Source organism: Rhizobium fabae, from assembly GCF_003985135.1.
Lineage (GTDB): Bacteria > Pseudomonadota > Alphaproteobacteria > Rhizobiales > Rhizobiaceae > Rhizobium > Rhizobium pisi.
The window spans coordinates 1-55,242 of the sequence record NZ_ML133648.1; the positions used below are offsets into that span (position 1 = coordinate 1).

At 60.9% G+C, this 55,242-nt stretch carries 60 protein-coding genes (1 of these 60 only partly in view); 27 read left to right on the forward strand and 33 right to left on the reverse strand.

From position 1 onward, the window contains the following. The 3 genes from EFB14_RS08575 to EFB14_RS08590 form a co-directional block, all read left to right on the forward strand. The coding region (locus tag EFB14_RS08575; RefSeq protein WP_164737507.1) for a BID domain-containing protein at positions 1-1,482 on the forward strand (1,482 nt) is incomplete at its 5' end. Between the two features lie 742 nt (positions 1,483-2,224). Continuing rightward, positions 2,225-2,908 (forward strand): winged helix-turn-helix transcriptional regulator, encoded by a 684-nt coding sequence (locus tag EFB14_RS08585; protein ID WP_126824496.1) that lies wholly within the window; start codon positions 2,225-2,227, stop codon positions 2,906-2,908. Positions 2,909-3,032: 124 nt separating this feature from the next. Beyond that, positions 3,033-4,274, forward strand: coding sequence for an 8-amino-7-oxononanoate synthase family protein (locus EFB14_RS08590; protein ID WP_126824500.1), 1,242 nt, complete (start codon positions 3,033-3,035; stop codon positions 4,272-4,274). A 50-nt stretch (positions 4,275-4,324) separates the two neighbouring features. On the opposite strand, the gene EFB14_RS08595 is transcribed toward EFB14_RS08590, so the two are convergent. From EFB14_RS08595 to EFB14_RS08610, 4 genes are all read right to left on the reverse strand, one after another. After that, positions 4,325-5,383 carry an extracellular solute-binding protein gene (locus tag EFB14_RS08595; protein ID WP_125848002.1) on the reverse strand — a complete coding sequence of 353 codons (1,059 nt, stop codon included), beginning with the start codon at positions 5,381-5,383 and terminating at the stop codon, positions 4,325-4,327. A 31-nt stretch (positions 5,384-5,414) separates the two neighbouring features. Next, positions 5,415-6,185: an ABC transporter permease gene (locus EFB14_RS08600; protein WP_126825291.1), complete on the reverse strand. Its 771-nt coding sequence runs from the start codon at positions 6,183-6,185 to the stop codon at positions 5,415-5,417. 70 nt (positions 6,186-6,255) lie between these two features. Beyond that, entirely contained in the window at positions 6,256-7,164 is a 909-nt protein-coding gene (locus tag EFB14_RS08605; RefSeq protein WP_126824503.1) for an ABC transporter permease, read from the reverse strand. Between the two features lies 1 nt (position 7,165). Next, entirely contained in the window at positions 7,166-8,275 is a 1,110-nt protein-coding gene (locus EFB14_RS08610) for an ABC transporter ATP-binding protein (protein ID WP_125848000.1), read from the reverse strand. Positions 8,276-8,520: 245 nt separating this feature from the next. Here EFB14_RS08610 and EFB14_RS08615 point away from each other — a divergent pair, with 245 nt between their 5' ends. The 5 genes from EFB14_RS08615 to EFB14_RS08635 all read left to right on the forward strand — a co-directional run bounded on the left by EFB14_RS08615 (position 8,521) and on the right by EFB14_RS08635 (position 13,878). Then, positions 8,521-9,216, forward strand: a complete 696-nt coding sequence (locus EFB14_RS08615) for a GntR family transcriptional regulator (RefSeq protein WP_126824506.1) — start codon at positions 8,521-8,523, stop codon at positions 9,214-9,216. A gap of 111 nt (positions 9,217-9,327) precedes the next feature. Beyond that, a complete protein-coding gene (locus EFB14_RS08620; RefSeq protein ID WP_126825294.1) occupies positions 9,328-10,689 on the forward strand; it encodes an aspartate aminotransferase family protein in 1,362 nt (453 codons plus the stop codon). A 2-nt stretch (positions 10,690-10,691) separates the two neighbouring features. Next, positions 10,692-12,401, forward strand: coding sequence for an acetolactate synthase catalytic subunit (locus EFB14_RS08625; RefSeq protein ID WP_126824509.1), 1,710 nt, complete (start codon positions 10,692-10,694; stop codon positions 12,399-12,401). Beyond that, on the forward strand, positions 12,398-13,171 hold the full coding sequence (gene fabG, locus EFB14_RS08630; RefSeq protein WP_126824512.1) for a 3-oxoacyl-ACP reductase FabG: 774 nt from the start codon (positions 12,398-12,400) through the stop codon (positions 13,169-13,171). Before EFB14_RS08625 ends, fabG begins: the two co-directional genes overlap by 4 nt. A gap of 35 nt (positions 13,172-13,206) precedes the next feature. Then, entirely contained in the window at positions 13,207-13,878 is a 672-nt protein-coding gene (locus EFB14_RS08635) for a winged helix-turn-helix transcriptional regulator (protein ID WP_245438220.1), read from the forward strand. A 147-nt stretch (positions 13,879-14,025) separates the two neighbouring features. Here the strand turns inward: EFB14_RS08635 and EFB14_RS08640 are convergent, their stop codons facing one another. Both EFB14_RS08640 and EFB14_RS08645 read right to left on the reverse strand, forming a co-directional pair. Next, positions 14,026-14,430, reverse strand: coding sequence for a type II toxin-antitoxin system VapC family toxin (locus EFB14_RS08640; protein WP_126824515.1), 405 nt, complete (start codon positions 14,428-14,430; stop codon positions 14,026-14,028). After that, a complete protein-coding gene (locus EFB14_RS08645; RefSeq protein WP_125847990.1) occupies positions 14,427-14,696 on the reverse strand; it encodes an antitoxin in 270 nt (89 codons plus the stop codon). Before EFB14_RS08645 ends, EFB14_RS08640 begins: the two co-directional genes overlap by 4 nt. 430 nt (positions 14,697-15,126) lie before the next feature. Between EFB14_RS08645 and EFB14_RS08655 the strand changes: the two genes are divergently transcribed. From EFB14_RS08655 to EFB14_RS08675, 5 genes are all read left to right on the forward strand, one after another. Next, a complete protein-coding gene (locus EFB14_RS08655; protein ID WP_245438235.1) occupies positions 15,127-15,312 on the forward strand; it encodes a hypothetical protein in 186 nt (61 codons plus the stop codon). A gap of 295 nt (positions 15,313-15,607) precedes the next feature. Continuing rightward, positions 15,608-16,045, forward strand: a complete 438-nt coding sequence (locus EFB14_RS08660) for a curlin (protein ID WP_126824518.1) — start codon at positions 15,608-15,610, stop codon at positions 16,043-16,045. A 64-nt stretch (positions 16,046-16,109) separates the two neighbouring features. Further along, positions 16,110-16,508 (forward strand): curli-like amyloid fiber formation chaperone CsgH, encoded by a 399-nt coding sequence (gene csgH / locus EFB14_RS08665; RefSeq protein WP_126824521.1) that lies wholly within the window; start codon positions 16,110-16,112, stop codon positions 16,506-16,508. A 173-nt stretch (positions 16,509-16,681) separates the two neighbouring features. Continuing rightward, positions 16,682-17,095: a curlin gene (locus tag EFB14_RS08670; RefSeq protein ID WP_164737508.1), complete on the forward strand. Its 414-nt coding sequence runs from the start codon at positions 16,682-16,684 to the stop codon at positions 17,093-17,095. 297 nt (positions 17,096-17,392) lie between these two features. Then, positions 17,393-18,424 carry an IS110 family RNA-guided transposase gene (locus EFB14_RS08675; RefSeq protein ID WP_126824524.1) on the forward strand — a complete coding sequence of 344 codons (1,032 nt, stop codon included), beginning with the start codon at positions 17,393-17,395 and terminating at the stop codon, positions 18,422-18,424. Positions 18,425-18,927: 503 nt separating this feature from the next. Here EFB14_RS08675 and EFB14_RS08680 read toward each other — a convergent pair. The 4 genes from EFB14_RS08680 to EFB14_RS08695 form a co-directional block, all read right to left on the reverse strand. Continuing rightward, positions 18,928-19,719: an amino acid ABC transporter ATP-binding protein gene (locus tag EFB14_RS08680; protein ID WP_125847984.1), complete on the reverse strand. Its 792-nt coding sequence runs from the start codon at positions 19,717-19,719 to the stop codon at positions 18,928-18,930. Continuing rightward, complete coding sequence (locus tag EFB14_RS08685; RefSeq protein WP_126824527.1) at positions 19,716-20,384, reverse strand: amino acid ABC transporter permease; 669 nt, start codon at positions 20,382-20,384, stop codon at positions 19,716-19,718. The genes EFB14_RS08680 and EFB14_RS08685 overlap by 4 nt, the downstream gene beginning before the upstream one ends. Beyond that, positions 20,381-21,022 carry an amino acid ABC transporter permease gene (locus tag EFB14_RS08690; protein WP_126824530.1) on the reverse strand — a complete coding sequence of 214 codons (642 nt, stop codon included), beginning with the start codon at positions 21,020-21,022 and terminating at the stop codon, positions 20,381-20,383. The genes EFB14_RS08685 and EFB14_RS08690 overlap by 4 nt, the downstream gene beginning before the upstream one ends. 98 nt (positions 21,023-21,120) lie before the next feature. Beyond that, entirely contained in the window at positions 21,121-21,948 is an 828-nt protein-coding gene (locus EFB14_RS08695; protein WP_126824533.1) for a transporter substrate-binding domain-containing protein, read from the reverse strand. A 230-nt stretch (positions 21,949-22,178) separates the two neighbouring features. On the opposite strand from EFB14_RS08695, the gene EFB14_RS08700 reads away from it, so the two are divergent. From EFB14_RS08700 to EFB14_RS08715, 4 genes are all read left to right on the forward strand, one after another. Then, the gene (locus tag EFB14_RS08700) at positions 22,179-22,922 is read left to right on the forward strand and encodes a histidine utilization transcriptional repressor HutC (protein ID WP_126824536.1); all 744 of its coding nucleotides are present in this window, start codon (positions 22,179-22,181) and stop codon (positions 22,920-22,922) included. Then, a complete protein-coding gene (locus EFB14_RS08705; RefSeq protein ID WP_125847982.1) occupies positions 22,919-23,860 on the forward strand; it encodes a LysR family transcriptional regulator in 942 nt (313 codons plus the stop codon). The genes EFB14_RS08700 and EFB14_RS08705 overlap by 4 nt, the downstream gene beginning before the upstream one ends. 111 nt (positions 23,861-23,971) lie before the next feature. Next, positions 23,972-25,327 carry an LLM class flavin-dependent oxidoreductase gene (locus EFB14_RS08710; protein WP_126824539.1) on the forward strand — a complete coding sequence of 452 codons (1,356 nt, stop codon included), beginning with the start codon at positions 23,972-23,974 and terminating at the stop codon, positions 25,325-25,327. After that, positions 25,324-25,863 (forward strand): flavin reductase family protein, encoded by a 540-nt coding sequence (locus EFB14_RS08715; RefSeq protein ID WP_126824543.1) that lies wholly within the window; start codon positions 25,324-25,326, stop codon positions 25,861-25,863. The genes EFB14_RS08710 and EFB14_RS08715 overlap by 4 nt, the downstream gene beginning before the upstream one ends. On the opposite strand, the gene EFB14_RS08720 is transcribed toward EFB14_RS08715, so the two are convergent. From EFB14_RS08720 to EFB14_RS08730, 3 genes are all read right to left on the reverse strand, one after another. Continuing rightward, positions 25,840-27,003 carry an aminotransferase gene (locus tag EFB14_RS08720; RefSeq protein ID WP_125847977.1) on the reverse strand — a complete coding sequence of 388 codons (1,164 nt, stop codon included), beginning with the start codon at positions 27,001-27,003 and terminating at the stop codon, positions 25,840-25,842. The two genes, EFB14_RS08715 and EFB14_RS08720, sit on opposite strands and share 24 nt — an antisense overlap. Next, a complete protein-coding gene (locus tag EFB14_RS08725; RefSeq protein WP_126824546.1) occupies positions 27,000-27,263 on the reverse strand; it encodes a hypothetical protein in 264 nt (87 codons plus the stop codon). The genes EFB14_RS08720 and EFB14_RS08725 overlap by 4 nt, the downstream gene beginning before the upstream one ends. Before the next feature lie 208 nt (positions 27,264-27,471). After that, a complete protein-coding gene (locus EFB14_RS08730) occupies positions 27,472-27,843 on the reverse strand; it encodes a glutathione S-transferase family protein (RefSeq protein ID WP_125848021.1) in 372 nt (123 codons plus the stop codon). Between the two features lie 21 nt (positions 27,844-27,864). Between EFB14_RS08730 and EFB14_RS08735 the strand changes: the two genes are divergently transcribed. Continuing rightward, positions 27,865-28,491, forward strand: a complete 627-nt coding sequence (locus EFB14_RS08735; RefSeq protein ID WP_245438221.1) for a sigma factor-like helix-turn-helix DNA-binding protein — start codon at positions 27,865-27,867, stop codon at positions 28,489-28,491. 196 nt (positions 28,492-28,687) lie between these two features. On the opposite strand, the gene EFB14_RS08740 is transcribed toward EFB14_RS08735, so the two are convergent. Continuing rightward, positions 28,688-29,332, reverse strand: coding sequence for an alpha/beta hydrolase (locus tag EFB14_RS08740; RefSeq protein ID WP_126824549.1), 645 nt, complete (start codon positions 29,330-29,332; stop codon positions 28,688-28,690). Between the two features lie 10 nt (positions 29,333-29,342). After that, positions 29,343-30,299, reverse strand: a complete 957-nt coding sequence (locus EFB14_RS08745) for a VOC family protein (RefSeq protein ID WP_126824552.1) — start codon at positions 30,297-30,299, stop codon at positions 29,343-29,345. A 168-nt stretch (positions 30,300-30,467) separates the two neighbouring features. Between EFB14_RS08745 and EFB14_RS08750 the strand changes: the two genes are divergently transcribed. Then, positions 30,468-31,460, forward strand: a complete 993-nt coding sequence (locus EFB14_RS08750; RefSeq protein ID WP_126824555.1) for a LysR family transcriptional regulator — start codon at positions 30,468-30,470, stop codon at positions 31,458-31,460. 62 nt (positions 31,461-31,522) lie between these two features. On the opposite strand, the gene EFB14_RS08755 is transcribed toward EFB14_RS08750, so the two are convergent. Genes EFB14_RS08755 through EFB14_RS08795 form a run of 9 tightly spaced genes read right to left on the reverse strand, consistent with a single transcriptional unit; the run spans position 31,523 to position 40,679 of the window. Next, complete coding sequence (locus tag EFB14_RS08755; protein WP_125848019.1) at positions 31,523-32,407, reverse strand: intradiol ring-cleavage dioxygenase; 885 nt, start codon at positions 32,405-32,407, stop codon at positions 31,523-31,525. Positions 32,408-32,414: 7 nt separating this feature from the next. Further along, complete coding sequence (locus EFB14_RS08760) at positions 32,415-34,169, reverse strand: FAD-dependent oxidoreductase (RefSeq protein WP_125847968.1); 1,755 nt, start codon at positions 34,167-34,169, stop codon at positions 32,415-32,417. Continuing rightward, positions 34,169-35,251 (reverse strand): branched-chain amino acid ABC transporter permease, encoded by a 1,083-nt coding sequence (locus tag EFB14_RS08765; protein WP_126824558.1) that lies wholly within the window; start codon positions 35,249-35,251, stop codon positions 34,169-34,171. The genes EFB14_RS08760 and EFB14_RS08765 overlap by 1 nt, the downstream gene beginning before the upstream one ends. Position 35,252: 1 nt before the next feature. After that, positions 35,253-36,116 (reverse strand): branched-chain amino acid ABC transporter permease, encoded by an 864-nt coding sequence (locus tag EFB14_RS08770; protein ID WP_126824562.1) that lies wholly within the window; start codon positions 36,114-36,116, stop codon positions 35,253-35,255. After that, a complete protein-coding gene (locus tag EFB14_RS08775; protein ID WP_125847962.1) occupies positions 36,113-36,823 on the reverse strand; it encodes an ABC transporter ATP-binding protein in 711 nt (236 codons plus the stop codon). The genes EFB14_RS08770 and EFB14_RS08775 overlap by 4 nt, the downstream gene beginning before the upstream one ends. Next, positions 36,823-37,542 carry an ABC transporter ATP-binding protein gene (locus tag EFB14_RS08780; RefSeq protein WP_125847960.1) on the reverse strand — a complete coding sequence of 240 codons (720 nt, stop codon included), beginning with the start codon at positions 37,540-37,542 and terminating at the stop codon, positions 36,823-36,825. Before EFB14_RS08780 ends, EFB14_RS08775 begins: the two co-directional genes overlap by 1 nt. Before the next feature lie 3 nt (positions 37,543-37,545). Continuing rightward, a complete protein-coding gene (locus EFB14_RS08785) occupies positions 37,546-38,823 on the reverse strand; it encodes an ABC transporter substrate-binding protein (protein ID WP_126824565.1) in 1,278 nt (425 codons plus the stop codon). 24 nt (positions 38,824-38,847) lie between these two features. Then, a complete protein-coding gene (locus EFB14_RS08790) occupies positions 38,848-39,912 on the reverse strand; it encodes a maleylacetate reductase (protein WP_126824568.1) in 1,065 nt (354 codons plus the stop codon). Continuing rightward, a complete protein-coding gene (locus EFB14_RS08795) occupies positions 39,909-40,679 on the reverse strand; it encodes a dioxygenase family protein (protein WP_210302763.1) in 771 nt (256 codons plus the stop codon). Before EFB14_RS08795 ends, EFB14_RS08790 begins: the two co-directional genes overlap by 4 nt. Positions 40,680-40,849: 170 nt before the next feature. Here EFB14_RS08795 and EFB14_RS08800 point away from each other — a divergent pair, with 170 nt between their 5' ends. Next, the gene (locus EFB14_RS08800; protein WP_125847952.1) at positions 40,850-41,800 is read left to right on the forward strand and encodes a LysR family transcriptional regulator; all 951 of its coding nucleotides are present in this window, start codon (positions 40,850-40,852) and stop codon (positions 41,798-41,800) included. 34 nt (positions 41,801-41,834) lie between these two features. Here EFB14_RS08800 and EFB14_RS32835 read toward each other — a convergent pair whose 3' ends face one another. The 4 genes from EFB14_RS32835 to EFB14_RS08820 form a co-directional block, all read right to left on the reverse strand. Further along, entirely contained in the window at positions 41,835-42,008 is a 174-nt protein-coding gene (locus EFB14_RS32835; RefSeq protein WP_164737509.1) for a hypothetical protein, read from the reverse strand. Positions 42,009-42,074: 66 nt separating this feature from the next. Next, the gene (locus EFB14_RS08810; RefSeq protein WP_125847950.1) at positions 42,075-42,515 is read right to left on the reverse strand and encodes a hypothetical protein; all 441 of its coding nucleotides are present in this window, start codon (positions 42,513-42,515) and stop codon (positions 42,075-42,077) included. After that, a complete protein-coding gene (locus EFB14_RS08815) occupies positions 42,512-43,840 on the reverse strand; it encodes a phosphatase PAP2/dual specificity phosphatase family protein (protein ID WP_126824574.1) in 1,329 nt (442 codons plus the stop codon). Before EFB14_RS08815 ends, EFB14_RS08810 begins: the two co-directional genes overlap by 4 nt. 9 nt (positions 43,841-43,849) lie before the next feature. Next, positions 43,850-45,634, reverse strand: a complete 1,785-nt coding sequence (locus tag EFB14_RS08820) for a bifunctional alpha/beta hydrolase/class I SAM-dependent methyltransferase (RefSeq protein WP_126824577.1) — start codon at positions 45,632-45,634, stop codon at positions 43,850-43,852. Between the two features lie 200 nt (positions 45,635-45,834). Here EFB14_RS08820 and EFB14_RS08825 point away from each other — a divergent pair, with 200 nt between their 5' ends. The 4 genes from EFB14_RS08825 to EFB14_RS08840 all read left to right on the forward strand — a co-directional run bounded on the left by EFB14_RS08825 (position 45,835) and on the right by EFB14_RS08840 (position 48,860). Continuing rightward, entirely contained in the window at positions 45,835-46,440 is a 606-nt protein-coding gene (locus EFB14_RS08825) for a CDP-alcohol phosphatidyltransferase family protein (RefSeq protein ID WP_126824580.1), read from the forward strand. Positions 46,441-46,563: 123 nt separating this feature from the next. After that, entirely contained in the window at positions 46,564-47,229 is a 666-nt protein-coding gene (locus tag EFB14_RS08830; protein WP_125848017.1) for a L,D-transpeptidase, read from the forward strand. 13 nt (positions 47,230-47,242) lie between these two features. Continuing rightward, positions 47,243-47,779 carry an OmpA family protein gene (locus EFB14_RS08835; protein WP_125847942.1) on the forward strand — a complete coding sequence of 179 codons (537 nt, stop codon included), beginning with the start codon at positions 47,243-47,245 and terminating at the stop codon, positions 47,777-47,779. 169 nt (positions 47,780-47,948) lie between these two features. After that, on the forward strand, positions 47,949-48,860 hold the full coding sequence (locus EFB14_RS08840) for an acetamidase/formamidase family protein (RefSeq protein WP_125847940.1): 912 nt from the start codon (positions 47,949-47,951) through the stop codon (positions 48,858-48,860). A gap of 58 nt (positions 48,861-48,918) precedes the next feature. Here the strand turns inward: EFB14_RS08840 and EFB14_RS08845 are convergent, their stop codons facing one another. From EFB14_RS08845 to yghU, 3 genes are all read right to left on the reverse strand, one after another. Next, the gene (locus EFB14_RS08845) at positions 48,919-49,800 is read right to left on the reverse strand and encodes an NAD(P)H-binding protein (RefSeq protein WP_125847937.1); all 882 of its coding nucleotides are present in this window, start codon (positions 49,798-49,800) and stop codon (positions 48,919-48,921) included. Positions 49,801-49,894: 94 nt separating this feature from the next. Then, positions 49,895-50,752, reverse strand: a complete 858-nt coding sequence (locus EFB14_RS08850; protein ID WP_125848015.1) for a helix-turn-helix transcriptional regulator — start codon at positions 50,750-50,752, stop codon at positions 49,895-49,897. A 145-nt stretch (positions 50,753-50,897) separates the two neighbouring features. Beyond that, positions 50,898-51,773 (reverse strand): glutathione-dependent disulfide-bond oxidoreductase, encoded by an 876-nt coding sequence (gene yghU / locus EFB14_RS08855; RefSeq protein WP_126824584.1) that lies wholly within the window; start codon positions 51,771-51,773, stop codon positions 50,898-50,900. A 360-nt stretch (positions 51,774-52,133) separates the two neighbouring features. Between yghU and EFB14_RS08860 the strand changes: the two genes are divergently transcribed. From EFB14_RS08860 to EFB14_RS08870, 3 genes are all read left to right on the forward strand, one after another. After that, positions 52,134-52,580, forward strand: a complete 447-nt coding sequence (locus EFB14_RS08860; RefSeq protein WP_125847933.1) for a universal stress protein — start codon at positions 52,134-52,136, stop codon at positions 52,578-52,580. A 93-nt stretch (positions 52,581-52,673) separates the two neighbouring features. Further along, positions 52,674-53,588 (forward strand): DnaJ C-terminal domain-containing protein, encoded by a 915-nt coding sequence (locus tag EFB14_RS08865; protein WP_125847931.1) that lies wholly within the window; start codon positions 52,674-52,676, stop codon positions 53,586-53,588. A gap of 2 nt (positions 53,589-53,590) precedes the next feature. Continuing rightward, a complete protein-coding gene (locus EFB14_RS08870; protein ID WP_125847929.1) occupies positions 53,591-53,914 on the forward strand; it encodes a chaperone modulator CbpM in 324 nt (107 codons plus the stop codon). Between the two features lie 26 nt (positions 53,915-53,940). Here the strand turns inward: EFB14_RS08870 and EFB14_RS08875 are convergent, their stop codons facing one another. Then, positions 53,941-54,870: a phosphatidate cytidylyltransferase gene (locus tag EFB14_RS08875; protein ID WP_125847927.1), complete on the reverse strand. Its 930-nt coding sequence runs from the start codon at positions 54,868-54,870 to the stop codon at positions 53,941-53,943. Further along, positions 54,867-55,242, reverse strand: the 3' portion of a protein-coding gene (locus tag EFB14_RS08880; protein WP_125847925.1) for a lysophospholipid acyltransferase family protein. Its footprint extends 245 nt past the window's final position; only the last 376 of its 621 coding nucleotides appear in the window; its start codon lies off the right edge, out of view; its stop codon occupies positions 54,867-54,869. Before EFB14_RS08880 ends, EFB14_RS08875 begins: the two co-directional genes overlap by 4 nt.

A 55,242-nucleotide genomic window follows, 5' to 3' on the forward strand; every position in this document is an offset into this window, starting at 1 on the left:
CCCGCCTGGATGGAGCGGGAAGCAATTCTGCGGCCGCTGCTCGAGACGATCTATCGTCAACCGGATGCAGCCCTTGTCGCCCTGAACGCCCTGGCATCGAATTTGAAGATCGAACCCCGAAGGCTCGCCGACGATCTTGCTATTGCGCCCGATCGGCTCGGCCGCCTGCGTGGCTCCGACCTAATCATCGGCGGTCGCGCCGCACGTGACGAGCGCAGCATCGCGACCGCGGCATTGACGGAACTGTTGCCGCTTGCCCGCGCCCACGCGACGGAGTTCCGCAGAAACGCCGAGCGGTTCGAAAGCCGCGAGCAACAACGCCGCGCGTATATGTCATTGTCGATCCCAGCGCTCTCAAAGAAGGCGGTGGCACGTCTCATCGAGATCGAGGCGGTGCGCAGGCAAGGAGGGGACGATGCCTACAGGAGCGCCTTCGCACTCGCCGCCGAGGATCGTGCCGTCGTCCAGGAGATCAAGGCGGTCAGCGAGGCGCTCACCGCTCGCTTCGGCTGGAGCGCCTTCACATCGAAAGCCGATGCGGTTGCCGAACGCAACATGGTCGAGCGTATGCCGGAAGACCTCACAAGCATCAGAGACGAGAAGTTGACCCGGCTGTTCGAGGCCGTGAAGCGCTTTGCCGAGGAACAGCATCTCGTCGAGCGGTGGGATCGTTCGAAGATCGTCGCGGCGGCCAGTGCTGATCCGCAGAAGCAGTATGTCCCCATGCTTGCCGCTGTCACCGAGTTCAAAACCCCGATCGACGACGAGGCGAGATCGCGTGCTCGGGCCGGCTCTCTCTATCGCCAACAGCGAGCGGCACTGGCCGCCGTGGCATCAACGATCTGGCGCGATCCCGCTGGCGTTGTCGGCAAGATCGAGGAACTGCTTCAGAAAGGTTTTGCCGCCGACCGCATTGCCGCCGCAGTGACCAACGACCCCTCAGCCTACGGTGCATTGCGGGGGTCCGATCGCCTCATGGATCGGATGCTGGCTGCCGGCCGGGAGCGGAAAGAGGCGGTGCAGGCCGTACCCGAAGCAGCCGCTCGCCTACGGTCGCTCGGCGGAGCCTATGCCAGCACCCTTGATGCCGAACGCCAGGCTATTGCCGAGGAGCGACAGCGCATGGCGGTTGCCATCCCCGGCCTGTCGAAGGCGGCCGAAGAAGTGCTGACACGCCTGACTGCCGAGGCGAAGAATAACGGCCACAAGCTGAGTGCATCGGCGGCCTCTATTGACCCCAACATTCGCGGGGAGTTTGCCACTGTCAGTCGGACGCTCGACGAGCGCTTCGGTCGCAACGCCATCGTTCGCGGCGAAAAGGATCTCATCCACCGTGTGCCACAAACACAGCGTCGCGCCTTCGAGGCGATGCAGGAAAGGCTGAAGGTCCTGCAGCAGACGGTTCGCTCGGAAAGCAGCGAGCGGATCATCTCGGAACGGCGCCAGCGCACGGTTAACCGCAGACGCGGCATTGATCTCTGAAGCACGATGAAGGGCGAAAAGTAGTGGTCATCGCCCAGTGCGAGACACATTCCGACGGGATCGTCCGCGACCCGCACCGCGTTCTATATTGCAAAGCAAGCCCCACGGCTACGCGTCCCGTCCTCGGAATGCCGTCGGACCGAATACGCATGCGACGTCACGTTGAAAGTCTATGACCCTGGCCTTTGCTTTCAGATTTCCACAATCTCCTCTGTCCCCAGAAGCTCGAAAACCCGGGTCCAAAACTTGAAATCGCCTGACCGACCGTCTGAGCGCGCGCCTATAGCACACCAGGCGGCCGCTGTTTTCGCATGCTGTCCGTAAACCGAACGGACAGCAGCACTTATGTCCCCAACATCTGCATCACTCCAAAAATCCGGTGTGGCTGCGGCGCAGCCGGCTGAGAACCCTTCGAACGTTTCGCGCATCAGAAAGCCCCGTTACCGTCCGGAAACAGGCCATCAATTCATGCCGGACGTCGATCCCACCGAGTGGGCCACGATCACGTGCCGTCCCTGGCAAATTGCGCTTCAGCGCGAAGTGCTTCTCACACGCAACATTATGTTGTAACAAAATAGAAAAGCAAGCTATAAAAATACCCGCAGTGAGAGCGCTTTTGCGATTCTTTCAGCGGCTGTCTACACATAAGGCTTGAGGCGTTACCCAGAATGAGGCGATTCAGTGATAATTTTGTCGTATCAAAAATAGCGAGAACGGGCTCAACGGCTGGCGGATCGAGCCGATGAGCGCACTTCTGGCGATAGTATCTCGGGATGCCGACTATTATTTGATGCTGTCATACATCTTGAGGGGGGCCGGATACCGGACGGTGCTGGTCGATATTCCAAACGAGGCCGTGATGACCGCTGCGGAGCGCGGCGCTGCAGCCATCATCGTCGACTGCCAGCCGGGTTCGCAAGTCCTGACTGATATCGCCTCTGGGCTTGCGGAAAAGGGGCTTGCAGAGAACCTCACACTCATCGCGCTCGTAGCCGAAAAGGCCGCCTATCTCAACATACTGAAAGCCGATGTCGATGAGAGCTTTGCAAGGCCGTTACCACCGGAACGGCTACTGTCTTACCTTCACGATAAAATAGGCAATTCTTCCGACGAGATGCCTAGCCACCTCGTTCCAATATTTGACGATATGAAGCTGGACGTTGGCGGCCGGCGTGTGCTGGTACGGGGTATGCCGGTCAATCTCAGCCCGATAGAGTTTCGTCTGCTGAGCGCTCTTATGGGTGACGCGGGGCGCGTTCTCAGCCGCACGGAACTGATCGCCGTCGCTTGGCCGAAATCAGCCTTCGTCGAGCCGCGGACGGTCGATGTTCATATCGGCCGCCTCCGGCGGGCGTTGAAGCGGGCGCTTGGCCGCGATGTGATCCGCACCGTGCCAAAGGAAGGATACGCAATCGATATCACCTGAAACATATGACTTCGCTACGTTCACATGTTCACCGAAACTTCCCGAAAATTTGCTGTCTCCTTCGTTGCATAAACACAGAGTACGCGCATAGCGTGAATAGTATGGAATCAACTGGGAGGACAATATGCAAGAGGCAGTATCGGGCGCCGGATCGGCGAAAACATCCCACAGAAACACCGCGGGCCTGATCAGCCACGCAAGTCCGCACTTTGCAGCCGCCCATCTCGACGGCCTGATGGCCCTCTATGTCCACCCGTCCGACGGTCGAGCGGTGGAACTGCCGGTTTGGGAGCGCCGATCAGAGCGTGTCGTCGACTTCGTCCGTTGCTCGTATCTCGGGCTCGACAATCACCCCTCAATTATCGAAGGCGCAATTGAAACGGTCCGGCGTTACGGAACGCTGCACTGGTCCTGCGCCCGTACGCGGCTGAATTTCGCAGTCCTCGGAGACCTCGAGGATGCTCTCTCCGATCTTTTCGGTGCGAGGGTGATCACTTACACAACGGTGCTTGCTGCCAATTTGAGCGCGCTTCCGCTGATTGCGTCCGGCGTTCTCACGGCCGGCAAAAAACCGGTCATGGTGTTCGACCGTCTCGCGCATGCAACGCTCGCCTTCAACAAGCCCGTCGTTGCAGAGGAATGCGAGGTTCGAACTATAGGTCACAACGATCTTCAGGCGCTCGAAGAAATTTGCCGCCAGAACGATACGGTCGCCTATGTTTGCGACGGTGTGTATTCCATGGGTGGCTGCGCCCCGATCAAGGAGTTGCGCGAGCTGCAGGACCGATACGGCCTCTTCCTCTATATCGACGATGCTCACGGCATATCGATCTTCGGAGAAAGAGGCGAGGGTTTTGCCCGTTCGCAAATGCCTGACGGTCTCGGTGACCGGACGATCATCGCAGCCTCTCTTGGAAAGGGCTTCGGAGCCTCGGGCGGCATGCTAATGCTCGCTACGGCGTTCCAGGAAGAGATCTTCCGGCGTTTTGCTCTCGCGCATGCCTTCTCGGCCTCGATCAATGTTGCGGCGATCGGTGCAGCTCTCGCCTCTCAGTCGGTCCATCGCACACCGGAATTGGGCGTGCGGCAAAGGGCGCTCGCAGAATACATCTCTCTTTTCGACGAACTGGTGCCGACCGCACAGTCGGGGTCCCGTCTCCCGATCAGGACCGTTGTCGTCGGTGACGAGCTTGCGGCAATCGGCGCTGCCAGACTGGTGCTCGATTCCGGTTACTACACGTCGGCCATTTTCTTTCCAACGGTGGCCAAGGGAAGGGCGGGGCTGCGGATATGCCCGACGGCCGGCCACATGGCTGCCGAAGTACGCGCCGTCGCTGTCGCCATCAACCGTGCTCTCAAGGGGTAAGGAACCATTTCCACCCCTCCGGGCGGTAACGCCGCCCGGAGATGGATGGATCATCGGATCCAGGCGTTCCAACGCTCGAGCATCATCGCGGCGTTGTCGTTGATCCATTTGGCGTCCGGGATGACGATGTAATTCCGGATATCATCATCACTCGGCAGTGCCGCGCGTGCAGCCGGCGACATCAAGTCAATCGCCTTGCGGCTCGGCGGCGTGCAAAGGAGTTCGTCGCACACCCCGGCCTGCGCCTCCGGATGGTCAAGCCAGTAGCCGACCAACTTCAAAGCGTTTGCGCGGTTCGGTGCATCCTTGATGATTGTCAGGCGATCGCCGACGAGGAACGAGGCCTGCTTGGACCAGCCGATCTGGCGTCCTTCCGCCTTCAGTGTATTTGCGCGTGTCAGCCAGATCTGCCCGATGCTGTAGTCGCCGTTGCGAAAGCCCTGAACGCTCTGGTCGCCGGTCTTCCACCAGAGCGATATAGCCGGGCGGATCTCGTCGAGCTTATTGAGGGCGCGTTCAACGTCGAGCGGAAAGAGCTTATCGCGGGGAACACCATCGGCCAGCAGTGCGGCAGCCATGACCCGCCATGGATCGTCGAAGTTTGGAAACGAGCGACCACCGGGAAATTTTGTCTGGTCCCACATATCGGCCCAACTCGACGGATTTCCGTCCTTGAAGGCAGTCGGGTCGTAGGCCATCAGCGTTGCGGTGGAAAACAGCCTGGCCCCGCCGCTGATGCAGGCATCCCCGACCAGGTCCGGACGGCCCTGGAAGGATTTGCAGAACTCGGTCAGGTCTTCAGATGTCAGCCGATGCGCCTCAGCACTCGCCTGGATCTCGCCGTCCGGGTAAAGGTCCCAGGTTACATTGCCGGTCTTCACCATAGCCGCAGCTTTCGCCCGCATCTCGGCATTCGTTGCTGCGACCGAAACAACCTTGATGCCGGTCTTTTCGGTGAACGGTTCGAACCAGAATTTTCGAAGCGCCGCATCATAGGCGCCGCCTGTGGTCGCAACGATGACCTGTTCCCCGGCTTGCGCCGCCGCCGCACCTCCAAACACGAGGCAAGCCGCAAGCAGCAAAGGCTTGATCTTGGTTCGCTCTATCATCGCGTATTCCTTCGTCCGATTATGGGCCACGTTAATCCTCCCCGCGGCCGGTAAGGAGATGAATGGTCCCCATGAGAAGCAGCGATACTGCAACGAGCAGTGTCGAAACCGCTGCTATGACCGGGGTGAGATTGAAATCGATGTCCTCGAACATCTTGCGGCTGATTGTTTTGCCGCCGGTATCGGAAATGAAGAAGGCGACGGTCGCCTCATCGAATGACGCCAGAAACGCAAAGACCGAAGCCGCAGCCACCGCCGGCGCGATATTAGGAAGCACAATGCTGAAAAAGGCGCGGCTCCGGCTTGCCCCACAATTCAGTGCGGCAAGCTCGAGCGACGTATCGAAGCGCTCGAGTGCCGCCGACACGGTGATGATCACGTAGGGTACCGCAAGCACGGTGTGCGCGGTGAGGAAGCCTGAGAAATTACCGGTCAAGCTGAGCGGGGAAAAAACCAGATAGAGGGCAACGCCAAAGACAACATGGGGAACGATCATCGGCCCTAGCGACAATGCCTGCAGAAGGGTCTTTCCCGGCAGATTGCCGCGCACGAGCCCGATGGCCGCCAATGTCCCGATGACCGTCGAGGCAATCGTCGTCGCCAGTGCAATCTTCAGACTGAAGATCGTTGCCGCGCACCAGTCCGGATCGGAGAGAAAGTCGACATACCAGCGAAGCGTCAGACCCTTCGGCGGAAGCTCGATATAGCTGCTGTCGTTCAGCGAAATCGGGATAACGAGCAGGGTCGGCAGAACCAGGAAGAACAGGATTGCTCCGATCAAGAGGCCGCCAAGGAGCCGCAAGGCCGCTTTGCCGTAAGGTCGGTGGGTGCCGTTGACGCGATAGGCTGCGAATGGGGCAATGGCTACGGGTTCAGTTGACACTGTTCATTCCTTTGCTGAGGGAAAGCGCCTTGCGGAACACAAGGACAAAGACCAGCGTCGTGGTCAGAAGGATGGTCGCGAGCGCTGCTGCAAATGGCCAGTCAAGCAGGACGGTGGTTTGCTGACCGATCAGCGTTGCCATCATCAATGCTCCAGGCCCGCCGACGAGTGCCGGCGTGATATAAAAGCCGATCGCCAGGATGAAGCACATGACGCAGCCGGCAAAGATTCCGGGCAAGCTGAGCGGCAAGGTCACGCTCATGAACGCGCCGATCGGGCCGGCACCGAGATTGCGGGCGGCTTGGGCGTACTCGGCAGGAATAGTGCGAAGAGCGTTGTAGATCGGCAGGATCATGAAGGGCATCAGGACATGCGTCATAGCAAGGATCACGGCGCCTTCGGTGTAAATAAGCTTCAAAGGGCTGCTAATGAGGCCGCTCTCGATCAGAAGACCATTCACGATGCCGTTTCGCTGGAGGAGCACGATCCAGGCGTAGGATCGCACCAGCACTGAGGTCCATAGCGGTACGAACACCGCTGCCGATACGATTATCGCCGTCTTGCCTTTGGTGCGGGCCATGAGAAAGGCAACCGGATATCCAAGCAGCAGGCTCGCCACTGTTACGATTGCACCCGTCTGCAGCGTGCGAAGCAGAACTTCCAAATAGAGTGGCTCGCTGACGATCCGCTCGTAGTGCTCCAGCGTGAATCCGGACGCCATGAAACTCAGAGAGACAAGCCGCCCGATCGGATAGATGAAGCCTCCGGCCAGCAAGAGCATCAACGGCGAAATCAAGAGGAGCGTCAGCGCGTGCGAATACCGGCGTGCCGAGCGTGAGAAAAACCAGCTTGCTGGACGGGTTGGTGCAAGGGGTAGATTGTCGACGGCCATGGTCATCTCATGCCTCCGCGACCGCAAAGAGCCGTAGGCCGTCCCGTTCGGCGATGACATCCACCGGTGTCCCCATTGCAAAGGGCATCCTCTTTCCATCGGCAGGGATCTGCACCTGAATGATCTCTCCGCTTCCGAAATCGGTGCGAACGAGATGGAGGTCGAAGGAGCCGGCAAAGACCGACGTTTCGATCCGGCCGGGAAGGGCGTTCTTTCCCCCGGTGCCTCGCAATGCAAGGCCGAGGCGCTCTGGCCGCAACGCGAGCCGAACGTGATCGCCTGCTTTTGCCAAACTCTCGAAACCATTTACAGCGCCCGGCGTATCGATGACCACGTCGTCACCCAGTCTGATCGTCCGGCTGTCGGCGGTCTCCCCCAGGAATTCTCCGGTCAGGAAGTTCATCTTGCCGATGAAATCGGCGACAAAGGCACTCTGCGGATTGCAGTAAAGGTCCGCCGGGGTTCCAAGCTGCGCGAGTTGTCCCTTTGCCATAACCGCGATCCGGTCGGACATCGTCAACGCCTCCTCCTGATCGTGCGTCACGTAAATGACCGTCGCGCCGAGGCGCCGCTGCAACTGCTTGATCTCGATCTGCATGGATTCGCGCAGCTTCTTGTCGAGCGCTCCGAGTGGCTCGTCCATCAAGAGAACAGGCGGTTCGAACACGATTGCTCGCGCGACTGCCACTCGCTGCTGCTGGCCGCCGGACAGTTCGTGAGGGTAGCGCTTGGCGTAGTCTGGAAGTTGAACGAGGTCGAGCGCCCGGCCAACGCGTTCGGCCCTGAGGTCTTTGCGGATGCCGCGCATCTTCAGCGGGAAGGCTATGTTTTCGGCGACGGTCAGATGCGGGAACAGGGCATAACGCTGGAAGACCATCCCGATATTACGGCGATCGGGCGATATGGCCGTGACATCGCGCCCACCAATGACGAGACGTCCGGCAGATGGGCTTTCGAAACCGGCGATCATTGTCAGAAGCGTCGTCTTGCCTGATCCCGACGGCCCGAGGATCGACAGGAATTCGCCTGCCGAAATGTCCAAGGTCACTGCGCCAACGGCAGTCTGGCTGCCGTAGACCTTGCCTATGCGATCGATAAAAACAGGCGCACCAATCAAAATGATATCTCCTCATTTGCGTGCTTTGGCACGCATTGAAACCTCCCGGCTCCGCTCGTGCGGCGCCGGGTGCTGTGGGTGTCATGCCGGCAAGACCGGCAGCTTGTTTCGGGCGTGGCCTTCCGGGGCCAGGGCGTTGCGAATAGTTGCGATACCGTTATGCTGTCACATTACGGCATCGTTTTTCGTCTATTCCATTTTTGTTGCAACAAAAATGTGAAGATGTCAACGCTTGGGGGTCAAAATTGAACGAAACTACAACCGGAGAGGAATCGCCGGCGTCGGATCTGCAGTCTGGACGTCTCAGCGATTTCGCCTATTCATCGATCAAGGAGCAACTCACACGTGGTGCCTACAAGCCCGGTCATAAGTTGCCCATCCGCTCGGTTGCCGAGATGTTGAATGTTGGCGCCACGCCTGCGCGCGAGGCGATCAACCGCCTGGTCTTCGAGGGCGCGCTCGTCATGGTGGGTCCTAAAACTGTCATCGTCCCGCATCTCGATCTTGCGGCGCTTTATGAAGTCACGCAGATGCGGCTTGCTCTCGAAGGGTTGGCGACCGAAAAAGGCGCGCTTCGCGCAACCAATGACGTCGTTGACAAGCTCCTGGCGCTGCAGGAGAAAATCACGTTCTCGCTCGACGAAAAGCGCTACTCCGACGCTCTTCACGACAATAAGGAATTCCACTTCACGATCTATCGGCTGTGCGAGATGCCGCACCTCCTTTCGACCATTGAAGCCCTGTGGTTAAGGGTGGGGGCCTCGTTCCACGACCTCTATCCCGAGTTCGCGGAAGCAAAATACGGTGTCCACAACCACATGGCCGCGATAGAGGGCTTGGTGGACAAAGACCCTTCTGCAGTCCGTGCCGCAATGGAAAACGACATTCGAGACGGCTACCGGCGCCTGAAGAAGGCCGCGCAGGAGCGTCTCAGGCGGTAATAGCAAAGGCAGCCAGATTATTTTGTTGCAACTTCTTCGGGTTCATGATTTTTGTTATAACAAAATTATGAAGGGTTGCGCCGCGACCCGCGTTGGCCGGAGAAGATCAGAATGTTTCACCCAGATGTCTTTCGCAGCGGCCGGGGATTTCCCCGGTCGAGATCCGAACATTTCTTCAAACGGGGTCGTCGCGTATTTCCGACCGGGATCACGCGGGTCACGGTCGATCACGAGCCCAGCCCGCTATACATTTCACGCGGGGAAGGCGCCTATCTCATCGACGTCGACGGCAATCGCCTTCTCGACCTCAACAATAATTTCACGACGCTGATACACGGCCATGGCTTTCTTCCAGTTGCCGATGCGGTTGCGGATCTGCTTCATCGCGGAACGTGTTTCTCCAACCCGACTGAGCACGAGATCACTCTGGGCGAGCTGTTGATCGAGCGCATTCCAGCGCTCGAGCATATTCGCTTCGTCAACAGCGGGACCGAGGCTGTGATGTTTGCGATCAAGGCTGCTCGCGCCTTTACGTGCCGGCCAGGCATCGCCCGGATCGAAGGTGCCTATCACGGCGCTTACGATTGGGCGGAAACGGGGCAGGCGGTGTCGCCGGCCATGTGGAACGACCCACCGCAGTCGCTGGCCGTACCCGCCTATCGCGGTATGCCACCTTCGGTAGGTGAGGAGGTAACCGTGATCCGCTTCAACGATATCGCGGATCTGGAGCGCCGGATCGCTGCGGCTGCCCCGTCGCTGGCCTGTATCCTGATTGATCCGATGCCAAGCCGCGCCGGGCTGATTGCTCCGGAGCCGAGCTTTTTTGCTGCTGTCGAGGCGATTGCGAAGCAATACGGAATTCTCATCGTAGCCGATGAGGTCCTCAATCTGCGGCAGTCATATTTGGGGGCTTCAGCCCGCTATGGTCTCCACCCCGACCTGATCGCGGCCGGCAAAATCATCGGTGGAGGGTTTCCTGTCGGGGCGATCGGCGGCCGCAAAGAGGTAATGCGCGTGTTCGCAAGCGACAGCGGTAAGCCGCTGCTGCCGCAAGGCGGCACGTTTTCGGCAAATCCCGTGTCGATGGTCGCCGGCCGGGTCGCCATGGAAGCGATGACGGATGGTGCTTTCGCTTCACTCGAGAGTCTTGGCGATCGCATCCGCGCCGGGCTTCGAAGGGAAATCGAGCGCCACGGTGCAGCCTTCAGCGTGACGGGGGCTGCATCCTTGTTTCGCATCCACCCGAAAGGAAAGCAGCCAACGGACTTCCGCGAAGCGTATCTCGCGCCGGGAGAGGCCGAGTTGATGGGCCGCCTCTCCAGGCATTTCCTCAACTGCGGCATCCTGCTTCCCAATGGTGCTGCGGCGTGCCTTTCGACGGCAATGACGACTGCTGACGGTGACGCGGTCATCTCAGCCTTTGCAGACTTCCTTTCAATCCTTGAAGCAACCCCAACCGAAGCAGGCATGTGACCATGGCAACTGATCATCTAACCGTCGCCGAGCGGATCGCCCTTTCCCTGAAGAGGCACGACGTCACCCATATCTTTGCTCAGAGCCTGCCTTCGGCGGTTATCCTCGCGGCCGAAGCAATCGGCATCCGTCAGGTCGCCTATCGCCAGGAAAACATGGGAGGGACCATGGCCGACGGCTACGCACGCCTGTCCGGCAAGATCGGCGTGGTAGCAGCACAGAACGGACCTGCCGCAACGCTTCTCGTTCCGCCGCTGGCCGAAGCGCTGAAGGCAAGCGTTCCGGTCGTTGCTCTCGTCCAGGATGTCGAACGAGATCAGGCTGACCGCAATGCATTCCAGGAGCTCGATCATCTTACCGTGTTCCAATCCTGCACGAAGTGGGTTCGCAAGGTGATCGTTGGGGAGCGCATCGACGATTATGTCGATGCCGCCTTCACGGCGGCCGCCTCGGGCCGGCCAGGACCGGCAGCTCTCCTGCTCCCTGCCGACCTCTTGCGGGAGCAGGTAGCCCCTTCGGCTTTTCGGCGCGAGGCTGTCCTCGGCCACTGGCCGCTCGATCGGCTGCGTCCGCGCGATCGCGAGATCGAGCGCGCGGCCTCGATGATTGCCGCTGCCCACGCGCCTATCGTCATTGCCGGAGGGGGCGTCCATGCAAGCCATGCCGCCGGCGAGCTTTCGGCGCTGCAGGACGAAGCCTCGCTTCCCGTGCTGACGACCAATATGGGAAAAGGCGCGGTCGACGAATTCCACCCGCTGTCGGCTGGCGTTCTCGGCGCTCTCGTCGGGCCGAGATCGCTTGGACGGCACACACTCGCGCTCGTCGAAGAAGCCGATCTCGTCATTCTGGTCGGGACACGAACCAACCAGAATGGCACCGATAGTTGGCGCCAAATTCCCTTTTCCGCATCCGTCATCCACATCGATGTCGACCCCACCGAGATCGGGCGTACTTATGAGGCGCTCAGGTTGACAGGCGACGCGGCCGAAACCATCAGCGCGCTTCGAAGCGCGCTTGCCGGACGCGATCTCTCGTACCGCGCATCGCAGCGCGACGAGTTGACGGCTCGGATCGCTGGTTTCTGGCGCGCGTTTGACACGGAGCGGCAATCCGTCGCTGGCTCGGAGAACAGTCCGATACGTCCCGAGCGCGTCATGTCCGAACTGCAGCAAGTGCTGACAGCAGAAACGACCGTTGTTTCCGATGCGAGCTACTCCTCGATGTGGATAGCCGGCCAGTTGCGGGCCCTTTCTCCCGGTATGCGCTTCCTGTCGCCGCGGGGCCTTGCCGGACTTGGGTGGGGCCTGCCACTTGCCCTCGGCGCGAAAGCGGCAAAGCCGGATAAGCCGGTCGTCACCATCGTAGGGGATGGCGGCTTCGCCCACAGCTGGGCGGAGTTGGAGACTATGGTGCGATGCAAGCTTCCCATACTCATCATCGTTTTGAACAACGGTATCCTCGGCTTCCAGCGTGATGCTGAAACTGTCAAGTTCGGCAGCTTCACGACCGCCTGCAGCTTCGCGGATGTCGATCATCGGCAGATTGCCGAAGCTTGCGGCTGCTCGGCAGTCCGTATCTCCGATCCTGCCGATCTTCCTCGATACCTCGAGCGCGGTCTGCATGAAGAAGGCCCCTTATTGATCGAGGTGATAACGGAGGCCGATGCCCATCCACCCATTTCGCTATTTGCTGCAATGGATCAGGCAGCATGAGCCCGGGCATACCGCGTGTTGCGGTCATCAGTGGTGGCACGACCGGGATCGGTCTTGCCACTGCGTTTCGTCTGCTCAGGGCCGGTCATCGGGTTGCCGTCTTCAGCCATGGCGAAGCAAGCGTGATGGCCGCAGGCGCCGCGCTTGCCGAGACTTTTGGACCGGAACGGTCGCTTGCAAGAAAGGTTGATCTCCGCGAACCGGCGGCAATTAACTCCTTTTTCGACGTAGTCGTCCATGTCTTGGGCACGCCTGGGATCCTCGTCTGCAACGCGGGAATATCGCCAAAAGGTCCCGATGGCCCTCTTCACGTCGCCGACCTTACCCTTGAAGAGTGGAACGACGTGCTCGCCGTCAACCTGACGGGGACGATGCTGTGTTGTCGGGCAGTTCTGCCTGCGATGAAGGAAAAAGGTTATGGGCGCGTCATATTCGTCGGATCTCTTGCAGGCCGGACAAGACCACGGATCGCCGGCGCGAGCTATGCGACGTCCAAAGCCGCACTTTCAGGACTATCCCGCGTACTGGCTTCTCAATATGGCCCCTATGGCATAACATCGAATGTCGTGGCGCCAGGTCGCATCCTGACGCCTCTGACCGGCTCCCCGCAAAGCAAGGCCAACATCGACGCGCTCGCCCGTATTCCGGCCGGTCGCCTCGGTGCTTCGGACGACGTCGCCGCAGTGATCGCGTTCCTGGCATCGGAGGATGCCGGGTTCGTCAATGGCGCCATCATAGATGTCAACGGTGGCGAGTTCGCGCCGAGTTGAGCTTGCGTTCGTAAGGCAAGGAAAAGGCAATCGACATGGCTGCTGTCATTCTGGTTTGCTCGCAGAACGCCGAGCTTTATCTGCTCCTCGCGCATATCCTGCGTAGTGAGGGGTTCGAGGCGCATCTTGCTGTAAATGACGACGATGTCGTGGACGCCTGCGCATCAGGAGAGCTTTCCGCCGTCATCCTCGATTGTGCAGCCTGGCTGAGTGACGTTGCGCCGCTATGTCAGCTCTTGAAGGATTCCGGCCTTCCGGTGGGTGCACTTATCGGCGAGAACACGCGGACCCAGCACCTGCAATTGATCAAGGCGGGGCTCGACGAAGGCATCGCGCGTCCTTTGTCGCCTTCAAAGCTTCTCGCTTTTCTGCAAGGCATAAGCTCGCGATCGGAGGTTTCCCCTCTGCCAAACTGTGCTGCGGCCGCCGAGATTGTCTTCGCGACGCATGCCGTTGTGGTTTCAGGCAAGAGAATTGCGCTTTCGCCAATGGAGATGAGAATCCTTAAATTCCTATTGGAAAGGCAGGGGCAGATCAGTACCCGCGCGCAACTCATCGAGGCCGTTTGGCCGGATCCGTGCGCTGTGGAAAGCCGGACGGTCGACGTGCATATCGGCCGGCTACGAAAAGCGTTTGCAGGACTCAGCAATCTGAGGATTCGCACCGTTTACGGGGCGGGGTACGCTCTTGAATGCCACGATCTTTGATGCCCGCATGTTCTACTCTGAATTCCATCGGTTGCCCCACGTTGCATCGGCGAACGATCCTACCGATGGCTCCGGGTTGTGAGGCCGGATTGAGGCAAGAACGATGCGCCAAGTCGGCATCAGAATTTCCAATGACCTATGGCCCCTTCAAGCCAACCAGTTCTCGACCTGCAAAGCGCGAATACGCGTGAACTCGTCCATGTTCGCCGTCACCAGGACTGCTCCGACGGCAAAGGCGTGGGCGGCGATGAACAGATCATTCGGACGGATTGGCTTGCCAGCGGCCTCCAGTTCAGCTCGGATGCCGCCGTACTCTGCGTCTGCGGGCACATCCAGCGCAAGGACCGCTACGCTGCCAAGGATAGCTTCGATTTGTGCGAGAAGTTTGGGCGATCTCTTCTTGGCGCACCGGTAGCGCAATTCCGACGCCGTGATAATGCTGACGCAGATTGCATCGGGTCCAACCTCGGCGATGCGTTCAGCGACGACGCCCCTCGGGTTTCGGGCAAGCTCAGACACGATATTGGTGTCCAGCATATAAAGCCTGCTCACAGGTCGATTGCCTTCACAGGAAGCAGGGTATCGTCGACCTCGGGAAATTGATCCTCAGGACCAAGCGGCTCCAAACCTGCCAGTACTTCCAGGAGGTTCTTGCGGTGCACAGGCTCTATAATGAGCCGATTGCCGTCGCGGTGGATCATCACCCGGTCGCCGGGTAGCTCAAAGTCAGCCGGGATTCGTACAGCCTGACTCTTGTTGTTCCTGAAAAGCTTGGCCTCCCGTGGGGAGATAGGCTCTTGATGTCGGAAATTGGGCATATTGGGCTCTCATGTATATACACGTGCATATACTAGGCGCCGGCGAAGGTTTCAAGCGTGGTCTATGCCTTCCGCTGCCTTTGAAAAGGCTCGAGCGCGTTTCGCGGTTGGAATGCACCTATAGGTAATGTTATATCATCTCAAAATGCGGCGTAATAGATATTATGGAACATGCCGGAGCCGCTCGTTGTGTCGATCGACCTCTCGCTATCCGACTGAGCTGACCATGCCGGACTACATCAATCTCGCCGCGGCGCGCGACATGATCGCCGCCCGCGGGATCCCATGCTGCGGATGGCCGAGAACCCTTCCTTCCGACTTTACGCGCCTGAGAACCAGATTGCGTCCGCACGATCAGCAAATCCCTTTCGAACTGCGCGACGGCATTGAGCACCTGCATAGCCACCGTGCAGGCCGAGCCAGGCGATAGATGCACGCCCAACCGAGTGGCAAGTTCTGCCAACTGAAGCTTTACGACGATCTTTCCGAGAGCGAACAGGAGCAGAAATTTTCAGGCCACGCCCTGCATGCCGGCCTTGCCTCCTCGGCCAAAGTCGACGAGAGCGCTACGTGCCATCGCTTCCAGATCAATCTCACTAAGGCCTCGGGGCTTTGAGAAGCCCTCCCCTGCCCCGAGCATGAAATCGCCAGGTAAAATTCGCGAGAGGAGTTTAGCAGTTTCAGTCACGGAGGCCCATTTGGTGCGGGCACGTGAAAATGAACAATCGAAAGCGACCGCTGGAGCATCCCATTTGAAATTGGCCTGTTTACCGATTCAATTGCGAGGAGGCGGGCGCCGATCTCTGCGAATGAACCCCGACTGAATGGTGCCTTCAGCTTCCGTTGCAAAGGGCGGTTCTAAAAGAAAGACGTTCAACCGCGGTCCTATCCGCCTGAGGAGACACACAGTCATGATCCGCACGTCTTTCATTGCAACCGCACTCGTCGCTCTCGTTGGCCTCACCGCCGCAGCCCCCGCCATGGCCAACGAAGTGCGTATCGAACAATATGGCTGGTCGAACTCTGCCGGTGGTGCGCAGGAAGGACACGGAAACCGGATCAGAACCTACCAGAACGGTGGCTACAACCGGATTGTCGGCCGTCAATATGGCCGCCATAATCTTTCGGCTGTGGGTCAGGAAGGCAATGACAACTACGGCGCCACCTATCAGAACGGCGACCGCAACGTAGCCGGCATCGGCCAGTTTGGCTCCAACCACACGACCATCCTTACCCAGGACGGCAATGGCAACATCGCAGCTGGCGTTCAGGTCGGCCATGGTTGCAGCGCCAATGTCAATCAGGGTGGCAACGGCAATGTCGCGGCCTTCGTCCAGGCCTGCCCGTAAGCGGCTGCTCGGTGACGCGAAAGCGGTCAAGATCGCAACAGCAGACCATCAAGGGAGACGACCCATGCCAAATAGCATCAAACATCCACGCCGCCTGATGGCCATTCTTGCGCTGGTTCTGCTTCCCGTCGGTGCCGTTGCGGCCATGACGACTGCCAACCAATCTGACGGGGCGCAGCTTTGTGAAATCAAAGCAACGCCTGGAGCAGGTATGGTCAGACTGGATGCACTCATCCACGCCGACAAGCATGTCGGCGGGACTTACACCTTCCATGTCGAGAAATCAGGAGGCGCTGGAAGCTCCGCGATCAACCAGAGTGGCGATTTTGATGCCACAGCGGGACATGCGGCAATTCTCAGCTCCGTCTCGCTCGACTCCAAGGGAGCCGAATACCGGGCGACACTGGATGTCGTGATCGGGGGCAAGAGTTTCAGCTGCACGAAGCAGATCGGTGGCAACTGAACGGCCTCCACACTTTGCAAATCCCTCTAAAAGGGCGCCGGCTTTCGGCGCCCTTTTGCTTTCGATCAGGCTGAAACGACTGAACAACAACTGAACGGGCAATTCCGACTGGGTTCAGCTGAAAGATGCGAAGGTTGATCATCGGCCAAGGCAGCCGGCAAATGGAGATCAGGATGACCCGCAACGTGTTTAAGATGCTTACCGTCACTCTTCTTGCCGGGAGCCTAGGGCTGGTAGCCTTGTCTGCTCCAGCCTATGCCGGCGGCCGGATCTCGGTCAATCTCGCCCCGGGCAATGCCGAGGATGCGGATCTTTTTTCAACCGGACTGCGCGTCTATTCGCTCTACCGCGGCCTGAAAGACGCCGACATTCGGCAGCTGGGCCGGGGCAATGCGGCTGGCATCGCTCAGGCTGGCCGTGGCAATCTCGGCTTCATCCGGCAGAGGGGCAATGGTCATTCCGCAACCTTGCGGCAGAATGGCAACTACAATGCTTATGGCATTTTCCAGTATGGGCGAAATACTGAAACCGACGTGGTGCAAGATGGGGATAACGGCAGTGGCGCTACCTTCAGCTATGGCTGGTAAGGCAGTTCACAACAGTCCCGAAGGCGATGTCACGTTGCTCCATCTACGCCTGGACAAGGCGCTTGCCCGCAATTTAGGTAGAAGCCCTCCCCGCAGGCAATCTTGGCCTTCCGAAAGACGGTTCGACAGGATCTTTACCCTGCGCACCGGCTATGACTGCTCTTGAACATGGAGTAATCGCGGACGGTTTCCCCAAAGGCATTGCCTCAGCAATATCTGACATGGGTGGTTGCCCCCGGTAGGATGGAAATACGGGCTCACGATTGGAACCGGGCCCAACATCAAATGGAGGCAACCATGGACCAATATATCGGGCTCGATGTTTCGTTGAAAGATACTGCGGTGTCGATCCGAGAGAATAGGAAACGGATCTGGCGAGGGAAATGCCCTTCTGATCCGAAAGTTCTATCGCAGATCATCCGCAAGCACGCTCCGCACGCGAAGCTCGTTGTCTTCGAGACAGGTCCACTGTCGACGTGGTTCTATCATGCGCTGACGGCCGAAGGGATTCCTGCGATTTGCATTGAAGCTCGGCACGCGCAAAAGGTTCTGAGCGAGACGCTTAACAAGACTGACGCCAATGATGCGGATGGTCTAGAGCAGTTGGCCGAAGCAGGATTTTACAAGGTCGTGCGAGTAAAGACTTTCGACAACATGCTGACGCGCACACTGGTGGCGGCGCGTAGCCAGCTCGTAAGCATTTCCAAGCAGCTCAGCAACCAAATACGCGGTCTCCTGAAAACGTTTGGTCTTATCGTGCCCAAAGGGGAAGGTCGGGTATTTGATGCCAATGTGAGAGAACTGCTGAATGGAAATAGCGGCCTGGCAGTTGTGATATTGCCCCTGCTCGAGGCGTGGCGCGACATACGTAAGCGCGCAGCCAATCTTGATCACCAGTTGCTCGCAGCTTCCAGACAGAGCCGGGCTACGAAGCTCCTGATGACGATTCCAGGCGTTGGCGCCGTCACGGCCGTCTCTTACATTGCTGCGATCGAAGATCCTGAAAACTTCCCCACATCGCGCTCCGTTGGCGCTTGGCTCGGGCTGACGACGCGGCGCTACCAGTCAGGCGAAATCGATTATGATGGCCATATCTCGCGACGCGGTGACGGTCGGCTGCGGGGATTACTCTACGAGGCGGCAACCGTCCTCTTAACAAGAACCGGTGCCAGGACCGAATGCAGTCTCAAAACGTGGGGGCTGAAGCTGCGTGAGCGACTGGGCTTCAAACGTGCCGCGGTTGCTGTCGCGCCAAAACTTGCTGTCATCATGCATAGCATGCTCAAAACCGGGGAAGCGTTCAACCCATTGGCCGGCGCTACCGCATAGGCGAAAAAGCCGGCCTACCTGCCTCAGCGCCTCAACCCGATTGAGATGCTGGGCGTCCCTGCTGTGGACGTGGGTTGGGTCATTCCGTCGATTCCGTCGCAGCTCGTCGAGACTGCGTCTTGAACAAAGGAAGATCCGCCCTGCGAAAACCCATCATGCGGCGACTATGTGTCGACCGCGGAGACAACCGTGCTCCCCGGCGCCGGACGAATTGGCAGGAACAAAGATGCAGACCCCATCCAAAACAGAAAGATGTCGCGATCCACGAGCCACAAGCCGCTTGACCCCGAGCACGCGATTAGACAACGGAGTCGAACCGGTGACCTCCCCATCTGCCGCCGCTTCGGCCATTTTTCGATCGTCAAAACAATTCACGACGAACAGGCCGTTGAATAGCTTGCGGAACCTATAAGTCGTTTTCCCCGGCGTGAATGCAGATCAGATTTGGGGGAGATTCTAGCTGCTCGACTTAGTCTGCCTGAGGATCTGGAAGGACATAGACACTACAGCAACATCGAGGCACCACGGTCGAGATAGGTATCGAGGAATTGTTCAAGACGGGGATTTCGCGGCTTCTTAAAGACCTCCTGGGGCGATCCGCTGAAGAGCACCTTGCCATGGTCGAGAAAGATGATCTGCTGGCCGACGGTCGCGGCAAAACCTATCTCATGCGAGACAACAACCATGGTCATGCCCTCGGCGGCCAGATCGCGCATGACGTTCAAGACTTCGCCGGTCAACTCTGGATCAAGCGACGAGGTCGGCTCGTCAAACAGCATGATCTTGGGCTTCAGCGCCAGAGCACGGGCGATCGCCACGCGCTGCTGCTGTCCGCCTGATAGCTGCGAGGGATAGTGCCCGGCCCGGCCCTCGAGGCCAACCTTGACGAGCTGGGCCATTGCCCGCTCCTCTGCATCCTTGCGGCTCATCTTGTGAACCGTCTTCAATGCTTCGCTGACATTGCCGAGGGCCGTCATGTGCGGCCAGAGATTGAACTGCTGGAACACCATGCCGATTTGGGCACGGATCGCCCGGTTGGTGGCGGCCGAGACGCGCTCGCGCCGTCCCTGAGAATCCTCGGTGAAGCCAAGCACCTCGCCGTTGATGGAGATCGTCCCGCGCGTTGCCTCCTCAAGGAAAGCCATACAGCGCAATAGGGTGCTCTTGCCGGAACCGGAAGGGCCAATGAGGCAGGAAACCCGTCCGGGCTCGATGGCGAGATCGATACCATGAAGGACCGTGGTCTCTCCGAAAGTCTTGATGAGATTCCTGACTGCTATTGCGGGGACGCTCATGCGTTGAAAAACCTGAATCTGGAAAGTTTCGTTTCAGCAAGGTTGCCAAGCCAGCCGGTGACTTCGACGAGTACCCAATAGAAAAGCGCCAATGCGGAGAGTGCTTCGACGAAGGCATATTGCTGCGACCCGATAGCACTCAGCGTGGCCGTCAATTCCGGCACGGTGATAATGGACAAGACCGCCGTCTCCTTCATCAGGATGACCACCATATTCACGGATGGCGGCAGCACCAGCATCGTCATCTCCGGCAATAGAATGCGCCTGACGATCTGCCCCTGCGTCAGGCCGACACATTCGCCGGCCTCGATATGGCCCTTCGGCACAGCCTGGAAGCCGGAGCGGAAGATCTCGCTGAAATAGGCCGCGCCATAGATCGAAATGCCGATCAATCCGGCGGGCAAGGGATCGAGATCAAGGCCGACAAAAGGGCCGCCGTAATAGACCAGGAATATCTGGATGAGAAACGGCGTGCCGCGCAGCACGGCAACGACGGCACCCAGCACCATGTCGATCAGCACACCGCCATATTGCCTGGCGACTGCCATCAGGAAGCCGATGACGGCCGCAGCGATGGTGCCGAGGATCCATATCATGATCGTCACGCCGGCACCGCTGACGATGGCGGGCCACTGCCCGATGAGGACATTGATGTCGAATGTCACCGCGGCGCCCCCGGGAGTCTATTTTCGATCAGGCCGCCGGAAAGCGCCACCAACCAGTTGATCACGAGATAGATGAGGCCGGCGGATGCGAAGAGCTGCAGCGGCAGGAAGGTACTGCCGGCAAGGTCCTGGGCCATGCGCGTCAGTTCGACGATGCCAACGACTGAGACCAATGACGACGCCTTGAGAATGAGGATCGCCTCGTTGACGAGAGCCGGAAACGTGAGGCGCAGGGCGATCGGAACCTTGACGCGTCGGAAGATCTGGCGCGGTGTCAGACCAACCATTTCCGCCGACTCCACGAGGCCTAGAGGCACGCTAGCAAAGCCGCCGCGGAGGTTCTCGGCCTGATAGGCCGCCGTGCAGAGCGACAGGCCGATGATCGCGGCCACGATGCTAGGCACATTGATGCCGATGACCGGAAGCAGATTGTAGATCAGCAGCAGTTGCACCAGCAGCGGCACGCCGCGAAAGAAGCTGATGAAAATCTGGGCAGGCCGCACGAAAAGCCCTCGCCCCGACAGCAGCATTCCCGAAAGAAGGATCGCAATCGCAAAGCCGATGAGGATCGACACAACACTGATGGTCACCGTGTAGATCGATGCCTTCAGAAGCAACTCGAAGAGTTTAACGGACATTGTTCAGATTTCACTCGCTTGGCGGTGAGGAAGATCCGGTCGCATTTCTCGGCCATGCCCCGGCATCCCCGCGGGCATGGCCGATTTCCGATGGCTGATCAGAATGCCGGGTCCTTAACGGAATCCGGTGTGTCGAAGCTCGCGCCGAACCACTTCTTCTGCAGTGTCGCCATTCGGCCGTCAGCTTTGATCTTCAGCATGGCGGCGTCAATTGCGTCCATCAGTGGCGCATGATCTGCATCCTTCAGGCCGATAAAGCCGAAATAGGATTTTTTGCCGAAGGGCGGCTGCACGACTTCGAACGTGCCCTCGCGCTGCTTCGCGACGAAAGCAATATTCGGCAGTGAGTTGGCAACACCGGCGATGCGGCCGGCGGCGAGATCCGCATAGGACTCGGTGAAGGCCGGATATTCGCGGATATCGACCTTTGTCGGCAGGGTTTCGGAAAACTCCTTGAGCTGATCCAGCTGGGCAGTCGCCTTGCCGACGCCAATCTTCTTGCCAGCGATATCCTCCGGCTTGTTGATCGTCTGGTCGCCGGCCTTTTTCAGGATCGCGATGGTCGCCTCGGCAAGCGGCGGTGTGAAACGATAGCGCTCCATGCGCTTCTTGGTAATCGTCGCTGGGCCTGCGACGACGTCGAACTTGCCGGCTTCGAGCGCCGGGAAGACGCCATCCCAGGGGAGCGTGACCCATTCGATTTTCACGCCGAGTTCCTTGCCGATCTCGTTAAAAAGATCGACGTTCAAGCCGACATGTTCGCCAGCGTCGATAAAATCGAACGGTGCGAAGGCCGTCTCGGTACCGACCTTCATGGTGCCAGCGGCCTTCACGGCGGCGAGCGTATCAGCCGCATGGGCGGAAATCGTCGCGCCGAACAGAAATGCAGCGCCGACCAGCCCCTTTAGAAGTGAATTCTTCCTCATGTTTTTCTCTCCAGTTTTTACCCTTCCGGTGGAAGGTTCAAGTTCCCCTAGCGTTGTCCCGCCGAGCGGATTTCTCTGATCCGCTTTTGTCTATACAAATAGATACAGGCCGGCCTACACTGTCAAACGCAAAACTCGACGGACGCAAGATTTGTGCCGCGTAGTGCCGGTAGACCCGGCAGCGGCGGCTTTGGTGGAAATTGAATGTCATCGCTGGATCGAGGTGAGTTTTGGTCTCAATTCATCAGAGAATTTTCGAAGACATCGAAACCAGGATCATGGGCGGCGTCTGGCAACCTGGTCACCGCATCCCCTTCGAACACGAGCTGGTACAAGAGTATCAATGTTCCCGAATGACCGTGAACAAGGCTCTTTCGGCCCTGGCGGAACGCGGCATGATCACACGTCGCCGCAAGGTTGGCTCCGTCGTTGCCTCCCAACAGATCGACCGCACCGTGATGGATATCCAAGACATTTCCACCGAAGCCGAATTGGCGGGGCATGACCACAGCTACAGGATCCTGCTGCGAAAAATCGAGACACTGGATGGCGCCACCGCGGCACAGCTCGGTGAGCCGACGGGAGCGGAAATCCTCCGGCTTCACTGCCTGCATACCGTCGACGGCAAGCCAAATGCGCTGGAGCGGCGCATCATCATGCTCGCCATTGTACCGTCTGCCAGAACCGAAAGCTTTGCTTCGGTTCCGCCCGGCAAATGGTTGCTGGACATGGTGCCCTGGTCGAAGGCAAGGCATGTCATTCGCGCCGTTTCGGCCGATGCCGCCACGGCACGCCTGCTTGAGACCGAGCGTGGTAAGGCCTGCCTGACCCTCATCCGGCAGACATGGCAGAACAGCCGCACGGTCACCTATGTCGAGATCATCCATCCCGGCGACCGTTTCCAGTTTGCCGGCGACTTTCATCCGAGTAAAAAAAGCGCCGAGGATCAACTGCCGCGGAGAACCGCCTCTTGACCGAGAAACAGGCTATCCGGACAGTGCCGCTCAAGGGCTTGCAGGCGTTCGAAGCCGTCGGTCGCTGTGGCGGCGTAAGCGCCGCGGCCCTCGAGCTGAAGGTTTCCCCCGGCGCAATAAGTCAGCAGATCCGCAAGATCGAGAGCTTTCTCGGCGTCACCTTGCTGGAGCGCAACGGCCGCACTGTGGAGCTCACCCAATGGGGGCGGCTCTATCACCAGGAGATATCGAAGGGTTTCGAGCAATTCGCGCTTGCGGAACAGATTTTGGAACGCGCACGCAATGAGAATGCTCTGGTTCTCAGCGCCCTGTCTTCCGTCGTCAACAAATGGATAGGGCGCCGGATCTTTGACTGGCAGGCCCTTCATCCGAAGGCTCATGTCAGGATTGTCGGCCGCGACAAGGAACCGCGCATGGGCTTCGACGACGTCGATTTCCGCATAAGCTATGGATCGGATGTGCTGCAGCATGAACACTATACCGAACTGTTCCGCGATTGGGTTGTGCCGGCCTGCTCGCCGGCGCTGATCAAGGGCAAGGCGCCCTCCGTCGCGCGGCTTCTCGAATATCCACTCCTGCATGTTGAATGGGAGCGGCATTTCACACCCTATCCAAGCTGGCGCGAGTTTGCTGCTAAGACGGGCACCAGGTTCGAGGAGAGCACTGCCGGTCTTTCCTTCACTCTGTCGAGCAGTGCGATTGACGCAGCCGTCAACAAGCGCGGCGTCGTCCTCGCGCAGATGTCGATGATATCAGATGAGCTCGAGGCACAGACGCTCGTCATTCCCGTCGACATACGCATAGCACTGGCCGAAAGCTATTATCTCGCCTGGGACCGTGCGGCGTTGCAGAAGCCGCATGGGCGTGAATTCCGCGATTGGCTCATGGCTGTTTCCCGTCAGCAGGCCCTGGCGTCCGCGCCCAGGCCAACACTTTAGAAAAACTAAAACGGAACACAGCTGCGCAATATTGATGAAAACTTGTGCCTGACGATAACTTGCGCAGGGCGGTTTCCCGTGGTGGCGTGACCGACATGGCAGGAGAGCTCGATGGCACGAACCGACAAGATGAAACTCGGAACTTTCGTCTATACGTTCGGTTTTCATCCCGCCTCCTGGCTGCATCCGGCAAGCGACGTCAACGGCGCCAACGACTTCGCTCATCTGCTCGATGTCGCCAAACGATCCGAGGCGGCCAAATTCGATTTCATGTTCATGGCGGATTCTCCCGCCGCCGCCGTCGGCGATCCGAGTGCGCTTGCCCGTATTCCCACAAAGATGAACCGTTTCGAACCCCTCTCGCTGCTCTCGGCACTGGCGGTCACCACCAGGGATCTCGGTCTCGTCGCGACGGTGTCGACGAGTTACTACGAGCCTTTCAATGTCGCGCGTCTGTTCGCCTCGATCGACCATCTGAGCAAGGGCCGCGTCTGCTGGAATGTCGTCACGTCAGATCACGACGAAACCGGCTACAACTTCAATCGCGAGGGGCTCGATCCGCATGTGTTGCGCTACGAGCGCGGCAACGAGTTCGTCGATGTCGTCTTCGGCCTCTGGGACAGCTTCGAGGAGGGCGCACTGCTTCTCGACCGTGAAAACGGTGTCTATTATGACAAGGACAAGCACCATACGCTCAACCACAAAGGCAAGCACTTCCAGGTTCGCGGCCCCCTCAACATCGCGCGAACGCCCCAGGGCCGCCCTGTCATCGCCCAGGCGGGCGGTTCAGAACCCGGCATGGACATGGCGGCACGCACCGCCGAGATCGTTTTCAGCCTCGCATCGAATATCGATCGGAACCGCGCCTTCTACGAAAACGTCAAAAGCCGGATGCCGGCCTATGGGCGCGATCCGAACGACCTGAAAATCATGCCGGGCATCGTCACCAACGTCGGTGAAACCGAGGCCGAGGCAAAGGCGAAGGTGGATTATCTGATCGACAAGATGCATCCCGATGTCGGCCGCCTGATGCTTTCCGAATTCCTGGAAGCGGACCTGCGCGACGTGGCTCTCGACAAGCCCTTCCCCATGGATCGTCTGCCGGCGGCGCCCAAGGGATCGCGCGCCCTGTTCGACGAGTTGGTCGATTTCGTCAGAAGCGGCCGTACCGTCGGCGAACTCATCCGGCACTATGCCGAGAAGCATACCGGAAATGGCATGACGGGCACGCCGGCCCAGATCGCCGACTACATGGAGGAATGGTTCGAGACACGCGCCGCCGATGGCTTCATCCTGATGTTCCCGACCCTGCCGTCCAGTCTCGACGACTTCGTGCGGCTCGTTCTGCCGGAGCTTCGCCGCCGCGGGCTATTCCGCGAGGAATACGAAGGCAAGACCTTGCGTGAAAACCTCGGTCTTTCCATGCCTGTAAACCGCTTTGCCAAAACGCCGGCGCCGGCCCGATGAGTGCCGAGGCTCTGATCAGCGAAGCGGACTTCAAGCTTTCGATGCGTCATCTTGCCGGTGCGGTGAGCGTGATTACGGTCGGCGACGGGCAAGACCGCACCGGCTTCACCGCAACGTCGGTCTCGTCGCTGTCGGCGGAACTGCCTTCCGTGATCGTCAGCGTCAATCGGGCGTCTTCCTCATGGCCGGCGCTGCAGCGATACGGCTGCTTCTGTGTCAATGTGCTCGCCGCCGACCAGCAGCAGGTAGCGCAATCCTTTGCCGGTTTTGACGGGCGAAAGGGCACGGAGCGCTACGGCGATGCGGGATGGTATCATCTCAAGACCGGCGCGGCCGCCCTTGAAAATGCCCTGACCGTCCTGGACTGCAAGCTCGAAACGGCATTCCACTACCGTTCCCATGCGATTTTGGTCGGACATGTCTACGCGATCGAAATCCGGCAAGGCATAGGACCGCTGCTTTACTGGCGCGGTGGCTATCACCAACTTCCGGCGGAGGTCGATCGCAGCGGCCTAGCGAAGGCGCTCGGACAATAGCCCAATCGAGGCGACATCCGCATTGGCAAAGGCGAGTCTGAGGTAGCGCTCCTGTCCCTCCCCGAAATAGGCGCCGGGCAAAGAAACAATGCCGGCTTCCCTAGCGAGCTTTTCGGCAACCTCTGACGACGATCGATCTGCGTGGGGATGGCGGACAAAGGCGAAATAGGCGCCGATCGCTCCGATCTCCCAATCCGGTAGCCCGGAAAAGACCTGCCTCAACGCGTGAGCCCTTCGGGCGATCTCCAGCCGGTTTCCGGCCCGCCAATCGGCGAGCGCCGGGAGAGCCGATGCAACGGCGATCTGAGCCGAACGCGGCGCGCAGATCTGCATGTTGTCCATCACCTTGGCGATGTCGGCGACGAGTTTGGGGCCTGCCGTGATCGCACCCAGCCTGTGGCCAGGAATGCAGAAGGATTTCGAGAAGCTGTAGAGAAGAACGAGCGTGTCCTCCCAGCCCGGCTGGGACAGCAGAGAGTGCGGCCGTCCGTAATCCTCGCCAAGGAAATCGCGATAGGTCTCATCGAGGATCAGCCAGGCGCCATATTTCCGGCAGAGAGCAAAAAGCTCATGAAGCAAGCTTGGCGAATACACCGCCCCTGTGGGGTTGTTGGGCGTAACGACGGCAAGCATCTTCGCGCCGGCCGCAAGTGCCGCCTCGGCCGAACGCGGATCGGGAAAGAACCCGTTGGCAGGATCGCAGTCGACCAATTGCCGCCCGATCCCCAGCATCGACAGCGTCGTGTCATGATTGAAATAGAAGGGATTGGTGAGCGCTACGGTATCGCCCGCGCCAGCAAGCGCAATCGCCGTACACATGAACGCCTGATTGCAGCCGGCGGTGATGTGGATATTGGCAGCCGAAAGATCGGTGTCGTAAAGCTCGGCAACATGGGCAGCGTAGGTCTTGCGCAATAAAGGCTCGCCCTCGATTGGCCCGTATCCCGTCATAGCCTGTTGTCCGGCCGCCTCGGCAAGAAGCCGCAGCATCACCGGATGCGCGGGATAGCCGGGCACGGCTTGCGACAGATCGATGAGCGGCCCTTTTTCTCCGCTGTATTCGCGGCTCCAGGCAACGACGGACGGAATGGGCGGGGCAGAAAGGCGGGAAACGAGCGAATTGGACTTTGCGGTGGTCATAACGATTTCTCTTTGATCCCGATTGCTACAACGATAGCAATGGCTTTCTCAACCTCTTTGTTGGGTGAGACGAAACTGAAGCGGAGACGCATGCGGGTGGTGTGCGCACAAAATGCGGCTCGAACAGCTGCGCCTGGACGAAGAGCTGGGCTATTGAAACCGTAACCGCCCGCGATCTGCCAGAGCAATCCGGCACCACCGACAATCGCGATGACCAATGCTGCCGCTATTCCGTATAAGAGCTCGCGAGCGACTGACATCAAAAGTTCTCTAAAAGCATATAGTTAGGTTAGGTGTGCGGCGTGACGCGCTAGCGCTCGAGATCAAGTTGCTTATAATGCCGTCCATGCCGGAGCTGTAACCCTCATCTCGGTTGGTCGACGGTATGTCGGTGGTACGGGCAACACGGGGCTGACCCACCGAATCGCCCAAGACCAGAGGCCTATCCGACGGCGGTGCATCGCCGGCCTAGGCGCCAGCGCCAGGTCCGAGATCAATCGCCGTTCCTGCCTGGCGCTCGGCCTGCCAGGCCGCCGCAGCTGAGGCCTGCTGAGCCAGAGCGACTTGCCAGGGCGGGAGGGCGGCGAGACGAGCGTACCAGAGAGCGATTTCAGGGTACGGGGCTATGGAAAGCCCAATCCGCGCCGCCGAGGGTATGATCGCGCCAACCGAGAAATCGGCGACGGTCAGAGCCTCGCCCGTCAGCCACGTCCGTCCGTTCAGCGACCGGTCGAGCACGGCGGCGAAGCGCGCGAAGTTCTGCTCCCCGCGAGCAATGAACGCGGCGTCCGGCGGTCCCAGACCCAGCACGGCCTTGGAGGTCTTTTCGAATGCGACCATGCCCCACGATTCCGCATCCCAGTGAGCCCGGAGGCGCGCTATGAGCAAACCGAATCCATTTCCCTGGCTTTTGTGACCGCCCTGCAGATCTTGCCGCCTCGCCAACTCGTCGTCCTGATCCTGCGCGATGTCCTCGGATTCCACGCTAACGAAGTAGGCGGCATGCTGGACACGACCGTCGAATCGGTCAAAAGCGCCCTCAAACGCGCGCGTGCAGGAATGCAGCGCCGACTGCCGGTGACCACTGCCATGGAGCCGCCGCCTGGTAGCGCCTCACCTGCAGAGGACGCGATCTTCGCGAAGTTCGTCAGTGCCTACGAATCTGCCGACATCGACGCGTTGGTGGCTCTATTGACCGGTGACGTCTTCCTGTCGATGCCACCGATGCCGCTGGAATACCAGGGACGAGACAGCGTGGCCCGCTTCTTCGCATTCATTTTCGGCTCGGTGCAAGGGTTCCATTTGGTGCGGACGCGAGCCAACGGCCAGCCGGCTTTCGGGGTCTACCGACAAACCTCCACCGGCATCCACGGAGTGGGCCTCTTCGTTCTCACTCTCTCCGGCAACCGAATCAGCGCCATGACCCGCTTCGAAGACACCGTCCTCCCGATATTCGGCCTACCGCAATCCCTCCCGAGTACACAGTAGACCGCCTTTGCCCGCACCAATGCGACAGGGTGGCACCTGCAGCCAGATGAACCAAGGAGGCCCCGAGGGCCATCCGCCTGCGACGTTCGGATCCTGGTATCGACCGAAGCCGTCGGTCACGCTAGTCATCTTCCGTGAAGCCAATCTGCACTTGGACTTCCGAAGTATCTTTGCGATAAGCCCCGGTTTGCCTGCACTACCACCAGCTCCGGTTCGAAAGCCCGCACAGGACCTTCTCAAGCTGCGCAATTTCGGTAGCGGAGACCTCGTGTGACCTATCCGGCAGTATGTCGCAATGGAGCCGCGCCCGAGCCCGGGCGAGGGCCGCAGCAGTCTGGGCGAAGGCATCGACGGGTATCCACGGGTCCTTGTCGGAACCGGTTAGGTAGACCGGCAGCCGGTCGAGATCGGCAAAGGGCCTGTCGCAAGCCGGCGTGCCGACGCGGCAACCGGTCAAGCTTGCCAGGGCGCCGTTCCACGGACCGTGCCGCATCGCATACTCGACCGCGAGGCAGGCGCCTTGGCTGAAGCCGCCGATGACGAGCGGTTTCGGGTGGTTGTTCGCCCCGGGAAGGTCGCCGATCAGTTGCCTGACATAAGCGATCGCCTGCTCGAGCTGTTGCCGGGTGGGATCCGTCAGCACGTCGGTCGCGCGCGCGTCATACCAGCTGTTGCCCCGGGCCCGCGGCAGCACGAAGGCGACGCCGGGCACCTTGAGCTTCGAGATCACCTGTTCCTGCATGTCCTCTGGCGACTGGGTACGCCCGTGGATGAAGACGCAGTGCACCAGGGCCTCCTCGGGGCTCGCGCCGAGGAGGAGCGGTGTGTCGTGGTTCGACATGGCGCCGGACTCAGAATGTCGCGGGTTCGAGACCTGCAATCAGTTCCTGCCGGCGATCTTCGAACCATGGTGGGAACACCAGCGTCGTGCCGATCTGGCCCGCCGGTTCGTCGAGCGCCCAACCGCCTTCGACCGACCAGGCGATCTCGAACAACGCCCCGCCGGGCGAGCGGACATAGCAGGACTTGAAATAGTTGCGATCCTTTTGATCCGAGACGTCGGTAAAGCCGAGGCCTTCGAGATGCGCCTTGAGCTCGAGCTGGTTTTCCTCGTTGCCGGTGTTGAGGGCGAGGTGATGGATCGTGCCGCCGGCCAGCGTCCAGGTGCCCTGCGGGCCGGTGGATTCGTGCAGCACCTCGACGATGCTGCTCGGCCCGCCGGCATTCGGCACGGAGAACATCAGGCCCTCGTCGCTGTCGGCTTCCTTCTTCATCGACATGCTGACGCCGAGGAAGTCGTCCATCGCGGTGCGGTCGAAGACGGCGATGGCCGCGCCATAGATGCCCTTGATGCCATGGGCGGCGTTCACGTGCTGCGCTTCATTGACGATCGCCGGACGGTTGTCGGCCGGGCTTTCGACCAGTTCATGCGGAATGCCGCATGGATGCTTGAAAGCGACGCGGGTAATGCCGAAGCGCGAAATCTTGGCGGCATCGACACCCTTGCCGTTCAGCCGGTCGATCCAATAGTCGGCCGAACCGACCGGGATGGCCTGCTGGATGATCTTCGACTGGTTGGTGCCGCGCTTGCCGAAGACGGCCGGCTTGCGGAAGGGGAAAGTGGTGATGATAGTCGAGGCGTCGCCGTTCCGCGAGCCGTAGTAAAGGTGATAGACGGGGATGGTACCGTCGAACAGCACCGTGCGCTTGACCGAATAGAGCCCGAGCACCTTGGTGTAGAAGTCGTAATCCTCCTGCACACCGTCGGTGCAGAGCGTCAGATGGTGATAGCCGCTAACAAGGGCCATGTCGTCCTCCTCCAAAGACGTTGCGAATTCCGGATGCGGTTCCTCCACCGTTGTCATCCGGAACCACGGCGCAGCCTGCGTGTCGCAAACATCCCGTGAATGTGCCGACTATAGCCGATCCACTCCGCTCCTGATTGACATTGTTCATGCAAGCTATAGCAATTTGCTATGAAGATCGTCGAAGCGCACCTCGTCCAGCTCGCCGCCGTCATCGAGACCGGCGGTGTCACCGAAGCGGCCGCCATGCTCGGCATGACGCAGTCGGCGGTGTCGCGCACTCTCTCGATCCTGGAAAAGCGCATCGGCGAGCCGCTCTTCGTTTCCGGCCGGCGGCCGATGCAGCCGACACCGCTCGGTGAGCAGCTCGGCCAGCAGGGCAAGGTCATCCTGGCATCGTGGCGCAAGGCGATGGAGATCATCCGCAGCTTCAAGTCCGGCTCGTCGGGGCGGGTGCGGATCGGCGGTGTGCCCTTCTTCATGGATGCGGTTGTGTCGCCGATGATCGCCTCGTTCCAGCGCGGCGAGCCGGGCATCATGGTGCACCAGTCCTATGGCAACTATCCCGACCTCGTCGCCGAACTGGATTCCGGTCAGATCGACCTCGCAGTGACCCCGACCGGATCGGTGGATCTGCGCGCTGACTTGCACTTCGAGCCGATCCTGACGGCGCGCAATGTCCTGACCTGCGGCGCCGGCCATCCGTTGGTCCGCAAGCGCAACCTCACGACCGAGGACATCGTCAATTATCCCTGGATCGCGCCGTTGCCCGGGTCTCCGCTGGTGCTCGACCTGCACAATATTCTGCTGACGCTGGGGCTGGCGGAGGTGTCGCTACGCTATGCCGGCGGGTCGCTGTTGAGCGTCGTCAATTACCTCGCGGGCACCGATGCACTCGCCATTCTGCCGCATTCCGTCGTTCATGCCTTCCGCGGCGAGAATAAGATCAGCATCATTCCGCTTGATATTCCGCAGCCCGAGCGCGTGCTCGGCGTTATGACGCGCAAGAAGCCCTATTCAAACCCGGCCGGCCGCAAGTTTGTCGGCCATATCCGGCGGGAATTCGCTGAACTCCGGCGAGCGGTCGAGAAACACGAAAAGACAATCCAGTGGGTACAAGGACCGTTCATGGGCGAGCGCGAGCGTATCTTATCCGCCGACTGATACGGTGCTGAAAACGCACAGGAGAGGATGCGGTGCACGCATCCTCTCCTGTCGTCATTATGTCAGGTGCGGCTTCTCGCCAGCACGAAGTTATGCGCCACTTCCCAGAAATCGCCGGCGAATTCGTATCTTTTCGCGCGCCCCGGATCATTCACCCGGTTGAATTTCGCCAGCAGGCTTTTCTTGACCCCGAAAACTGCGTCCGAGTGGATATAGGGATCGTCGGGATCGAAGATATGCGTCGTCAGCGTCTCGAAACCGTCGGCGCTGATGATGTAGTGCAGATGAGCCGGGCGGTAGGGGTGGCGGCCGAGATGGCCGAGCAACTGCCCGACGGGGCCGTCATCCGGGATCGGGTAGTATTTCGGCTTCACGGCGCGGAACCAATAATGTCCATTCGGACCGGTCCGGAAGATGCCGCGCAGATTGAAGTCGGGCTGGATGCCCTTCTGCTGTACGTCATAGAAGCCTTCGTCATTGGCCTGCCAGACATCGATGACGGCATTGGCGATCGGCTTGCCCTCAGTGTCGAGGATACGGCCCTCAATGACCATGTCCTCGCCCTTGCTGTCGAGGCAGATATTGGCGCCCATCGGCAGTTCCGGAGCATCAGCAACGTGGAACGGGCCGAGCACCGTGCTTTCGGACGCGCCCGAGGGCTTTCGGTTGTTGATCGCATCAACCAGCATCGACACGCCGAGCACGTCCGACAGCAGGATAAATTCCTGCCGCCACTCGTTGCACATCTGGCCGGTTCGGGTGAGGAAGAGGATGGCCTGCATCCATTCCTCCTGTGTCGGCTCCAGTTCCTTCACCGCCTCATGCAGCTTGCGGGTGATGACGTCCATCACCTCCTTCAAGCGCTCGTCCTTGGCCCCGGCATTGCGGCCGGTCACGACCTCGACCGAGTTCCCCTCGGTGAAATAGCCCTTCTCATCCGCTCCCATCATCGCCTCACCGATCCAGAATTGTTGTCAAAACGCGGCGCAACTCGGCTGCTGGGTCAACGGCCAGCCGTTCGCAGCGCCATACGACGTGGTGGTCCGGCCGCACCAGGACGGCGCCGGCATCGCCCACCTCGCGGGCACGCGCCCAGTCGCCATAGTGATCCTGCCATGTTTGTCGTGGCCCGATGATATGGGTTGCGAGCGGCAGGCCGAGTTCCGCCGACAGGACTTCTGCTGCATCGACCCAGGCCCGGCCGCCGATACCGGTCAGGAGGGTGAACTTGCCGTGACCGCAGAGATCGAGCGTTGAGGCCTTCCGGTTACCCTCGCCGAACAGCCAGGCATGCGGCAGGCGCGCGCCGGGCCAGGTCGTCTGCTCGAAATGCAGTTCCTGATTGCGGGTGAATGGGGGCTCGGGCTGACCGTCGGCTGCGACCGCTGAGGATTTGTAGCGGTGGTTCATCTCTACGCCATGGGCGTCGAATTCATAGACCTTGAAGGCGATCGCCTCGCGCAGCGCCGCGCGCTGGTTCTCGGCGACCGTGCTGTCATCGCAGCGACGATCCATGTTTTCCTGCATCTTCACCGGGTCGATGGAATCGAGCAGGCCGAGCGCGCCGAAGATCGGGCCGAACTCCTCGATCGACTGGTTGGCGCGTGTGACGATCTGCTTTGCGATCGGCGCGCGCTCCTCGGTATAGGTTTCGAGCAGGCCGGCGCCGGCATGGCCCTTGATGACCATGGCGAGCTTCCAGGCGAGGTTGAAGGCGTCCTGGATCGAGGTGTTGGAACCAAGCCCGTTCGACGGCGGATGGCGGTGGATCGCATCGCCCATGCAGAAGACGCGGCCCATTTGGGTGCTCGTGGCGTAACAATTGTTGACCGTCCACGTGGAGACCGAGGTGATCTCGATGTCGATATCGGGATCGCCGATCAGGTCTCGGGCCACGCCCTCGGCAAAGGCGTTGTCGACTTCCGGCACACCCTGGCTGATGTCATAGCCCCAGTTGATCAGCCACTCGTTCCATGGCCGGATCATGCGCACCAGCCCCATGCCGATGCCGCCGACATTCGAGCCCGGCTGCAGCACCCAGTAGAGGACCGACGGGCGGTGGGCGACGTAGCGGGTGAGATCAGCCTTGAACAGGATGTTCATCGAACCGGCCACGCCCATTTTGCCCTCGAAAGGCAGGCCGAGATGCTGCGCCACCAGCGAATTGCCGCCGTCAGCGCCGACCAGGTACTTCGAGCGGATGGTGATGTCCTTGCCGGTCAGGCGGTCCCGGCAGGTGGTCGTCACGCCATCGGCATCCTGCACGTGGCTCACATATTCGGTGGACATCCGCGCCTGCGTCCCCCGCGCGCATGCCGTCTTGAACAGCAGCGGCTCCATGAAGGTTTGCGGCAGGTCGTTCATTTCAGCGGGCGAGGAGAGCAGATGCTCGGCCTTGGACTTCGGATGGGTGCCCCAGGTCTTGAGACGGCCGAGTTCCTCGCCGGCGAGCGCGGTGCAGAACACGTTCTCGCCCATGATGTCCTGCGGGCTGCAATGGAGGTAGGCCTCCGCCTCGACCTCCTGACCGAGATCGCGCAGCACTTCCATGGTGCGCTGGTTGGTGATGTGGGCGCGCGGCGTATTGGCCAGCCAGCGATAACGGTTGATCGCCATGTTCTCGACGCCGTAAGTCGCAAGCAGTGCCGCGGTCGCCGAGCCCGCCGGGCCGGTTCCAATGATCAGGACGTCGGTTTCAATGTCGGCCATCAGTCACTCCCTCTGATGTCTTTGGTTTTGGGCTGGCCCGCCAGGATACGGCGGACGGGAAAGAGCTGGAATCCGGTGTGGTCCGTGAACAGGCCCCAGAGGCCGCGCGGCGCAAACAGCATGATCAGGATGCCGATCAAGCCGAGAATCAGCAGATACCAGGAACCGTAGTCGGCCAGCAGGCTCCGCAGGATGTAGAACACGATCACACCGATGATCGGCCCCTCGATCGTGCCGATGCCGCCGATCACCACGATGAAGATCACATAGGCCGTCCAGTCCGGAACGGAGAAGGCGGCATCCGGCGAGATGCGCGCCTTCTGCACATAGATCAGCGCGCCGGTAAGGCCTGTCGCCAGTGCCGCGACCAGATAGACGAAGGACTTCGTCAAGAGTGGATCGACACCGACCGAGCGCGCGGCCTCGCGGTTGTCGCGCACCGCGGCGAGCCCCAGGCCCTGCTTCGAGCGAAGCAGCTTGTAGATCGAACCGATGGTGACCACGGCCAAAAGTAACGCGAGCCAGTAGCAAATGATATCGGTGGCCTGCGGCCCACGCACGCCGAGCAGGTCCGCGACGAAGCACACGCCGAGCATGTCGCGGGTTGCGCCTGACGGCAGCGACGTGCCGGTTCCGCCACCCAGCGCTTTCCACTGCGCGAGCGACAGCCGCACGATCTCGGCGATGACCCAGGTGCCGATGGCGAAATAGGCGCCTTGCAGGCGGAAGACGAAGAAGGCCGTGGGCACCGACAGCGCCAAGGCCGCAAGCCCGCCGAGCATGATGGCCGCCATCGGATCCATTCCGAGCAGGCTGACGCCGGCAAACATCGCATAGGCACCAAAGCCGACAAAGGCCTGCTGGCCGACGGAGACCAGGCCGGCATAGCCGGCGAGTAGGTTCCAGCACTGCGTCAGCACCAGCATGGTCATGATGAAGAACAGGTCCTGGACGACCGAGCGCGAGACGAAGAGCGGCGCGGCGATGGCCAGCACCACCAAGATGAGGATCACCAGCATGGATGCGGAGGAGCGTCCCGTGCGAGTCGAGATGGTCCAAGAGGGGGAAAGGTGATCGCTCATATCAATCCACCGCCCGTGGGAAAAGGCCGCGCGGCCTGACTACCAGCACCAGCAAGAAGGCAATATGGCCCGCGAGGATCTGCCATTCCGGATTGATCGCGGCGCCCACGGTCTGCGCCACACCTATGATGATGCCACCGGCCAGCGTCCCCAAGAAGGAGCCGAGCCCGCCGATGATCACGGCCTCGAAGGCGTAGATCAACCGTGCTGGTCCCATGGTCGGATCGAAATTGGCGCGTGTGCCGAGATAGAGTGCTGCGATCGTCACCACCATCATGGCAAGCCCGGTGGCCGTGGCGAATATGCGCTCGGCGCGAATGCCCATCAGGCCCGCCGTGGCGCTGTCGTCCGAGGTGGCGCGGAAGGCACGGCCGAGCGGGGTGCGGTAGAAGACGAGGTTGAGCGCGACGATGACGCCCACCGCCGACAAGAAGGTGAGCAGCGGCATGGCGCCGATGCTGACGGGACCGATCTTCAGCGATGCCGTTTCCAAGGCGCCCACCGAAATCCTGCGGCTGTCGGCCGAAAAGCCCTCGAGCAGGCCGTTCTGGATCACGACCGAAAGGCCGAAGGTCACGAGCAGGGGCGGAAGTATATCGTTGCCAAGCGTCCGGTTGAGCACAAGGAATTGCAGTGCCCAGCCGAGTGCGAACATCACGGGCAGCGCGACCGCGGCGGCGGCGAATGGATTGAGACCGAGCGCCGAGACCAGCAGCAGGACCAGAAAGGCGGCCAGCACGATCAGATCGCCATGGGCGAGATTGACCAGCCGCATGATGCCGAAGACGAGGCTGAGACCCGCCGCGAAGAGTGCGTAAAGGCCGCCGAGCAATATCCCCTGAATGATCGTGTCGAGCCAGCTCATCGCGCATGCGCTCCGAAATAGGCGGCGTGGATATCCTCGCGGCTCAGCGTTGTCGGTGCGCCTGTCAGCGTCACCCTTCCCTCCATCATGCAGTAGACCCGGTCGGCCACTTTCAGCGCCTGGCCGATGTCCTGTTCGATGATGACGATCGATGCGCCCGTCGCGCGAATTTTCGGAAAGGCCGCGTAGATGTCCCTGACGACCACGGGGGCGAGGCCGAGGCTCACTTCGTCGCAGAGCAGCACACGCGGATTGGAGATCAGCGCGCGGCCGATCGCGACCATCTGCTGTTGTCCGCCCGACAGCGCCGTGCCGGGACGGTGGCGGTGCTCCTTCAGCACCGGAAAAAGATCGTAGATGGTGTCGAGCGACCACGCACCGTTGCCAACCCGGCCGTATTTGCCGATCAACAGGTTCTCCTCGACGGAGAGGGAAGGAAAGAGCCGACGGCCTTCCGGCACCATGGTGATGCCGAGTTGCAGGACATCCGGAGCGGCCAGCGCGCCGATCTCCCCGCCGTCGAACCGAATATGTCCGGGCACATTGCGGATCAGGCCGGAGATCGATCGCAGCAGGGTCGATTTGCCCGCGCCATTGGCGCCGATCACGGCGACCGTCTCGCTTTCATTCAAGGTGATATCGACGCCGAACAGCGCCTGGAAGTCGCCATAGAAGGCCGTCAGACCATGTGTCTCGAGCAGCGCCATCAGACATCGATCCCGAGATAAATTTCGCGCACGTCCTTTGAAGCCATGATCGTGTCGGGATCACCGTCCCCGATCACCCGACCGAAGTGCAGGACGATGAGCCGGCTGACGACCGAATTCAGGGCATGCAGCACATGCTCGACCCAGATGATGGAAACACCGCGCCCATGGATGTCGCGGATCGTTTCCACCAGTTCCTGGCATTCTCCTTCCGTTAACCCACCGGCAATTTCGTCAAGCAGCAGGATCTTCGGGTCCGTCGCAAGCGCGCGGGCCAGTTCGAGGCGCTTGCGCTGAAGGAGCCCCAGGCTTCCGGCCAGCTGGTTCGCCTTGGAATAAAGCCCGGTCTCGACAAGGATGTCGGCACAGCGGTCGCCGACCTCTCGTTCGACCTTGCGCGATCCGAAGGCGCCGGCAACCAGCAGGTTCTCGAATACTGTCAGCTTTTCGAAGGGCTGCGGGATCTGGAACGTCCTGCCGATCCCGGCGAGGCAGCGCGCCATCGGCGGCTGTCGCGTCATGTCGTTGCCGTCGAGCCGGATGGTGCCGGCATCGACGCGGATATTGCCGGTGATGAGGTTGAATAGCGTCGACTTGCCGGCGCCGTTTGGCCCGATCACGCCGAGCGCCTCGCCCTTTTCCAGCGCAAACGAAATCTGGTCGGCGACCTTCAGGGCGCCGAAGCTTTTCGATACCTGGTCGAGGGCGAGTATGGGCATGGCTCAGCCGATAGCTTCCATCTTGCCGCCCGTCGGAATGTTCGGCGCGGTCTGATTGTCGACGATGACAAGGTCGTAGCCGCCGCCGTCCTTGAGGCGCCACTGACCGCCGACCAGCGGCGTCTTGGCGATGTTCCTGGCGGCAAAGGGCGGCACATTGGCACCGTCCCAAGCCACCTTGCCGACGATCGTTTCGATGTTTGAGGCGGCGATGGCGGCGATAACCGCTTTGCTGTCGGTCGCGCCGGCACGCTTCATCACGTCGACGGCGACCTCGAACAGCGCATGGACGAAACCGATGGGCTGGGTCCAGGGCCGGCCGGTGACCTTGGTGAAGCCTTCAGCGAGCTCACCGGCACTCTGGCCGGTCAGCGACGACTTGAACGGATGGCTCGCCGACCACCAGACTTCGCAGGAAAGGTTATGCCCGTTCTTGCCGAGCGCCTCGACCGCCTGCGGGAACAGGATCGCCTTGCCGATGGAAGCGACCTTGGGCTTGAAACTCTGCTGCTGCGCCTGATTCCAGAATGTGGTGAAATCCGGAGGGATCATCACGCCGGTGATGATGTCGCTGCCGTCGGACTTGAAGGCGTTGATCTGGGCGGAAAAGTCGTCGGTCAGATTCTGGTATCGGCCCGGATCCTTGAGCGTATAGCCGAGCTTCTCCAGAACCGGCGGGAAGCCGACGACCTTGTCGCCCCAGGCATTACCATCGCCGTCATTTGGAAACAGGCCGCCGACCTTCTTGTTGGTCTCGAGCTGGCCCCACATATTGGTATAGACCGCAATGACGTCCTCAAGCCCCCAGAAAAAGTGGAAGGCGCTGTTGAACGGTTTCCACGATCCCGGATCGCCCGGATTTGCCTGCTGGCCGATGAACCAGGGCTGCCAGGGGGCTGCCGTCGAAATGCAGGGCACCTCTTCCGCCTCGCAGGTCGTGGCCACCGGATTGGTCGTTTCCGGCGTCGATGCCACGAGGACGAGATTGACCTCGTCGCTGACGATCAGTTCCTTGGCAACTTCGGCGGCGCGGTTCGGATTGGACTGACTGTCCTTCACCACGACTTCGTAATTCAAGCCGGCCGCCTTGGCGGCGGCCATGAAACCATCGATGATGAACTTGTCCGCCTCGGCGAAAGCGGCGAGTGGGCCGGTCTGCGGGCTGATATAACCGAGCTTGATTGGGGCGCCCTGGGCGACCGCCGGCATGGCGAGGTCGGATGTCGCCGCCAATGCACCCGTGGCGGCGGCGGACTTCAGCAAGTCACGTCTCGTAATCATATTCATTCCTCCTCCCAAAAGAATTCAATATGGCGGTCGTCTTCCGCTCCAGGCGTCCTGTAACAGTGCGCGGATCGCCGTCCGGTCGATCGTTCGCGGATTGGAATAGGGGTTCTTGGTCGCGATGTCGGCCGCCCGGTCGAGATCGGCCTCGCTGAGGCCGAAATCGCTCAGCGCCATCGGCGAGCCGATGGATTTGGCGAAGTCGTAAAGTGCCTGTCCGGGCGTCGCGTCACCGAAAATGTCGGAGATCGGCGTCATCAGGTCCGGTACGGCCGACGCATTGAATCCGATTGTATGCGGCAGCATCACCGAATGGGTTTCGGCATGCGGCGTGTCGAAACTGCCGCCCAAAGTGTGGCAGATCTTGTGATGCAGCGACATCGAAATCTGGCCGAGAACGGTCCCGCAGAGCCATGCGCCGTAAAGCGCCTTTTCACGTGCGGCGCCGTCGTGCGGACTGTCGATAAGGACGGGCAACGCGTCCTTGAGCGCGCGCATGCCATCGATGCTCATCATCGTCGTCATGGGATTGCGATCGGGCGCGTAGAGCCCTTCGGCGGCATGCGCAATCGCATTCAGGCCGCTGGTGATGCTCATGCCGACCGGCAGGCCGAGCGTGAGTTGCGGATCATAGATCACGACTTCGGGCGTGACCTTCGGGCTGCGCAGCGTGGTCTTGGCGCCGTTCTCCGTCTGGCCGAGGATCGGCGTGACTTCGGAGCCGGCATAGGTCGTGGCAACGACGATCTGCTGGATATCGGTGCGATAGGCCATGGCCTTTCCAAGCCCGGTCGTCGAGCCGCCGCCGAGCGAGACGACACAATCCGCGCCGAGCTCGGCCGCGCGTGCGACGGCGCGTTCGGTGACGTCGACCGGCGTATGCATGGTCGCCTCGGTGAAGGTGCCGACCGAGAGATTTCCGAGCCGCTTCGACATGGCTTGCGCATCGGATGCCTGGTGCGGCGTCGACAGCACAAGCGCGCGGCGGCATTCCAGGGCCTCCACCCATTTGCCAACATCGCCACTCGTCCCGTTGCCGAAGACGATGCGCGCTGCGCTGCCCTGATAGGTGAAGGATAGGGTCATGTCGTCCCTCGTCCCTTCTTCGCCCTGGCCATGGCGAAGGTGAAGTCGAGCGTCGACGCATCCCCCTTCCCGGTCGGTTTGAATTCCCCGATGAGTTCGTCCTTCACGCCGAACAAGGCGTCCTGGCCGAGATGCGGATCGCTGCCGTCATAGACATGCGTGCTGATCGTCTCAAAGCCATCGGCCTTGATCAGGAAATGGAGATGTGCCGGACGGCGCATGGCAAAGCCCAGTCCTCCCAGCATCTGCCCGACCGGGCCGTCGCCGGGCACGGCATAGCCGCCCGGACGCACGGTCTTGTAGCGGAAGCAACCCTGGTCGTCGGTAGTGAAGATGCCGCGAAGGTTGAATTCCGGCTGCTGGTCCGGCTGCTGGTTTTCGTAGAAGCCTTCGCTATTGGCCTGCCAGGTCTCGACCGTGGCGCCGGCGATCGGCTTGCCGTCGAGATCCTGCACATGGCCGCTGACGGCAAGCGTCGGGCCGACGCCGTCGAGCGATATGTTGGCATCGAGCGCCAGCCGTGGCGCATCGGCCCGATAGAAGGGGCCGCGCACCGTATTGGGCGTCGCGCCCTTCGGCCGGTTCGTGTTTATTTCCTCGACGAGTGCGGTGACGCCGAGCAGGTCGGAGAGCAGCACCCATTCCTGCCGGCGGCCGTCGCTGGCATGGCCGACATCGGTCAGGAATTCCATCGCCCGCCGCCAGTCGGCTTGCGACGGACGGGTCTCCCGAACGAGCTTGTGCAGATGCTCTATGAAAGGAACCATGAACGCTTGCAGCGGTCCCGCGGTGTGCTTGTCGAGCCGCTCGGCGACACGCTGCGCAGAGTTGCGCTCACTGAACGATATGTCTGTGATGACTCCTCCAATGACGAGAACCTAACAGGCCGAAATAGAGTGCTTGATAATTTTTTCGGCGATTTATATTCGTTATTGTTATGAAGATCGATGAAAGGCATCTTGCGCAGCTCGCAGCGGTCGTCCAGGCAGGCGGAGTGACTGAGGGGGCGACCATGCTCGGGCTCAGCCAACCGGCTGTGTCGCGCACGCTTGCGATGCTGGAAAAGCGTCTGGGCGAGCCGCTTTTCCTCAAGGGCAGACGGCCGCTGCAACCCACGCCGCTCGGCCGGGCGCTGGCCGATCACGGCCAGGCCATATTGACCTCTGCCCGCAAGGCATCGACCCTTGTGGAAGGCTTTCGCCATGGTCGCACCGGGCTGGTGCGCATCGGCGGCACGCCCTTCTTCATGGATGCTCTGATTGCTGGCATGGTCGCAGGCTTCCAGAATTCCTTTCCCGACGTCCGCGTCGAGCAGAGCTACGGCTATCTTTCCGAACTGCGCGCCGCCATCGTCGCGGACCGGATCGATCTCGCCATCTGCCCGATCGACATACTCGAAGAGGGCTCCGGCATGCATTTCCAGGAACTGTTGCCGGGCCGCAATGTCGTGGCCTGCCGCGTCACGCATCCGCTGCTGCTCAAGCGCAAGCTTGCGGGTCCTGAACTGCTCGACTTTCCCTGGATAGCGCCGCCGCCCGGCAGTCCATTGCTCGCCGATCTGCGCAGCCTGGTTCTCTCGCTCGGCGCCACCGAGACCAAGATCCGCTATGCGGGTGGTTCGCTGACGAGCGCGATCAACTACATGAAGGAAAGCGATGCATTGACGATCCTGCCGCATAGCGTCGTCTTCGCCTATCGCAACGATAGGGCAATCACCGCGCTGCCGGTCGAAATCCCCCACCCGGAGCGGGCGCTCGGCCTGCTCCGGCGCTCGGGCGATCCCGGGGCACCCGCCATCGAGGCGTTCTCGGCCCATCTTCGCAAGAGTTTCGAGAATCTGAGGCATCTGATCAAGCGCCACGAACAGTCCGTGATCTGGGGCATGTAGCGGGGAAGCCGGCGGGCATTCGCCGGCATTTTTCTCAGAAGGTCGCAGAATCGTCCGGCCACAACAGCACCGGCGCCGAGGCGGCGTCGACCACCGGACCCAGCGCGTGCCAGGCCCGGTTGGAATAAACCAGCGCCTCGGCCTGTCGCGTCGCATGCGCGCTGCCGGCGCAGCGAAGTCGCTGGTCTGCGCCAGATCGGGATGACATCCGTGATGGTGCTGGCAAGACCTGCCAGACACGCGCCGGCAAGCGCTTGCATCAACGGCCTGCGATTCAGCATAGAGGCTGGCCGTCGGTCACATCGAGCAGAAGGATCGCGAAAATCACGAGATAGATGGCGAGCACAATACGCTGCTGCCAGACGATGCGGCGCGATCCGGCAATACGCCTCTCAAGGCCAGGCGGCGTCCTGTCAGGCTTGCGAAGCTGCATACGGAACAACAGGTCGTCGACGGCGGCAAGACCGGCGGTCTCCGTCTCGTGGCTCGACGCGAGGCGAAACAGCAGCGCATCGAAGAGGAGATGGACAGCCAGCGCAAGGACTATCACGAAGAAAACCAGCATCAAGAGCCAGCCGAACGATGGAGCGAAGCCTCGATATCCTATGATGATCGGGCCGACAATCAGTGGGAGCAGCGCTGTCAGCCCGGAGAAGATTGAATTGCGACCGAGATTTCGCGCGGCGGCCGAGGCTGTCATCTTCCACTGCGTCATCGCAGGCCCTCCGTCACGGCATGGAGACTTTCCACGGGCAGATGAACGCGCCACCCCGCCCGTTCGATCAGTCGCAGCGCTTCGGCAGCATCGTCGCAACGTCGGCTGATGAGCAGCCAACGCACGATGACGCCGGCGCTCCGCTGGAAGCCGAGCGCACAGCAGACGAGGACCGGTCCCTGCTGGCGGACAGCCTCGAGGAGGTTCGCCGCGGCAAGCGTCTGGATCTTGTCGAGGGCTGTAAGATCAAGGGTGGGAAAGCTGCACCAGCGCGCGAGCGTCCCGCTCGGGCGCTGAAGTTCGCCGGTAATGTCGATCACCGTGGCAAAACGGTTGGCCTCGTGGCGACGCGGAAAACGACCGAGATGGACGCCGTCAGCGATTACCACGGATTCCGGCATTCTCCAGGTCCAGAGCCGAATGTTGATAAAAGCGCCGAGCCGGTAGGGTGCCAGTAGCCAGCGACTGGCAAGTGTCGCCCGGCCATCGACGCGTTTCTGAAATATCCGCGGGCCGGCGCCGAAATATCCGACTGCGACGATCGCCAGGGCAACAGCCGGCCAGAGCAATAGAAGCGCTGCTGGCGAGAGAGGAGTGCAGAGCGCCGCAAGGCCGAGAAATGCGACGGCACCGCACAGATAATCGATGCCGAGACGGCGCGACTTTGGATCGTCGCCCATTGCAAAGGCCGCCAGAGGCGAACCGGCATGGCGCGGAAAAAGCCAGACGGCAAACAGACCCAGCAGCATGCCGGTCGGTATGTCGATGACGTGGTGCTGCCACGTGGTCAGCACGGAGGCACCGATCAGGAAGCACCAGAGGTGCCAGAGAAGCCGCACCTTCCGCGGCAGCCGGCCGCGCAGATGATCCCAGATCACCACCAGGAGCGCGATATGGAGCGACGGCGCTTGATTGAACGGCTTATCGAAGCCACCGAGGACGGCGAACATGAAACCGGGCAAGCCGCTCGTTGCCGGCCGCACGAAGGTCGCTTCGAGCGGAAATGCGATAAAGCAGGCGACGGCTATTATCTGGATCGTCAGGTAACGCCTCGCGAGCATATCCACATCGCGCGGTGTCGTGTTGATGAACAGGCAGAGCGCATAGAACAGATTGATCGACCAATAGGGAATGATAGTCCATCCGAGGAACGGAATGGCGCTTTCCCATGCGAAGGCGACGTTCGGTACATGAGCGCGTTGCGATGCCAGCCAATTGGCGCCGCCATAGCTCAGATAGAAGAACGGCGCCAGGAAGGCGAGCCAGAGTGCCGCCCGCTTCGGGACCAGCGCGGACTGGGAAAAAGTTGAACGTACCTTCTCCACGCTTTGCCCTCAGACTCTCTCGGCCAGCGAGACAGTGAAAATGCCCCACTGGTCGATGCGCTGTTCGATCTTGCGAAAACCGGCTGCGGCGACCAGCTGGTCCATTTCCTCTTGCGTCCGCCGCCGCATCACCCACGCCTCGCCGCCGCGGTGGGAGGTCAGTGCGCGGGCGATCATCTCCAGTTGCGGATGCCATGGCTGGTTGGTGTAGACAAGCAGACCACCCGGCCGCATCGCGCGGGCGATCCCGTTGAGCGAGGCGGCGATCATCGCATTGTCGGAAAACAACTCGTAAAGGCCGGAGACGATCGCGAGATCCGGAGCCGGCGTGATTGCAGCCAGCCCCTCGCCGTCAAAGGCATCCTGTTGGCGGAAGCTCACGAAATCACTCAGTCCACGTGTGGCAATGCTCTTGCGGCCGGCGTCGACGTTGATGGAGGAATAGTCCTGCAAACGTGCACTGTCGGGACGCACGGCAGCCATTTCGATGGCATCAAGGACATAACGGCCGTGCCCGGCCGCTATGTCGAGCATATGGGTACTGCGGCCGGCTGCTTTCAGGCGCTGCAGCGCGCGGTCGATCAGCTCCTGCAAGTGCAGCTTGCGCTGCCTGATGCCGCGCCAGCCGATCGCCTCGAGGAACACCTTGTCGATCATACGCCCGCCGGGACCGAGCCCGCGCGGCTTGTTCTCGTAGACGTAATCGAGCGTCGAACCCGAATCAAAACCGGTCTTGACCCCGGTCTTTATGCCTTCGGACACCAAGGCGCCGATCTTGATGTTGAGGCGGCTGAGCACCCAGTAGATGCCCCGTGGGGATGCGGCATCAAGCGGGCTCGCGAGCCGGTCGGCTTCGTCCTTGGTGTAGCCCTGGATATGGGCGGTGCGAAGGTCGGCAGGTGCCCGGGGCTCGGCGAAACGCGCCTCGATAAAACGGCGGACCTCGGCGAGCGCAATCGCACGGTCCTTTTCGCCAAGCGTGTCATGGTAGAAGCCGGCAAGCACATGCCGTTCCTTGATGCGGCTGCCGAGGTTTTCGTAAAACCGGTGCTGCGGTGCGTGTCGCACCACCCAGTCTCTGCCGGAGATCAGCAGCTGGGTCGGAACGGTGATGGCGCGGGCGTCGCCGACGACGCGGGCTGCCGCCTCATAGAGCTGCACCAGGATGTTGGAGGCAATCGGCCTAGATATCAATGGGTCGGATTCGTAGGAGGCGATGCGCTCGGGGTCATGCGTCAAGAACTTTGCCTTGACATAGGAATTGACGAAGAACGTTCCCTTGAGCTTTTCCCAGAGCGCAATGCCTTCTTTGGCAAAAGGCACGTAGAGCTTGACGCTGAAGGCCGGTGAGGCAAGCACGAGCGCACGGATCGGCGGTGCATAGTCGTGCACCCAGGTGGTGGCGAGGACCGCGCCGACGCTCTGCGCAATGACGGCGATGTCTTCGACTGAGATACCGCTTGTCTCGCTGACATGGCGGACAAAGCAATCGAGATCATGCGCCGAGGCAGCAAAGGATGGCGAATAGCCGCGCTCTCCCGGTGAACGCCCGTGGCCGCGTGCATCCCAGGCGTAGAAGGAAAAATCATCGAGGCCGAGCTCGGTGGCGAGATGGGCGACGCGGCCGCTATGCTCGTGCCCGCGATGGAGAAGAATGATTGCGCCCTTCGGTGCGACGCCCGTCGAAGGCCACGTCCGATAAAACAGTCGGGTGCCGTCATGCGACTCGAATTCGGATTCACGCATTGGTCTGGCCGTCGAGGGCGGTTGCACACTATCGGCAGTCTGCAGCACGGTCTTCTCCAATTCTGACTGGTGGGTGGGTTGCAACCATTGGCGGAACAGTGATTTGTCTTCATTGCAAAAGTCTAGTCGCAAATGTAAGCCCTTTGCGAGAGCCGGTATGAAGTGTGGCCTTCCTCAAGAGTACGACGATCTGCACCGCCCGAGCCGGGATAGACTTTTCCGATGCCACGAAATTCCACTGAGGTAGCATGTCTGTCTATCAATTGAAGTCCCGATTTCAGAATATTCTTCGTCCTCTTGTGCGCGCCCTTGCGGCACGGGGCGTCACCGCCAATCAGGTGACTTCAGTTTCCGCTGTCGTCTCGATTGCATTGGGCCTTTTTCTGAGCGTCGCCCCGCTTCCGCATTGGTTCCTGCTGGTGCCCGTGTGGTTTCTGCTGCGCATGGGCCTCAATGCCATCGACGGCATGCTTGCCCGCGAACATGGGCAGAAGAGCATTTTAGGCGCGTATCTGAACGAGATCGGTGACGTCGTGTCGGATGTCGCCCTGTATCTGCCGTTTGCGCTCATCGATCCGAATGGCTTGCTGCCGGCAATGGCCGTCATATTCCTCTCGGCACTGACGGAATTTGCCGGCATTCTGGGTCAGGCGGTCGGCGCAAGCCGGCGCTACGACGGGCCATTGGGCAAGAGCGACCGTGCGGTGCTCTTCGGCGCGCTCGGTATCTTTGTCGCGGCGGGTGGTCCATTTGCAGCATGGACTTGGTGGCTTTGGGCAGTGGCGGCTCTACTTCTCGTGTGGACGATCATCAACCGTATCCGCGCCGGTATTCGCGAGGCGGCCGCCCGATAGCCAGTAGGATGCTCTTTGCTCATCAGTCCCGCAAAAGGACCGGTGACGGGGAATTTTCTGTTGTGGCAATTGAAAAATCTGTTTTACTGCCATTTCGCTGCTTGGCTTTGGGGGATATTGCCGATGGAGTGGACCCGCAGGAATATTTTGCTTGGCGGTTTGGCGTTACTTGGCGCTGGCGCTTTCCAGAAGCCGGTATACGCGCAGGCGTCTTCCTATTTTGCCGGCACCGCCGTCGACAACGGCGTGACGTTTCGAGCGACGAACTTCGCCAAGATCGACAAGCAGTGGCACCGCCAGGTCGTCAAATATTTCAGCAGTGAGCCGATCGGCACCGTCGTCGTCGATACCAGGCATCATTTCCTGTACCTGATCATGGAGAACAAGACAGCCATTCGCTACGGCGTCGGCGTCGGCCGCGATGGCTTCAAGTGGTTTGGCCGCGCCACGATCGACGCTAAATCGCTTTGGCCGCTCTGGACACCGCCGCCGGAGATGCGCAAGCGCCATCCCGAACTGCCAGAGTCCGTGGCGGGAGGTTCACCCAAGAATCCACTTGGCCCCCGAGCCATGTATCTGCATCGCGACGGTGTCGACACCGGCTATCGTTTCCATGGCACGCTGGAGCCCTGGAGCATTGGCAAGGATGCCTCCAGCGGCTGTATCCGCATGTTCAACGAGGACGCCATCGATCTTTATCAGCGTTGCCCGATCGGCACCGCCGTGCAGGTTCTGCCGCATATTGCCGACCAGGCGCCTCCAGTCACAGAAGTAAACGCGGTCGAATAAGGAATATGCCCTGATGCCTGCTTCGACCGGATACAAGAGCCGCCTCCTCGCTGCGGCCATGCTTTTGGCGCTCACCGCCTGCACCACCACCGATGTCGCTTCCGTAGAGGAACCTCCCGCCGCGCCGATGACTGGCCAGACCAACGATCCCGCGCCTGGTTTCGAGAGCGTCAAGACCGGCAGCGAAGAGGATTTTATCCTCAACGTCGGCAGGCGGATCTATTTCGCACAGGACTCCGCCAAGCTTGATTCCGTCGCCATGGCGACATTGGATAATCAGGCCGCCTGGCTCAACAGGAACCCGAGCTGGCTGATCAAGCTGCAGGGATTTGCCGACGATTCCGGGTCCGAGTCCAAGATGAAAACGCTGTCGCAGCAGCGCGCCGATGCGACGATGGCCTATCTCGCCTCGAAGGGCGTAGATGCAAGGCGCATGTGGGCCAGGGGTTACGGCAACGACCGTGAAGTTCGCGACTGCACGGAGCGCTCCTGCAAAGTGCAGAACCGGCGCGTCGTTGCCAATCTGCGCGCCCAGCGTGACGAGTCGTAATCGTAGCCTGCCCGCGCCTCTTGCCGCGCCGCGTCGAATTGATAGCCGACAGCAATTCGGAGCGGGCTACGGATGTTGGCATCCCAAACGATCTCTGATCTATTCTCCAACGCTCCGCCGGGCGTTCGGCCGCGGGCCAATGAGATGCGAAACGAGGCAGAGCTGTATCATGACCACCCACCGCTTCATTCCGACGGTCTATCACAATGTCATCGGCACTCTTGCGCCGGCACTGCACGTCGCCGACGGCGACACCGTCGTCACGCAGACGCTCGATGCCATCGGGTACGACAGGGACGGCATCAAGCGAGCATCCGGCCCAAACCCGATGAACGGCCCGATCTTCGTCGAGGGCGCGGAACCCGGAGATGCGCTCAAGGTTGAGATCGTCAGCATGATCCCGACCAGGGATACGGGATTTACCCGCAGTGTCGTCGCGGCCAATGTCGTCGATCCCGAGACGGTTCGTGACCTGCCGCCGGGCGATATGGCGATCTGGGCCATCGACCGCGAGGCAATGACAGTCCGGCTTTCCGAGCCGGTCGTCGGCCTTGAAGATTTCGTCCTTCCCCTCGCCCCGATGATCGGCTGTTTTGGCGTGGCGCCCAGTCTCGGCCAGGCGATATCGACTGCGACCAGCGGCGAATATGGCGGCAACATGGATTACCGGTTGTTCGGTCCGGGGACTACGGTCCGGTTCCCGGTCGCTGCCCCTGGCGCCCGTTTTTTCCTCGGCGACTGCCATGCCGTGCAAGGGGATGGCGAGATCGTCGGAACCGGCATCGAAACGACGTTCGAAGTCACGGTGCGGCTGACCGTGGAAAAGAAGGCCGGGCTGGTCTGGCCGCGCGGGGAAACCGCCGAAGACATCTTCACCATCGGCAATGCCCGCCCCCTCGATCAGGCGCTCCAGCATGCCACCAGTGAGATGTTGAGCTGGCTGGCGTCGGACTACGGCCTGGACAGGACGGCGGCCAGCCATCTGCTGGGTCAGGTCGTGCGTTACGACGTCGGCAACGTCTTCGACCCGGCTTATACGATGGCTTGCCGTGTTGCCAAGAAATGGCTGGTTCGCCGGTAGAGGCTCTATCATCGCGCAATGCGCTTACGCGAAACGTCACGGGACGCCCCCGCTGGGCTCAAGGACGAAATCGCTCAAGGGCGGCGGAAATATCGGTGCGGCCATGGCGCAATTCGCCGACGCCGGCTTCGGCTCCTATCATGCCTTTGTTGTGCACATCGTTGAGCCTGACGATCAGATCGGCATAACTTTCCGAAAGCCCTGCGCGCATAAGCGTTGCCTGCCAGTCGGCGCGCGGCAGTTCGCGTGCGACGACGCTTCGGGTCAACAACTGCCCCAAGGCTACCGCGATCTCCACCGCCGTGTATTCGCGCGGCCCCTCGCCATGGACGATCCGCGGCGAAGGGCCGTGACCCTCGTCGGCCAGCAAAAGTTCGGCGGCCATGCCGCCGATATCGGCAGCGGAGACGGTCGGGAAGGGTCGTATCAGCGGCAGGTGCATGCTCGGCATCACGCCGGTCTCACCGGCGATCTTCAGGTAGCGTGCCCAGTTTTCCATATGTTCGGCCGAACGCAGGAAGATCATACCCGCGCTGCACTGCTGGAACCGCCCCTCCATCGCGCGGAACATGCTGGTAATGCCGGTATCGATCGCAAGATGGGCGCCGTAATCCGAGATCGCCAGGACGCGTGGCGGCCGGGCAGCATCGATCGCTTCCGCCATCCGCTCGATCGATTGCAGCATGTGGCCGCCGGCATCCGCCGCGCGTGGGTCGATGGGGCAGATGAGCTGAACGGCCGTCGCGTCCCTCATGGCGTCGGCCATGGCATCGACATCGCCGATCTCCGCAATGGCGATCTCGCATCCGATCGCTGCAAGGGGTGCTGCCTTGGCGGGGTCGCGGAGCGCCGCCCTGACGGGAACGCCCTCGGCCCGAAGTTTTGTTACCGTTGCCTTGCCGACCTTGCCGGTGGCGCCGAAGATGACAAACATGATCATTCCTTCGTCTGTTCGCAGTCGGAGGAGAATGCGCTGGCGCCAGGAGTATTGCCTGCGCATTCGGCCGATCCGTTGCAGGATCGGCCAATATTCATCAATTGCGCGCGCGGGTAATGGCGCCGGGGCTAATGCCGAGCAGCCGTTTCATGCTGTTTGCCATGTGGCTTTGATGCGCAAAGCCGGCTTCGAGCGCGATCTGGCTGAGTGGCATGCTGGAGTTCCGGATCAGCGCCTCGGCGCGGGTCACCCGACGGTGCAGCACATATTGATGCGGTGGCATGCTGAAACTTTCGCGGAACTGCGTTTTCAGATGCGAAAGGCTGAGCCCGGCCAGAGCCGCCAGTTCGGCAAGCGAAAGCGGCGTGTCGAGATTATCCTCGATATAGTCGGCAAGCAGCCGTTTCTGGCGCGACGAGAGCGCCCTGCCGATATCCGTTGGCCGAGAGGTGCCGTTGCCGGCCTCGATCAGGCGAAATGCGAGGGCCGTCGCCAGCGTATCAGCATAGAGATTGTCGGACGGCACATCCGCTTCGATTTCGGCTTTCACTGCCCATGCGATTGCCTCGAGCCGCGGATCGCGGAGCTGAAATCTCGGCACGACCGCTTCCGAGGGATCGCGACCGAGGTCTATGGTGGCTTGGCGGAGGAGATCCTTGCTGATCGCCAGCCGCAGAATCATGCACTCGCGGTCATCCTCCCAGACGCCATCGAGCCCGGCCGGCACCACGTCGATATCGCCATGCTTCTGCAAGCGGCGATGTTCCCGCCCGTCGCAGCGGCATTGCGCCCGCACTGGCCGACCGACATGGATTCCCAGGCGATGATAGGGTGTGCCCGAAATATGCGTGCGGCCAGGCGGAATGCGCAACATTTCAGCCTCCAGACCGCGCCAGCCACGCCCCCTGCTCGACGCGAGGATTCTCGCGCTCCCCGTCTGCGGATGGTCGTTCATCGGTCCGTTCCGTTCGCTCTCGAATGGGACGAAGACTACCGCAAGCGGTGTCCTCGCGGCAAGAAGTGGCGCCATGCTCCGCCGCCTTTAAGGCGGCAGAGCATCATTCATTTCAGAGAGAGCCGAAACTGGTAGCTCCCGCTGTTTACTCGGCGGCCGCAAGCTTGTCCTGCGTCTTCGTGTCGAAGTCGCTGGCGTCGTGACGTTCATGCAACTGGCTCGCGGGATCGCCAGAGAGGCGATTGACAATTCGCCCGCGTTGCACGGCCGGCCTGCTGAGGATGGTGTCGGCCCAGCGCAGCACGTTCTTATAGTCCTCGACCTGCAGAAACTCGGCCGCGCCGTAGGTCCAGCCCTTCACCAGGCCGCCATACCAGGGCCAGACGGCAATGTCGGCGATCGTGTACTGGTTGCCTGCCAGATACTCGCTTTCGGCGAGGCGGCGATCGAGCACGTCGAGCTGGCGCTTCACTTCCATGGCGAAGCGGTCGATCGCATACTCGATCTTGACAGGCGCATAGGCGTAGAAATGGCCGAAGCCGCCGCCGAGATAGGGCGCGCTTCCCATCTGCCAGAACAGCCATGACAGGCATTCGGCGCGCTCGCTCGGCTCGGTCGGCAGGAAGGCGTCGAACTTTTCGGCGAGATAGGTGAGGATGGCGCCGGATTCGAAGACGCGGATCGGCTTTTGACCGCTGCGGTCCATCAGTGCCGGGATCTTGGAGTTGGGGTTGACGGCGACGAACCCGCTGCCAAACTGGTCGCCCTCGCCGATCCTGATCAGCCAGGCATCGTACTCCGCGCCGCTATGGCCAAGCGCCAGCAGTTCCTCGAGCATGATCGTGACCTTCTGGCCGTTCGGCGTGCCGAGCGAATAGAGCTGCAGCGGATGGCGGCCGATCGGAAGCTCCTTGTCATGCGTCGGCCCGGAGATCGGGCGGTTGATGTTGGCGAATTGACCGCCATTCGCCTTGTTCCAGGTCCAGACTTTCGGGGGTACATACTCGGGAGAACCGCTCATCTTTCAAACTCCTGGGATTGGTCAGACAGAGTGCGGCGCAGGTTGGGGTTGCCGCATTTTTCCTGACATAGCAGAGCCGATGAGGTTTTGTCACAAGTTACGAGCGGTTTCACGCAATCGTCACAGCCTTGGCAAACCTGAAGAAAACAACCGCTCCAGGCGCTCTCTTCGGGAAGGTGCCTGCCTGACGCGGCGAAGATATAAGCGCGGCTTGGACCGGCCGCACACCAGGTGCCGGCTCCTCCTTTGAGGGGAGCGCCATTGCGATATCGCAAGGTTTCTGCTTGATATCGGTCAAAGCAGGCGCAGTCGATATCGGTATGATCGACGAGGCCATTCCTACTCGAAGGTATTGACTGCATGTATCGGACGATCATCTGCGCCATCGGCATGGGTTCCCGCGAAACGGCAAACCGCCTCCTGCGACGGGCTGCGGCGCTGGTGGATGACGGCGGCAGCATCATCGTCATGCACGTCGTCGAGAATATTCCGCGCCGCCATCTGACCGACCTTCCCGAGGAGTTCGAAACGACCGCCCTCGTCGAGGCGGAGAAGAAACTCATGTCGCTCTGCAAGGAGCTCGCCGTGCCGGCGACCGTCGAGGTCCGCATCGGCATTGCCGCCTCGCTGCTGGTATCGGCTGCCAGGGAGAAGTCGGCCGATCTCATCCTGCTTTCATCTCACGTGACTGACATCACCGACTACGTCTTCTCCTCGATCGTCGAAAAGGTCGTGCGTCATGCCGGATGCTCGGTTCTCATCGACCGGCGTCCCAACCAGGCGCAGGAAGACACGCCGCCGCTCTAACCTTCCACGGCCTCCCCTCCCCGGCGGCCGCCCGGGAACCTATATCTCCAGCAAGATAACCGGCAGTATTTTCTGCCCTGACCGGAGATGTGCATGAGCCAGGATCCATACGAGCTTCTGGGCGTGAAACGGGACGCGACGCAAAAAGATATTCAAGGCGCGTTTCGCAAGCTTGCCAAGAAACTTCACCCCGACCTTAACCCCGGCGACAAAAAGGCCGAGGAAAAGTTCAAGGAAATTTCGACCGCCTACGAGATTTTGGGCGACGAGGAAAAGCGTGGCCGCTTTGACCGCGGCGAGATCGATATGACGGGCGCCGAGCGGGCGCAGCGCAACTATTACCGCGACTATGCCTCGGCGAGAGGTCCCGAAGATCCCTATCACAACAGCGCCGGTTTCGCTGATTTTGGCGATGCCGACGATCTCTTTGCGAACTTCTTTTCGCGCCGCGCCGGTGGCGGGCGGGCCCGCAGCCATGGACAGGACCGGCATTTCTCCATGGAGGTCGGCTTTCTCGAAGCCGTCAACGGCACCAGGACGGAGATCAAGCTTCCCGATGGCCCCGCGCTCGAAGTGCAGATTCCGCCGGGCACCCGCGACGGCCAGACCTTGCGGCTGCGCGGCAAGGGCGAGCAGGGCATCGGAGGCGGGCCGGCAGGCGATGCCCTCATTGACATCCATGTGCGTCCGCACCGCTTCTTCACGCGCGACGGCGACGACATTCGCCTGGAACTGCCGATTTCGCTCTCGGAGGCCGTGCTTGGGGGTAAGGTTCGCGCGCCCACGCCTTCCGGGCCTGTCAGCCTGACATTGCCTCCTCATTCCAACACCGGCAAGTTGCTGCGCCTCAAAGGCAAGGGCGTTGCCAAACGGGGTGGCGGGCACGGCGACGTTTACGTCTCCCTGAAGATCGTGCTGCCTGATACTCCCGACGAGCGGCTGACGGACATGGTGAAGGAATGGACGACGGCGAATCCATACGATCCGAGAAAGAACATGGAGGCCTGATCATGGATGATCTCGAATTCCGTCTTTACTTGAAAATCGATGTGGTCCAGCTCGATTTGTGGATCGAACAGGGCTGGCTGATCCCGGAGACCTCGAGCGGAGGACGGAGGTTTCGCGACGCCGACGTCGCCCGCGCCCGGCTCATCCTGGATCTCATGGGCAATATGGGCGTCAACGAAGCCGGCGTCGATGTCGTCATGGATCTGGTTGACCAGCTTCATGGCCTGCGGGGAACGATGGGCAAGTTGATGACAGCGATCAGCCGGCAGGAACGGGACGTTCAGCGCCGGCTGTTCGAGAGCCTCGAGGATATCGACCGGTTTTGAACGGCCGGGACATGCCGGCCGTATCCTCAGCTGGTGAACCAGTAGCGGACGATGTGGAAGAACAGCGGCGCTGCGAAAGTGATGGAGTCCAGGCGGTCGAGCACGCCGCCATGGCCTTCGATCACGTAGCCCCAGTCCTTGGCATTGAGATCGCGCTTGATGGCCGAGAGCACGAAGCCGCCGAAGAAGCCCGCGACGACGATGACCGTGCTGACGGCCGCCGCCTGCAGGGGTGAGAACGGCGTCAGGCGATAGAGCAGCGTTCCCACGAGGATGGCCGAGGCGCCGCCGCCGATCAGCCCTTCGAGCGTCTTCGATGGGCTGATGTTTGGCGAGAAGCGGTGCTTTCCCAGGAGCTTGCCCCAGACATACTGGAAGACGTCGCTAAGCTGCACGACGATGACGAGGTAGACGAGAAGAAGCGCGGACGGCGTGCCGGTCTGCAGCATGAGGAGTGCCGGCGCGTGGCTGATCGAATAGACCGTCAGCATCAATCCCCATTGCACCCTGGCGGTGCGCGCCAGGAATTCGTTGACATCCCCCGTCAAGGTCGCCACCGCCGGCAGGATCAGGAAGGCGTAGACCGGGATGAAGATTGAAAACAGGCCGTACCACTGCGTTCCGAGCAGCACATATTGTACCGGCAGCACTACGAAGAAGGACAGGAAGAGTGCCTGGTGATCGCCGCGCCGTGACGGCGTCAGCGTCCAGAATTCGCGAAGCGCCATGAACGACAGAAGTGCGAACAGAATGTCCACTGCGGTATCGCCAAGGAGGATCGCGCCGCCGAACACCGCGACCATGATCCACCAGGAGCGGATACGGGCATTGAGGTTGTGGACGGTGGCGACGGAGCCGGGCTCGGTCGCGCGCCGTTGCAGGATGAAACCTATGGCCGAGGCGACGGCAAGGAGGCCGAGGATCGCAGCAAGGACGAGCGGGAAAAAGCTGGTCATGCGGCAGGCCCCCCTGGCGCAAGCTCGATGACCGCGGCGCGCGCGCGGGCCAGGAATGCGTCCTTTCCCTCGCCCGGTTCGACGCGCAGCGGCGTGCCGAAGCGTGCCGTGCAGGTGATCGGAACGATCAGCATGCTTCCCTTGGGCAGGATGCGCTGAAGATTGTCGAGATGGACCGGCACGAGATCGACATCAGGAAAACGGCAGGCAAGGCGATAGATGCCGCTGCGGAACGGGGCGATCTCATCGGTGGCGCTTCTGGTTCCCTCAGGAAAGATCAGGATCGAACGTCCCTCCTCGAGCAGGCGCTCGAGCGGTTCCAGAGGGTTGCTGTCAGGCAGAGGCTTGCGGTCTATCAGGACGGCGCGCAGG

Bases quoted from the DNA above. Each gene is read 5' to 3' on its own strand.
- EFB14_RS08585 (WP_126824496.1), top strand. From the start codon at position 2,225: ATGAGCGCACTTCTGGCGATAGTATCTCGGGATGCCGACTATTATTTG.
- EFB14_RS08590 (WP_126824500.1), top strand. From the start codon at position 3,033: ATGCAAGAGGCAGTATCGGGCGCCGGATCGGCGAAAACATCCCACAGA.
- EFB14_RS08595 (WP_125848002.1), bottom strand. From the start codon at position 5,383: ATGATAGAGCGAACCAAGATCAAGCCTTTGCTGCTTGCGGCTTGCCTC.
- EFB14_RS08605 (WP_126824503.1), bottom strand. From the start codon at position 7,164: ATGACCATGGCCGTCGACAATCTACCCCTTGCACCAACCCGTCCAGCA.
- EFB14_RS08620 (WP_126825294.1), top strand. From the start codon at position 9,328: ATGTTTCACCCAGATGTCTTTCGCAGCGGCCGGGGATTTCCCCGGTCG.
- EFB14_RS08625 (WP_126824509.1), top strand. From the start codon at position 10,692: ATGGCAACTGATCATCTAACCGTCGCCGAGCGGATCGCCCTTTCCCTG.
- fabG (WP_126824512.1), top strand. From the start codon at position 12,398: ATGAGCCCGGGCATACCGCGTGTTGCGGTCATCAGTGGTGGCACGACC.
- EFB14_RS08635 (WP_245438220.1), top strand. From the start codon at position 13,207: ATGGCTGCTGTCATTCTGGTTTGCTCGCAGAACGCCGAGCTTTATCTG.
- EFB14_RS08645 (WP_125847990.1), bottom strand. From the start codon at position 14,696: ATGCCCAATTTCCGACATCAAGAGCCTATCTCCCCACGGGAGGCCAAG.
- EFB14_RS08655 (WP_245438235.1), top strand. From the start codon at position 15,127: ATGCACGCCCAACCGAGTGGCAAGTTCTGCCAACTGAAGCTTTACGAC.
- EFB14_RS08660 (WP_126824518.1), top strand. From the start codon at position 15,608: ATGATCCGCACGTCTTTCATTGCAACCGCACTCGTCGCTCTCGTTGGC.
- csgH (WP_126824521.1), top strand. From the start codon at position 16,110: ATGCCAAATAGCATCAAACATCCACGCCGCCTGATGGCCATTCTTGCG.
- EFB14_RS08670 (WP_164737508.1), top strand. From the start codon at position 16,682: ATGACCCGCAACGTGTTTAAGATGCTTACCGTCACTCTTCTTGCCGGG.
- EFB14_RS08675 (WP_126824524.1), top strand. From the start codon at position 17,393: ATGGACCAATATATCGGGCTCGATGTTTCGTTGAAAGATACTGCGGTG.
- EFB14_RS08680 (WP_125847984.1), bottom strand. From the start codon at position 19,719: ATGAGCGTCCCCGCAATAGCAGTCAGGAATCTCATCAAGACTTTCGGA.
- EFB14_RS08690 (WP_126824530.1), bottom strand. From the start codon at position 21,022: ATGTCCGTTAAACTCTTCGAGTTGCTTCTGAAGGCATCGATCTACACG.
- EFB14_RS08695 (WP_126824533.1), bottom strand. From the start codon at position 21,948: ATGAGGAAGAATTCACTTCTAAAGGGGCTGGTCGGCGCTGCATTTCTG.
- EFB14_RS08710 (WP_126824539.1), top strand. From the start codon at position 23,972: ATGGCACGAACCGACAAGATGAAACTCGGAACTTTCGTCTATACGTTC.
- EFB14_RS08715 (WP_126824543.1), top strand. From the start codon at position 25,324: ATGAGTGCCGAGGCTCTGATCAGCGAAGCGGACTTCAAGCTTTCGATG.
- EFB14_RS08720 (WP_125847977.1), bottom strand. From the start codon at position 27,003: ATGACCACCGCAAAGTCCAATTCGCTCGTTTCCCGCCTTTCTGCCCCG.
- EFB14_RS08725 (WP_126824546.1), bottom strand. From the start codon at position 27,263: ATGTCAGTCGCTCGCGAGCTCTTATACGGAATAGCGGCAGCATTGGTC.
- EFB14_RS08730 (WP_125848021.1), bottom strand. From the start codon at position 27,843: ATGGTCGCATTCGAAAAGACCTCCAAGGCCGTGCTGGGTCTGGGACCG.
- EFB14_RS08740 (WP_126824549.1), bottom strand. From the start codon at position 29,332: ATGTCGAACCACGACACACCGCTCCTCCTCGGCGCGAGCCCCGAGGAG.
- EFB14_RS08745 (WP_126824552.1), bottom strand. From the start codon at position 30,299: ATGGCCCTTGTTAGCGGCTATCACCATCTGACGCTCTGCACCGACGGT.
- EFB14_RS08750 (WP_126824555.1), top strand. From the start codon at position 30,468: ATGAAGATCGTCGAAGCGCACCTCGTCCAGCTCGCCGCCGTCATCGAG.
- EFB14_RS08755 (WP_125848019.1), bottom strand. From the start codon at position 32,407: ATGGGAGCGGATGAGAAGGGCTATTTCACCGAGGGGAACTCGGTCGAG.
- EFB14_RS08760 (WP_125847968.1), bottom strand. From the start codon at position 34,169: ATGGCCGACATTGAAACCGACGTCCTGATCATTGGAACCGGCCCGGCG.
- EFB14_RS08765 (WP_126824558.1), bottom strand. From the start codon at position 35,251: ATGAGCGATCACCTTTCCCCCTCTTGGACCATCTCGACTCGCACGGGA.
- EFB14_RS08770 (WP_126824562.1), bottom strand. From the start codon at position 36,116: ATGAGCTGGCTCGACACGATCATTCAGGGGATATTGCTCGGCGGCCTT.
- EFB14_RS08775 (WP_125847962.1), bottom strand. From the start codon at position 36,823: ATGGCGCTGCTCGAGACACATGGTCTGACGGCCTTCTATGGCGACTTC.
- EFB14_RS08780 (WP_125847960.1), bottom strand. From the start codon at position 37,542: ATGCCCATACTCGCCCTCGACCAGGTATCGAAAAGCTTCGGCGCCCTG.
- EFB14_RS08785 (WP_126824565.1), bottom strand. From the start codon at position 38,823: ATGATTACGAGACGTGACTTGCTGAAGTCCGCCGCCGCCACGGGTGCA.
- EFB14_RS08790 (WP_126824568.1), bottom strand. From the start codon at position 39,912: ATGACCCTATCCTTCACCTATCAGGGCAGCGCAGCGCGCATCGTCTTC.
- EFB14_RS08795 (WP_210302763.1), bottom strand. From the start codon at position 40,679: ATGGTTCCTTTCATAGAGCATCTGCACAAGCTCGTTCGGGAGACCCGT.
- EFB14_RS08800 (WP_125847952.1), top strand. From the start codon at position 40,850: ATGAAGATCGATGAAAGGCATCTTGCGCAGCTCGCAGCGGTCGTCCAG.
- EFB14_RS32835 (WP_164737509.1), bottom strand. From the start codon at position 42,008: ATGTCATCCCGATCTGGCGCAGACCAGCGACTTCGCTGCGCCGGCAGC.
- EFB14_RS08810 (WP_125847950.1), bottom strand. From the start codon at position 42,515: ATGACGCAGTGGAAGATGACAGCCTCGGCCGCCGCGCGAAATCTCGGT.
- EFB14_RS08825 (WP_126824580.1), top strand. From the start codon at position 45,835: ATGTCTGTCTATCAATTGAAGTCCCGATTTCAGAATATTCTTCGTCCT.
- EFB14_RS08830 (WP_125848017.1), top strand. From the start codon at position 46,564: ATGGAGTGGACCCGCAGGAATATTTTGCTTGGCGGTTTGGCGTTACTT.
- EFB14_RS08835 (WP_125847942.1), top strand. From the start codon at position 47,243: ATGCCTGCTTCGACCGGATACAAGAGCCGCCTCCTCGCTGCGGCCATG.
- EFB14_RS08840 (WP_125847940.1), top strand. From the start codon at position 47,949: ATGACCACCCACCGCTTCATTCCGACGGTCTATCACAATGTCATCGGC.
- EFB14_RS08845 (WP_125847937.1), bottom strand. From the start codon at position 49,800: ATGATCATGTTTGTCATCTTCGGCGCCACCGGCAAGGTCGGCAAGGCA.
- EFB14_RS08850 (WP_125848015.1), bottom strand. From the start codon at position 50,752: ATGAACGACCATCCGCAGACGGGGAGCGCGAGAATCCTCGCGTCGAGC.
- yghU (WP_126824584.1), bottom strand. From the start codon at position 51,773: ATGAGCGGTTCTCCCGAGTATGTACCCCCGAAAGTCTGGACCTGGAAC.
- EFB14_RS08860 (WP_125847933.1), top strand. From the start codon at position 52,134: ATGTATCGGACGATCATCTGCGCCATCGGCATGGGTTCCCGCGAAACG.
- EFB14_RS08865 (WP_125847931.1), top strand. From the start codon at position 52,674: ATGAGCCAGGATCCATACGAGCTTCTGGGCGTGAAACGGGACGCGACG.
- EFB14_RS08870 (WP_125847929.1), top strand. From the start codon at position 53,591: ATGGATGATCTCGAATTCCGTCTTTACTTGAAAATCGATGTGGTCCAG.
- EFB14_RS08875 (WP_125847927.1), bottom strand. From the start codon at position 54,870: ATGACCAGCTTTTTCCCGCTCGTCCTTGCTGCGATCCTCGGCCTCCTT.